The following is a 49,425-nucleotide window of genomic DNA, read 5'->3' on the forward strand; positions in this document are numbered from 1 at the left end:
TCGTCGAGGGCGACCCGAAGACCGCGGCGGGGCGGCGGGCGGTCGCCCTGGACAAACGCACTGTCCAGGTTCTGCGCGCGCACCGCCGCCGTCAACTCGACCAGAGCAGCGGGGCCACCGCCGACGGCACGCCCTGGACCGACACTGGGTACGTGTTTACCCGCCCCGACGGGCTGCCGATCAACCCGAACTACGCCACCACCCGGTTCCGCAAACTCGTCCACCGGGTCGGGCTGCCGCCGGTACGGCTGCACGACCTGCGTCATGGTGCGGCGTCCCTGGCGCACCAGGCCGGCGCCGACCTGAAGACCCTGCAGGATCTGCTCGGGCATTCCAGCGTCGTGGTCACCGCCGACACCTACACCAGCGTCCTACCCGAGGTGCAGCGGCGCTGCGCCGACGCCACCGCCAACCTCGTCCTGAACGCGGCCCGCCGCACCCGCAGGAAGATCAGGAACAAGGCCCGGAACAACCGGCCCACCCGCCGGCCGAAACCAGGTGCCCCGACCCCCACCGCCCCGGTCGCAGCGGCGAAACCGCAGGTCAACAGGCCGAGAGGCTCGGGGAAGTCGCCGGCGAGCGTGGCACCCACGTCGCACCCACGTGACACCCACCATCCACACAGGCCGGACAGCAAAAAGGGCCTGACTGCCGTTTCGGCAGGTCAGACCCCTTTTGATCTTGCGCGCCCGAAGGGACTCGAACCCCTAACCTTCTGATCCGTAGTCAGATGCTCTATCCGTTGAGCTACGGGCGCAGGTGCCTGGCAAGCATACACGCCTCGCCGAAGCGCGGAGACTCCGGGATTCGAACCCGGGAGGGGCTTTAAGACCCCAACCGCATTAGCAGTGCGGCGCCATAGACCAGACTAGGCGAAGTCTCCCCGGCAGCCGATCCAGGCCACCGCCGGTCGAGGATACAGGGCACGCCACGCCCGGGGCAAAGCACCTCCCAGGGCCGCAGCCGACGTCAGTGTGCCGCGACCGGTGCCGGCGTCGTCCGGTCGGGTACCGGCAGGCGGCCGGGCCGTACGACGACCAGGAGCACGATCAGCGCGGCCAGGACACCTCCCGTGATCACCGTGGCCATCGCGATGCTGCCGGTGCCGAGCAGCCCGACGACCGGCGCGGCGAGTGCGCCGACACCGAACTGCACCGCCCCGAGCATCGCGGACGCGGTTCCGGCAGCTTCCCCGTGGCCGGCCAGGGCCAGCGCGGGAGCGTTCGGCAGCGCGAACCCGGCTGCGGCGAGGACGGCCCACAGCGGGATCAGGACGCCGGGTAGCCCGCCGACGTTTGTGGCCGCGAAGCCGAGCAGGACCAGCCCGCACACCAGCCCGGCGATCAGTGAGGTCCGCAGGATCTGCTGCGGCGAGTAGCGGCGGAGCAGCCGTACGTTGAGTTGGGTGGCGGTGATCATGCCGACCGCCCCTGCCCCGAACGCGATACCGAACTGCTGCTCGTCGAGCCCGTACTGGTCCTGCAGGACGAACGACGAGCCCGCGACGTACGCGAACAGCGACGCCATCGAGAACCCGGCGACGAGCACCAGGCCGACGAAGATCCGGTCCCGGAACAGGCTTCCATACACCCGGAGGGTGTCCAGCACCCGGGCCGGACGGCGGCGGTGCGGGGGCAGCGTCTCGGGCAGCCCGAGGGCGGTCACCGCGATCAGGGCGAGCCCCAGCACCGCGAGCGCGGCGAACACCCCTCGCCACTGCGTCCAGCTGAGCAGCGCGCTGCCGAGGGTCGGCGCGAGGACCGGCGCGACGCCCATGACCAGCAGCAGTCGGGACAGTACGCGGGCGAAGGCGATCCCGCTGAACATGTCCCGGACGACGGCCATCGCGATCACCGCCGCAGCGGCGGCTCCGAAGCCCTGGACGATCCGCAGCGTGCCGAGCACGCCGATGTTCGGCGCCACGGCGCACAGCACCGAGGCGAGCACGTGCAGAGCGGTGCCGACCAGCAGCGGTCGGCGTCGACCCCACACGTCCGACAGCGGCCCGATGATCAACTGGCCGATGGCCAGCCCGGCGAGTGTGCCGGTCAGCGTCAACTGGACGCCGGCCGCCGTGGTCTGCAGGTCGTCGCTGATCGCCGGTAGTGCCGGCAGGTACATGTCGATGGTCAACGGGCCGACCGCGATGAGCGTGCCGAGCACCAGGATCAGCCGGATCCGCTGCCATGTGCTGAGCAACTCACCGGGAGTCGGCTCCACGACGGTGACTGGTGCGGACCCGCCGGGCCGTTGGGCGAGCGCTGTCATGGTTCCTCTTCCGCGTGGGCGCGTCGTCTGCGCGCGGTAGGGCGCGGGTCGTCGCGACCCGTCTGGTACGCCAGAGCTGCCGCTGTGCAGGCGGGCAGCCAATCTCACAAGCTAGCCGTCGGGTCTGCCATTCCCGTTACGGCGAACGGTGTGGCGCGTCACAGCAGCGCGAACAGTGCGCTCGTCGGCCCGGATGTGGCCAACCGCACGGGCGCCGGGCCGACGCCGACGGAGCCCGAGACGGGAGCCGGCCCACCCGGGCCCACCGAGGGAGCACCAGGCCACCCGGATCCACCTGATCACCGTATATACTGTGACCGACGACAATGCATATTGCGTACGTCATACCTTCGTACGGCAGGTCGCTTCCGTGGGACGCCATCAGAAATAATCGGCCCGGAGTCTTGTCGTGGAAACCGCCGAAGCCTAATCTCTGGCATCACCGATGCGCGACTCGCGTCGCCGGTGCGGCGCCTGCCTGGCGTCGCCGGACAGCAGGTGCCCACCGACGGAACCCCGTCGTGGGGCGCCGGCCCGACCGGCCCGGAATCACCCGGGGCAACCCCTTCGGTTAAGGAGCCAGCCTTGCGTATCCGACTCACACTGGCCATCGCCGCGACCGCACTGGTCGGCGCGTTCGTGGCCCCGTCCGCCGCGGCTGCGGCACCGCAACAGATCATCGGCGGCGGCACGGTTTCCTCGGCACCGTGGGCGGCCGCCGTTTTCCAGAACGGCTCGTTCGCCTGTTCCGGCTCGATCATCGCCTCACGGTGGGTGCTGACCGCGCGGCACTGTCTCGGCAGGTCGATGTCGGTGCGGGTGGGTAGCGTCTACCGCTCCTCGAGCGGCGCGACGAGGACGGTCAGCGCCACGTACGGCCGGTACGACCTCGGCCTGCTCTACCTGAGTTCGGCGGTCTCCACCAGCTACGTCACGTTGGCGTCCAGCAACCCACCGGTCGGCTCGACGAACACCATCTACGGCTGGGGCCGGACCTGCAGCAACTGTGACGCCTCGGCGCAGCTGAAGGTCGCCTCGGTGCGGACCACGACCAACGGCGCGTCCGACGCGTACGGCGGCCCGGCGATCCGCAGCACCGGGGTGAACGGCGTGGCCTGGCGGGGCGACTCCGGCGGTCCGCAGTTCTACAACGGGCAGCAGGTGGGTGTCTGCTCGACCGGCAACGGGTCGACGTACCAGAACTACGCCTCGGTGGCGTCCAGCCGGAGCTGGATTCGCTCGGTGACCGGAGTCTGAGTCTGCGATGACCGGGGCGGCCGACACCGGCCGCTCGGTACGCGGGGTGCCGGTCGGCGCCCCGCGTACCGCCAGATCCGCCGGTTCGGCAGCCGCTGCCCGCAGCGGCCGCCGAACCGGCGCCGGCCGCCACACCTGTACCGGCTCGCTGCGGCCGGTGATCGACATCGGTGGTTGCTGGTGGAACCTGAGTCTCGTGCCGGCGGCGCGGTAGGTTTCCGCGGTCACGGCGACATCACCCGGGGCGGCATGCGCCTGCAGCCGCGCGGCTACGTTGATCACGTCGCCGGTGAGGAATCCGACTCCACCGTCGACCGCACCGGCGGTGTCGACAACCGCCGTTCCGGTGGCCACCCCGACCCGGATCCGTACCCGCGCGCTGTCGGCGAAGTCGGTACGGCGTACCGCGTCGGCGAGCTCGAGAGCGGCTCGCACCGCCGGGTACGCGCCACCGTCGCCATCGCCGCCACCGTCGTGATCATCGTTGTTCCCGGCGATGCCGAAGACCGCCATCACCGCATCCCCGATGTACTTCTCCACCACGCCGCCCCACCGTCGAATCACCGTCCGTACCGCGTGGAAGTAGCGCAGCTGCACGTCGCGGACCTCCTCTGGGGTGAGCCGACTGGACAGGGCGGTGAAGCCGACCATGTCAACGAAGAGCACGCTGACCGTGCGGCGGCGGGTCCGAGCGGCCGGAACGGACCAGCCAGATGGTGGTTTCCGTCGCGCTCCGCAGTTGTCACAGTAACGGTGGGTCGACCTCGCGGCTGTACGGCAGATCGGGCCGGCCGTGTGGGTCGGGCCGGTGGGGCGGCGGTAGTTGCGGCGGAGCGTCCTCATGATCGCCTCCTGCGCGGTGGTGGTGCTTCAGTCCGCTCCCGGGTGGACCTGATCCGGTCCGTGTGGACCGACGTACGGGACGGATGGCTGAAACGGTCGCAGCCCAGCGCAGCCCTAGGATCTGTAGAACGACGTATGTCAGATACTCCCACCCTTTATGTCGGTGATCGGATTGACACAGTCACGCGATGGCAGGTCGCTGGCCCCCAGCTCCGACGAGGTTCCCTTCGTCGGGCGGCAGGCTCAGCTGCAGGTGTTGCACGAGTCGCTACGTAGGGTCGAGCGGGGGAACACGGCCGCGGTCTTCGTCATGGGCGAGAGCGGCATCGGTAAGTCGCGGCTGCTGAGCGCGGCCAGCGACCGGCTACGTACTGCCGGTGCGCTGGTGTTGTCCGGGGCATGTCTAGACATTGGGGACTCGTCACCTCTGCACCCACTTCGGCAGGCTCTGCGGCGCTATCAGCCGGCGGCCGGCCGGGCCGGCATCCTGTCCGGCGCCGCCGCCCACGAGTTGATCTCGGTGCTGGACGGCGAGGCCCGGCATCCCGATGGAGCCGGTGACCTGCTGGAACGGCTCACCCGTGGACTCGGAGCGGTCGCCGCCGGTCGGACCCTGGTGCTGGTCATGGACGATCTGCAGTGGGCCGACCTGACCACCCGGCATCTGCTGCTCTACCTCCTCGCCGGGCTGGGTGACGTCCGGCTGCTGCTGCTCGGCGCCGCGCGGACCGAGACGCTGCGGGGCGACGACCCGATCCGCCGCATGCTGTTGGAGCTACGCCGGTCCCGGTCGCGTTCCGGCGCGGTCCACGTGCTGGAGCTGGAGCCCTTGGACCGGGCGGAGACCGCGCAACTCGTCGCGGAGCTGCTCGGTGGCGACCCGGAGCCCGACCTGGCCGAGTCGGTGTGGCGGCGCAGCGGCGGGGTGCCGTTTCTCGCCGAGGAGCTGGCCCGGGACGCCCGCGACGGCCGGGTCGGCTTGTCGGAGACCCTGCGCGAGATCACCCTGGCCCACGTCGACGCCCTGCCGGCCGATGCCCAGCTCGTGTCGCACGCGGTCGCCGCCGGCGTCGAGCCGGTCGCCCACGACCTGCTGGCGCGGGTCGCCCAGCTCGGCGAGGACCGGCTGCTGCAGGCGGTACGCGAGGCGGTCGGCCAACGGGTGCTGCTGTCCGAGCCGGACGGGTACCGGTTCCGCTACCCGCTGATCCGCGAGGTCCTGGAGCCGCGGCTGTTGCCGGGGGAGCGGGTCCGGTGGCACCGGCGGTACGCCGAGGCGCTCGCCGCCGGCCCCACCGGTGACCTGCAGCATGCCCGGTTGGCGTACCACTGGCGGGAGGCGGGTGAGACCACCCGGGCGTTGCCGGCCGTGGTCGCCGCCGCCGAGGAAGCGGAGCGACTGTACGGCTTCGCCGAGGCGTTCGAGCACTGGGCCAGCGCGGTCGACCTGGCCAACCAGGTCCCGCCGGCCTGGCTGGTCGAGTTCGACGCGACCATGCTGGGCCGACGCGCGGCTGAGGCGGCGCACCGTAGCGGCGAGCACGAGCGCGCGTTGGCCCTGCTGGAGCAGCTGGCCACCAACCTGTTCGGTCCGCCGCCGTCCTGGCTGTACACGCTGCGGGCGCGGTACCTGACGGCGGTCGGTCAGCTGGCCGAGGCGGAGCGCGAGTACGACCGGACGCTGGCTGCGACCGACGCCACCGCAGGCGAGCGGGTCGCCGCCGCCGCGCACTCCGCCGATCTACTGCTGCAACTCTGCCGGTACGCCGACGCCGGCCGGCGGGCACAGGAGGCACTTGACCTGGCTGCCGGGGTGCCCGACTGTGCCTCGGCGATGGTGCTGGCCGGGGTGACCCTCGGCTACAGCCAGGCGTACCTCAACGACCCGGCGGCGGGCAAGGAAGCGGTCCGGCAGGCGCGGCGTACCGCCGAGCTGTCCGGCGGTCCGGCGGACGTCGCCGTCGCCGACCTGCAGCTCGCCGAGCTGCTCAGTGGACACCTCAACGAGTTGGAGGAGGGTGTCGCGGTCGCCCGCCACGGTGCGGAGCGGGCCGAGCGGGTCGGGCTGGCCCGTACCTACGGCACCCGGTTGCTCTCCGCCGCCGCCAACGGGCTGTTCCGGCTCGGCCGGTGGAGTGCGGCCGAGGAGGTGATCACGGCTGCGCTGCGGCATCGGCCGTCCGGGGCCGACGCGGTCGAGCTGCTGCTGGCCCGTTGCCGGATTCATGTGGGTTTCGGGCACCTCGACGGTGCGGAGTCCGACCTGGAGGCGATCGAGACCCTGCTGGCCGCTGGCGGTGGGATGCGGCACATGCTGCCGTTGCTGACGTTGCGCGCCGGGCTGGCCATGTGGCGTGGCCGGCATACCGAGGCGCGGGAGGCGGTACAGCAGGGCATCGATCTGGCCGAGCGGCACTCGGGTGACGTCTGGTTGCAGGCGCCGCTGGTCTGGCACGGGCTGCGCGCCGAGGCGGAGGCCCGGTCCAGCGGGACACCGGTCGACCCGCAGGCGGTGCAGCGCCTGGTCAAGGTGGTCGGTCGGATGGAGCGCAGCAGCAACACGGAGACCGCGGCACCGGTACGCGATGCGGTGATCGGATACCGGGAGCTCTGTGCCGCGGAGATCAGCCGGATCGACGGCCGGTCGGACCCGGTGCTCTGGTCGCGGGCCGCCGATGTCTGGGAACGGCGATGCCATCCGTACCCGGCGGCGTACGCCCGGTTGCGCCAGGCCGAGGCGCTGTACGCGATCCGTACCCGAAACGCGGACGCGACCCGGGCGCTGCAGGCGGCGTACCGGACCGCCCGGCGGCTCGGTGCCCGTCCGTTCACTGAGGAGATCCAGGCCCTGGCCTCCCGTGCCCGGGTGGTGTTAAGCACGGGTGAGCCGGAGCCGATGCCCGAGGTCGACAGCCAGGAGCCGGTCACCCTGCGGGCCGGTCTGACCAGCCCGCCGACGGTCGGCGAGCGGGTGGCCCGGGCGTTGGTCAACGACCGGGCGAAGCGGACCTCGATGGTCGAGCGGGCTGGCCAGGTGCTCGCGCCGGGCGGTCCGGACGAGCTTGCGGTGCTCACCGACCGGGAGCGTCAGGTGCTCGAGTTGGTCGCGGAGGGACGGACCAACCGGGCGACGGCCGAGGTGCTGTTCATCAGCGAGCGCACAGTCGGTGTGCACGTGTCGAACATTCTCAACAAGCTGCAGGTCAGGACGCGGGTGGAGGCGACCCGGGTGTTCATGCGCAACCAGCCGCGTGCCTGATACCCGACTGTAAACCTGCCAGTCCGGTGCGTAGCGGCCGCCGACCGGTCGGTCCACCCCGGCCGGTTGACGTCTCCGCCGGAAAACCGCACACCAGGGCGGCGGGATCGGCCAGTGAGACACCCGTCGTTGCGCCGATACCTGCGGGTTGGCAGCGGCTGCCACTGTAGGGGCCGACCGTTTTCGGTGACGACCGCCCGCCCGGGGCGAGGGAGCACTGCAGACTGGAGGTGTCCGATGCCAGAACTCCGCTGGGGTCACGTGCACGACCAGATCATCGAGGTCCTCAATCACCGACCGACCGACGTCGCCGGCGTGGTCGAGGACCTGGCGGCGCTGCAGAAGCTGCTCGAGGCAGCCACGCCGAACGACAGCGACAATCCGGTGGCCGACTTCAACCATCTCTACTGGGTCATCACCAGCACCATCGACGAGCGGCTGCAGGCCGGTGAGTTCGCCGACCCTGCCTTCCTCACCCTGCTGGACATCGAGTTCGCGGAGCGGTACTTCGCGGCGCTGCGCTGCTGGGGCAACCGGGACGACACCCCGGCGGCCTGGGAGGTGCTGTTCAGCCGGCTGCGCGACGAGAGCGTACGGTCGTTGCCGTCGGCCGCCGCCGGGGTGAACGCGCACATCAACTACGATCTACCGTTCGCCCTGATGAGCACTTGGGCCAAGCTCGGGTCGGGCCCGGACAACGACGAGCAGCACCGCGACTACCTCTACATCAACGAGATCTTCTTCGACCGGATCCCGCAACTGCGGCGCAGCTACCTGAGCAGCTGGCAGATCTGCATCGACCGGCTCAACGGGCAGGTCGACGACTGGTACCAGAACCGGTTGGTGGAGTTCACCCGGGACATCGCCTGGCGGGACGCGGCCCGGATGTGGCCGATGCGGGACGATCCGACGAGGCTGGAGAGTGAGCGGTTGCGGATGGACCGGCACACCGCCTTCCTGGGCTGGGCGTTGCTCTCGCCGGTGGGCAGCCTGCTGCAGTGACGCCCCGGCCGGGCTGCTGCCGGTGGTACCCGGCCGGCCCGCTGCCGGTGGTATCCGCTGTGGGCGGGCACTGTGGTCAGGCGGTCCGGTCGAAGCTGTCCCGGGCGGCGAGCACCGTCGGCATCTCGCGTTCGACCAGCTCGATCAGGTCGACCAGCTTGCCGGCGACGGCGCGGCCGAGTGGGGTGAGGCTGTATTCGACGCGGGGCGGGATGGTGGCCTGAACGTCCCGCACGACCATCCCTTCGCGTTCCAACGCTTGCAGGGTCTGAGCCAGCATCTTCTCGCTGATGCCGTCGACCCGGCGGCGCAGCGCGTTGAACCGGTAGTTGCCGGCGAACAGCGCAGCCAACGCCAGCGTGCCCCATTTGCCTGTTATGTGGTCTAGGGTGGCTCGTGACGGGCAACCGCGGGCGAAGACGTCGGTCACCAGGGCGGCTGTCGGGTCGTCGGTCGGCGGGCAGGGGTCGCTGTGCGGCGCGGGCGCGGACCGGCTGGCCATGTTCCCAGGGTATCTCCCAGTGTTGTGTCGGATGGACCACAGCACTTTCCGATTCGCTTGCGCTTTCGAAAGGTTAGTGCAGGCTGGTGGGTGAGGGCGATCGTGGGGCCGCCCCGCAGGGACGTAGGAGCTGACATGATCACTGTCACCGGTGCCGCCGGCCAACTGGGCCGGTTGGTCGTCGACGAGTTGCTGGACAGCGGACTGCCACCGGCGCAGATTGTCGCCGTCGTACGGAACCCGGAAAAGGCCGGCGACCTCGCCGCGCGCGGCGTACAGGTCCGGCACGGGGACTACGACCAGCCGCAGACCCTCGGGCCGGCCCTGGCCGGGGCCCGCAAGCTGCTGCTGATTAGCGGCAGTGAGGTCGGCCGGCGGATCGACCAGCACCGCAACGTGGTGGCGGCGGCGACGTCGGCCGGAGTCGACCTGATCGCGTACACCAGCATCCTCAAGGCGGACACCAGCAGCGTCCCGTTGGCCGCCGAACACCTCGCCACCGAACAGATGATCCGGGACAGCGGCCTGCCGTTCGTGCTGCTGCGCAACGGCTGGTACCTGGAGAACTACACCGGATCGGTGCTGCCGCAGGCGCTCGCCACCGGCAGCGTGCTGGGTGCCGCCGGTTCGGGTCGGGTCGCCGCCGCGACCCGGGCCGACTTCGCCGCCGCCGCCGTCGCGGTGCTGACCGCGCCAGCACCCACCGACGCCACCGGCACCGTGTACGAGCTCGGCGGCGACGGTCCCTTCACCCTGGCCGAGCTGGCCGCCGAGATCAGCCGGCACAGCGGGCGGGAGATCGCCTACCAGGATCTTCCAGCCGACGTGTACACCAAGGCGCTGACCGACGCAGGGGTGCCGGAGGCGTTCGCCGGCATGCTGGCCGCATCCGACGTCGGTATCTCCCGGGGCGACCTGACCACCGACAGCGGTGACCTCGCCCGACTGATCGGCCGGCCCACCACGTCGCTCGGCGACGCTGTCCGGGCCGCCCTCGTCGGCCTACCCGGTTGATCGGGCGACTGGTAGCTCGTAGTTCGTTACGAGCAGATCCCAGCTGCCCCGCTTCGCCGACTGCAGGTTGATGTCCCGGCGGGTCGCCATCCGCGCGATCAGGAAATCCGCGCCGAACAGCTCCCGCACGAACGGCGTGTCGCTGTTGGTCAGGGTCAGCCGGACGCCACGCCGGCTGGCCCGTACCATCGCGTCCCGCAGCCGCACGTGATCGGCCGGCCCGAACTGTGTCGAGGTGTACCGCCGGAAGTCCGCCCAGCCGCCGAGCGGCACGTACGGCGGGTCCAGGTAGACCCAGTCGCCGGCGGTGGCCTCGTCGAGCTGCTCGGCGAAGTCGGCCACCCGCAGCTCGGCACCGGCCAGCGCGTGCGCGGCGGTCAGCAGCACCCGCCGGTTGTAGTACGGCCGGTCGTAGGCGCCGTACGGTGCGTTGAACTCGCCCCGCCGGTTGACCCGCCACAGCCCACGGAACGCCGTCTTGTTCAGGTAGATCACCCGGACCGCGCGTTCCAGATCGGAACAGTCCGTCGGCGACCGGCGACGTACCGCCGCGAAGTGCTCGGGCGTGTTCGGTTGCTCGTCCAGCAGCCGCATCACCGCTTCGGGGTCGCGGGCGACCTCCCGGAAGCAGACGATCAGCTCCGGGTTTGCGTCACTGAGCACCGCCCGCTGCGGCGCCAGCTCGAAGAAGACCGCTCCGCTGCCGAGGAACGGCTCCCGGTAGCTGCCGGTGAACGGCGGCGCGGCGGCCACGAGGTTGGCGGCGTACCGGGTCTTCCCGCCCGCCCATTTGAGGAACGACCTACCCTCCGCCCTGGTGGTGGAGCGCGCGGACCTGGCGCCGGCCCGGATCATGGGGCGGATCATACGGGGCGGTGACCCGCCAGGCGTAGTGCGGCGAGGCGAGGAACTCGGCGAGCAGGCTCGCCGAGCCGGGAGCGAACGGCCGGCCGTCGCTGATCTGGTCCGGCCGGAGGAACTCCATCGCGGCACCCTCGCCGAGTCGGACGTCGCACTGCCGGGCGCGGGTGGAGCCGAAGTAGTAGTGCGCCGTACGCTGTGGGTTCAGCTGCCGGCGGCAGAACAACCGCAGCCCGTGCTCGGGCCGCAGCCCGGTCTCCTCGGCGAGTTCGCGTAGCGCCGCCTGCTCCGGTGTCTCCCCGGGTTCGCAGTGCCCACCCGGCACGCACCAGGCATGCGGATGGCTCGGCGCGTTGCCGTCCCGTAGCTGCAGCAGGATGGAACCCGCCGGATCGACCAGTAGCACCGCGGCGACGTCACCCATCCGTCTAGTGTGCGGCCGACCCGCCGGCGGCGGGAGTCAGCGCGGGAAGCTCGTCGGCGTAGCGGCCGATTCCACCCGGACGTACGAGTCGGGCGGCGATCTCGGCCGGCGCCGGCAGCCTCGACATCAGCTCGGCGGCGTACGCCACCCCACCGGCCGGGCCGTCCTCGGCCAGCAGTTCGGCGAGCAGCTGCGGGGTCACCTCCTCGGGCGCGCAGCCCAGGCCGAGCCGGTGCCGTCGGACCAGGTCGGCGTTGCCGAACTGGTCGGCGCCGTGCGGCAGGACCAGCTGCCGCACCCCGGAGCAGATCGCGCCCATCATCGTCCCGGAGCCGCCGTGGTGCACCACGGCGGAGCAGCCGGCCAGCACCTGGTGCAGCGGCAGCCAACCGGCGGGCCGGACGTTGCCCGGCAGCGGCCCGAGGGCGGCCACGTCGGCGTCGGCGCCGAGAGCCAGCACGAAGTCCGCGTCGGTCTGCCCGGCGGCGTCGATGGTGCGGCGCAGACCGGTCAACCCGGCCAGCGCCGGCACCACGGTGCCGAGGGTGATCAGCACCCGGGGGCGCGCAGTGGGCAGGCGCAGCCAGTCCGGCAGTGCACCGCCGGCGTTGTACGGTACGTACCGCATCGACCATCCTTCACCGTCGCCGGTCATCAGCTCGGCCGGTGCCAGGTGCAGGACCACCCGGTCGGGCAGTTCCAGCGGTACGCCGTTGCGCTCGTACGCCGCCGCCAGGTACGGCAGGAACCGGGCCGCCAGCGCCTCCTCGCGGAACAGGTTGAACCCGTGCTCGACGGCGGGCACCCGCAGCGCGCGGGCGGCCAGCAGACCGGCCGGATGCAGCCGGGAGTGCACCACCAGGTCCGGCCGCCACCAGCGGGCCAGCGTCAGCGTCCCGTCCGCCATCAGGTCGGAGACCCGCCCGAAGGTCTCCAGCAGCAACGGGTCGGTACGGCTGCCGGCGGCGGCGATCCGCCGGCCCCGCTCGCGCATCCGGGCGGCCAGTTCGGCGGTGGTGCCGGTGCCGGTGCCGAATACGGCGGCGATCGGGGCACCGGGGGCGACGTCCACCGCCGGCAGGCCGGCCTGGGCCGCGCCGACCAGTCCTTCGGCGGCGGTGCCGACCAGTACGTCGTGGCCGGCGGCCCGCAACGCCCAGGCCAGCGGCACGGTGGGGAAGAGATGCCCGACTCCGGGCGGACTGGTGAACAGGACGCGCACCGAGGAACCTTCCGGTTGACACTTGAGTCGACAATGGATAATTTATCGTGATTGATCCGGTTTCGCGAGAGGGAGTTCATCGATGGCTGGGCCGACGGACATCCCGTTCACGCCGGAGCTGCACCTGCGACTGCTACTGAGCATCGACCGCGGGCACAACGTGCAGCGCGCGGTCCGCAGCGCGGTGCGGCCCGGTGACCGGGTGCTCGACGCCGGCACCGGCAGCGGGCTGCTGGCGCTGGTCGCCGCCGACGCGGGCGCCGCCGAGGTGGTCGCGGTGGACCGGCACCATGTCGGCATGGCCGAGCGGATCGCCCGGCACAACGGGGTCGCCGACCGGATCGCCTTCGTCGAGTCCGACCTCGCCGATCTCGACCCGGAGGATCTCGGTGGCCGGTTCGACGTGCTGCTCGGCATGATCCACACCAACAACCCGTTGCTGGATGAGGAGCGGTCCCGGCTGGTCGTCGAGCTGCGTCGCCGGTTCGGCACGGCCGACTGCCGGGTGCTGCCCGGCGAGGTGCGCTACCTGGCCACCGGCTGCGACCGGCTGGACTGGGACCTGCCGACCGAGTTGGCCGACCTGGCCCAGGCCACCGAGACGTTGCAGGGCGCGTACGGCTGGGACTTCCAGCCGCTGGTGGACGCGGTCCGTGACGGGGTCGCGATGCGTGCCGCCCGGCCGACCAAGGGGGTCACCCCGGCCTGGCGGTCGCCGACCCGGTCCGGCGCGCTGCGCTTCCCACGAAGCGACGTACGGCTGCTCACCGCCGCCGAGGACTGGGTGACGGTGGACTACCAGGCGTCGTCGTTCGACGGGTTCCCCGACCGGGTACGGCTCACCGCGACCACCGCCGGGCGGCTGACCGGGGTGATCTGGACCCAGCAGCTGCGGTACGCCGGAGTGCCGCTGTGGACCAGCGAGTCGTACAGCCCGTTGGCCGGCCCGCGCCACGTCGCCCCGGGGCAGGAGCTGGTCTTCGGCACCGGTGCGACGTGGCGGGCGACGAACGTCCTCAGTCACCACCACCCGACGTAGTCCTCCAGGAACGCCGCCAGGTAGGCCGGTGAGTCGACCAACCGGGTCAGCCGCGCCGCCTGCACCCGGTGCAGGAACGCCGCGTCGGCCGTGCCGTACCCGGGGGTGTTGACCAGGTCCATCATCCAGTGCACGAACTCCTGGGCCCGCCAGATCCGGGCCAGCCGGTGCTGCGAGTAGGCGTCCGACCGGCGGTGGTCGCCGGTGGTGAATCGCTCGATCAGCCCCAGCGCCAGCTCCTGTGCGTCGGCCAGGGCCAGGTTGAAGCCCTTGCCACCGACCGGCGGAACGATGTGCGCGGCGTCGCCGGCGAGGAACAGCGACCCGTACCGCATCGGGTCGCAGACCAGGCTGCGCATCCGGACGGTGCCGGTGTCGGTGACCGGCCCGGTGTGCAGCGTCCACGGCTCGTCCAGGGCCAGCCGGATCCGGACCTCCTTCCAGATCCGCTCGTCCGGCCAGTCCGCCCGGGTCTCGTCCCGCCCGCACTGCAGGTAGAACCGGCTGACCGTCGGCGTCCGGCGGACATGTACGCAGGCCCCGGACTCGTGCAGGGCGTTGATCACGCAGTCACTGGACGGTGGGGCTTCGGCGAGCACCGACAGCCAGGCGTAGTCGTACTGGTAGTCGGCGCAGCGCAGCGCCCCTGCGGGGACCGCCCGCCGGGCGACGCCGTACTCGCCGTCGCAGCCGGCCACCACCTCGCAGCGCAGCTCACGGCCGTCGGCGAGCCGGATGCGGGGCTGCCCGGTCAGGTCGTCGATCGCCTCCGCCGCGGTCTCGAACCGCAGGTCACCGCCGTCGGCGAGGTAGGCGTCGACCAGGTCGCGGACCAGGAACTGCTGCGGGTAGATGTAGTGACTGCGGCCGTCGGCCAGCGGCTCGTAGCGGACCGGGTAGCGCCGGCCGCCGAGCCGGAACTCCACCGCGTCTTCGACCGCGCCGGTCCGCAGCAGGTTGCCGGCCAGGTCGTGCCGGCGGAGCAGGTCGACCACCCGGTGCTCCACGGTGGCGCCCCGGGCGCGGTTGGCGACGTACTCGCGGTCCCGGCGCTCCAGCACCACGCAGTCCACCCCGGCCCGGCGCAGCAGCACCGCCAGCAGCATCCCGGCCGGTCCGGCGCCGATCACGCCGACCTGGGTACGCTCGTCCATCACTGGTCACCGCCGGCCGGCGTCCCGCTCTCGGGCGCACCGGGTGCCCCGCCCCCGTCGGTCCGGTCCCGGTGGCTGCCGTGCAGCGCGAACAGCCGGGCCCGCATCATCTGCCGTACCACCTGCACCCCCGGAGACGTGCTGCGCCCCGCCGATCGGGCGGCCATCCGCAGGCTGGGCAGCACGTCGCCGCCGAACCGGGCGCAGATCAGTTGGTGCGCCTCGTACGCCTCGACGGTCGCTTCGACGAACTCGTCGAAGGCGCTACCCAATCGGGCCGGGCCGATCTTGGATCGCATCGCGCGGACCTCGGTGAACAGCGCCATGAGGTGGGCGTGGTCGCGGGTCTGCAGTCCGCTGAAGCCGGCCCGCACCGCGGGTGGTGCCATCGCCGGACGGATCAGTCGCTCGTAGTCGACCGGTGAGAAGTCCGAGGTGAACCGGAAGGCCGCCGCCGAGCTGCGCATGAACGCCGTGGCGACCCGCAGCGCGGCCCGCGCCTCGGCCTCGTCGCCGTCGGCGCTGGCACCGAGGAAGCAGTTCAGCCCGGTGATCGCCCCCTGCATCAGGGTGAAAAAGAACTGGTGACCGATCAGCCATCGGTCGGCGGCGGCGTCGGAGTCAACCGGGTCCGTCCCGTCCGACTGCGGGTGGCGCGGCGGGTGTTGGACGGGCCGGTCGAGAACGCCGATCGGCTGGTTGTCGATGTCGTGGCCCGCGTACCGGTACAGGCTTTCCAGCCCGAGCCACAGCTGGGCGACATAGCCGTCGCTGAGCTGCGAAAGCCCATTTTCGTCGACGTTCTCCCGAACTGCCAGATGCGCTATTGCCAAGGCGTGGAGAAACGCTGATTCCGGCGTGTGACGCGTACGGCGGATCTGGAAGTAGCGGTCATGTTCCTGGTAGTCGACTTCCTGGTAGTCGACGGAGGCCGGGTCGGCCCGGCCGCCCGACGTCGCGCTGTCGAGCGGCTCCGGGGCCGAGGTGTGGGGGCCGTCGGCGATCGCCGCGCGGAGTCGGTGCCGGTTGGCTGGCAGCAACTCCGGATAGGGTAGGCACAGTGCGCCATCAGACACAGGGCAGCCCTTCTGGTGGCTTCCGGGCATGGGTACGGTGTCGCAATACCGTGCCGACGGAGTGGCTTATTCACCGCGCCGTCGGTGATCCACAATGCTCGCAAATTCTCGCGGCTGCCCTGATGGCTGTCAATCCCTGTATAGTTTTTCGCCTACTGAGTGGTGACTTTGTGCACGTCAGCGGCGCGATATTGAGTCGGGCGACCGGGGGAGCGGTCGGTGCCCTCCGGTCGACGGACGACCGTCAACGGGGTACCCGGTCCAGCATCGGGTCGGTCTCGGCCCGAGGCAGCACGTACGGCGCGGTGATGGTGTCCACTCCGGTGCCACGCGAGCCGGTGGGGCGGTAGGTGACGGTCGCCGCGCCGGCTGAGGCGGTCTCGATGATCCCGGCGCACCAGGTGCCGCCGCGGTAGACCCAGACCGGGTCGGACGGCTGGTAGCGATCGGTCGGGTAGACGTCCCGGGGATCGCGTTGGTTGGGGTTGAGGATGGGAGCCGGCATGCTCATCGCCCTCCTGTCTCGCTGCGCGCGGTGTGTCTCGTGGCTGCTGCCGTCGGATGACGCCGGAGGCAGCTGACCGGCCCGCAGAGCGGTGACTCTGCGTACATCATTGTCTACGTCGCCTCCGGCACTATCGGGGCTAATGTCATCGAATGTCCGATTATTCATCACGATGGGTAAACCGCCGGATACAAGTTCACGTGCGCTATCATGCTCGCAATACCTTGCAGGCGCAAGAGCAGATGCACGTGCATTTGACCCTTCCGCGACGAGGCGCGGCCGACCCTGGAGTCCTACGTCTGTTGCGACAATGTCCGATTTGGATTGTATGTATGCATAAGCCGGATAGTGACGTTCCAAGTACCGACCTGCCGACCCTCACCTGGCGCAAGAGTGGCCGCAGCAACCCCAGCGGGAACTGCGTCGAGCTTGCCCGGCTGCCCGGTGGCAGCGGGATCGCTCTGCGTAACTCCCGCTACCCGGACGGTCCGGCGCTGATCTACACCCGTGCCGAGATCGAGGCGTTCATCCTCGGCGCCCGGGACGGTGACTTCGACGACCTGATTCGCTAGCATCGATCCTGCCGGGAGGCCTGCGCCGTGGGCCGTCCGGACTCTGCCGGTGACGACCGTCAACACCGCATTGGCGGTGTCCACTGGTCGGACCGGTACCGACGGGGCCTTAGGGATCACCCTCAGGTCATGGCATGCTTACTCGCCAAGAGTGGCTGCCATACGACGTGACGGTGTCCGGAGGTCGGTGGGTGACGATGACGGCCCAGCCAGATGGCGGATCGGCGACCGGGCCGACCGTGCTGCGGATGCTGCTCGGCGCGCAGTTGCGGCGGCTCCGGGAAAGCCAGGGAGTGAGCCGGGAGGCGGCCGGCTGGCACATCCGCGCCTCCGAATCGAAGATCAGCCGGATGGAGCTCGGCCGGGTCGGCTTCAAGGAACGCGACGTCACCGACCTGCTCACCCTCTACGGGGTGACCGACTCGCGGGAACGCACAGCGCTGCTCGGGCTCGCCCGGCAGGCGAACACGCCCGGCTGGTGGCACCGGTACGGCGACGTCCTGCCCAGTTGGTTCCAGTCCTACCTGGGGCTGGAGGCGGCCGCGAAGATGATCCGCAGCTACGAGGTGCAGTTCGTACCCGGCCTGCTGCAGACCCGCGACTACGCCCGTGCGGTGGTCCTGCTCGGACATGGTCGGGCCCCGGCCGACGAAGTGGAACGCCGGGTCGAGCTGCGGATGGAGCGTCAGGAACTGCTCCATCGGCCGCAGCCACCGAACCTGTGGGCGGTTATCGACGAGGCGGTGCTGCGCCGGCCGATCGGCGGCCCCGCCGTGATGCGCGACCAGATCAACGCCCTGATCGAGGCGACCAAGCTACCGAACGTACGGCTGCAGGTCGTGCCGTTCGACGCCGGCGGACACGCCGCCGCCGGCGGAGCCTTCACCATCCTGCGCTTCGCCGACCAGGATCTGCCCGACATCATCTACATCGAGCAGCTGACCAGCGCGATCTACCTGGACAAGCGGGAGGACGTCGACCACTACGCCGCCGCGATGGAGCGGCTCTGCGTCGAGGCCGACCCGCCCGCCCGTACCCAGGACCTGCTCCACCAGATCCTGCGCGACCTGGACTGAGCCGGCCGACCCGGTCGAGGAAGATCCTGGCACGACGACGGGAGCCGCGACCGGTCGGCGAGATCGGCCGCGGCTCCCGGAGCCCGTACGTCGGGCTCGGATGATGAGCAGGGGTGGACAGCGGGCGGTCAGCTGCCGATGACGCCGCCGTCGGTCTTGCGGATGACCACGGTCGCCGACCGGGGCCGGCCGGCCGGATCGAAGTCGGGCCAGTTGCTCACCGCTCGCGGGTCCTCCGGCGTCGGGCTGCCCCAGTACGTCGTGGACTCGCCCGGATGCTGCACGTTGATGAACATGGTCCGCTGGTCCGGGGTGGTGACCACCCCGGTGATCTCCGCGCCGCGCGGGCCGACCAGGAACCGCCGGATCTCCCCGGTACGCGGGGCGGCGGCCAGCATCGCGTTGTTGCCGATGTTGTCGTGGCCCCGGTCCGCCCGGTTCTGCGTCGAGTTCGACACGTCGGTCTGGATCCACAGCCGTCCGTCGCCGTCGAACCAGATTCCGTCCGGCGAGCCGAAGATGTTCGTCTCGTCGAGCTGCACCTGCGGGTCGTACGCCGGGTCACCGGCCAGCATGAACACGTCCCACTCGAAGCTGGTCGCGGTGTTGTCGCGGCCGCGTTCGCGCCAGCGGACGATGTGCCCGTACGGGTTCGGGGTACGCGGGTTGACCCCACCGGGCCAGCCGGTGCCGTTGGTCAGGGTCAGGTAGACGTCGTTGTTCTTCGGGTTGACCGCCACCCACTCCGGGCGGTCCAGCGGGGTGGCGCCGACCGCGTCGGCCGCCTCCCGGGTACGCAACAGCACGTCGGCCTGGTCCTGCCAGCCGTTCGCCCTGGTCAGCGGGCCCTTGCCGTGCTTGAGTGGCAGCCAGACGCCCTTGCCGTCGTCGTCGAACCGGGCGACGTAGAGCGTGCCGTGGTCCAGCGGGCTGCGGCCCAGCGCCCGGTGCATCCGCCACGGACCGTCACCGACGAACTTGTAGAGGTAGTCACCGTCCTGGTCGTCGCCGCTGTAGACGACGACCCGACCGCGCGACTCCCAGAAGGTGGCGCCTTCGTGCTTGAACCGGCCGAGGGCGGTCCGCTTCACCGGGGTGGAGCGGGGGTTCATCGGGTCGATCTCGACCAGCCACCCGAAGCGGTTCAGCTCGTTCGGGTTGCGGGCCACGTCGAAGCGCGGGTCGGCCAAATGCCAGCGGTAGCCGAACCCGGCGGCGTTGACCCCGTACCGGGCCTGCTCCGGCGTCGGCGACCACTGCGGGTCCTCGGTGCCGAAGTACCCATTCCAGTTTTCCTCGCAGGCCACGTAGGTGCCCCACGGGGTGGCCCCGTGCGAGCAGTTGTTCAACGTACCCGTTGGGGGGTTGTTCGAGCGCAGCGCCGGGTGCCGGCCGGACACCGGGCCGGAGAAGGCGACCGGGGTGGTGCCGGTGACCCGACGGTTGAACCGCGAGTCGACGTTGCGCCACCTGCCCCGCGACAGTTCCACCTCCACGACGCTGACCCCGTGACCGGCGAGCGCCTTGTCGACCTTCTCCCGGGTCATCTCCGCGTCGCCGTCGGGGTAGAGCAGGGTCCGGTCGACGTACTCGTGATTGAGCACCAGCAGGCCTCGGCGGCTGCCCAGCGGGCCGCGACCGAGCGGGAAGAAGTGCATGCCGTCGTGGTGGCTGCCCACCTGCTCGGCCTGTTCGGCGGCGGTGTTCGTGGCGTCTTTGCGCCAGGCCGGTCCCCGGCTGCGCAGCGGGGTGCCCCACGGGATGAGCACGTCGGCGGTGTAGCCCGGCGGGACGGTGATGGCGTCGTCGGTGTTCGGCAGCACCGGTTCGAAGCCGAGCAGGCCACGCCGGCCGGGCCTGCCCTTGCCGTGGCCGTGCCCGTGGCCGTGACCGCCGGCGCTGGCCGGCGGGTCGGTGCCGAGGGCGCCACCGGCCGCGCCGAGGAAGGCCGCAGCGGCGATCACCGTACCGCCGCGGACGATGTCGCGGCGGCCGGCGCGGGCGGCGAGCACCTCACGGAACGGACGGTTGCCGGAAGGGTTCGAGCTGATGTCGTCCGGGTCGGTGTGGACGTGGCTGTCATGGTCGATTGACATGTCGATCCTCGCTCGGTCGGAAGCGGGCCGCCCGGTCCGGTGCCGTACCGTGCGCGGCGTGCGGACCGGATCTGCCAGCGGCGGTCCGGGCTGGACGTCATCGCTGGCACCGGGACGGTATGCAGCGGACCGGGACCGCCCGCGAACGCGTGTGCGACCTGGCGGCGACGTCGAGATGAACGATCGATGTCCTGAACTGGGGTGTCGCCGAACCGTCCCTTGTCACGAAGGGGTAACGGGACCCGAATGTTTAACGGGTCACCACCGACCCGTCTGTGCTTCGAAACCCGCGTCTCCTAGATTTACTGGACTCACCCTCTGACCGGAGGAACGCCTACATGCGCCAGCACAGACGCATAGCCACCTGGAAATTCATCACCGCGGTCGTGGGGGCCGGCGCGCTCAGCGTGCCCGGCAGCGCCGCCGCCATGGCCGCACCGGCCGCCGGTGACCCGTTCATCAGCGAGATCCACTACGACAACGCCGGCACCGACACCGGCGAGGCGATCGAGATCGAGGCCCCGGTCGACTTCGACCTGACCGGTTGGCAGATCGTCCTCTACAACGGATCCAACGGCACCGTCTACGACACCCGTACACTGGCCGGCACCGTCGCCGCCGCGGGTGTCGCCGTCGCCGAATACCCCGCCAACGGGATCCAGAACGGATCCCCGGACGGGGTGGCCCTGGTCGACCCGGCCGGCTCCGTGGTTGAGTTCCTCAGCTACGAAGGCACCCTGACTGCGGCCGGAGGCCCCGCCGACGGCACGACCAGTGTCGACATCGGTGTCGCGGAGGCCTCCGACACCCCGGTCGGGCACTCGTTGCAGAAGGTCGACGGCGACTGGCGGCAGCCGGCGGCGAACACCTTCGGCGTCCGTAACGGGACCGGTGACCCGGACCCGGACCCGGACCCCGACCCCGAGCTGGGCTGCGACGTCACGGTGACGAACAGCATCGCCGAGGTGCAGGGCACCGGTGACAGCACGCCGCTGGCCGGCACCGAGGTGACCGTCGAGGGCATCGTCGTCGCCGACCACCGCGTCGGCGGTTACAACGGCGTCTACCTGCAGACCGCCGGCACCGGCGGGTCCCGTACGGTTGCCGCCGGCACCGCCAGCGACGGCATCTTCGTCTACCTGACCAGCAACCCGGCAAACCACCCGGGGGTCGCCATCGGCGACCGGGTACGGGTCACCGGCAACGCCGGTGAGTACTTCGGCCTGACCCAGGTGAGCATCGGCGCGCGTACCGACGTGCAGGTCTGCGACCGGGACAACCCGCTGCCCGCGCCGGTCGCGCTGACCCTGCCGCTGGCCGCCGGCGACCGGGAGTCGGTCGAGTCGATGCTGGTGGCCCCGGTCGGCGACTACGCCGTCTCCGAGGTCTACAACACCAACCGGTACGGCGAGGTCGTGCTCACCGCCGGCGACACCCCGGCGGTCATCCCGACCGACGTGGCGCAGCCGGGCAGCGCCCAGGCCGAGCAGATCGCCACCGACAACCGGCTCAACCGGATCCTGGTTGACGACGGCCGTACCACCAACCTGGCCGACGCCGGCATCGCCCCGCCGTACGTTTCGCCGGACCAGCCGCTTCGGGTCGGTGACTCGGTCGAGGCGTTCGGGCCGAGCGTGCTGTCGTACGGCTTCGACGAGTGGCGGCTGCAGCCGACCCTGCCGGTCGGTGCGGACACCCCGGCCGCCGAGCGGACCACGTTCAAGGTGACGAACCCGCGTACCGATGCCCCGGCAGCCGTCGGCGGTGACATCCGGGTGGCCAGCTTCAACGTGCTGAACTACTTCGTCCACTTCGGTGGCGACGCGCGTGGTGCCGCCGACGAGGCCGCGCTGGCCAAGCAGGAGGCGAAGATCGTCTCGGCGATCACCGCGCTGGACGCGCACGTGGTCGGACTGCAGGAGATCGAGAACTCGGTGCGGTTCGCGCCGGGCGAGCCGGAGAAGGCACTGATCCGGCTGGTCGGCGCGCTGAACGCAGCCGACGGGGCCGGGACCTGGGACTACGTCCGCTCCCCGGCTGACCTGCCGGGCGCCGCCCAGCAGGACTTCATCAGCAACGCGATCATCTTCAAGCCGGCTGCGGTGACCCCGGTCGGGACGTCCCGGTCGGTCGACGACGAGAGCGTGTGGTTCAACGCGCGCGAGCCGATCGCGCAGACGTTCACCGCCGACGAGTTGACCTTCACCGTGGTGGCGAACCACTTCAAGTCCAAGAGCACGTCGACGCCGCCGACCGGCGACAACGTCGACGCCGGCGACGGGCAGGGCGCGTACAACGGTGACCGGACCCGGCAGGCCGCCGCGCTGGCCGACTTCGTCGACGATCTGGTGACCGACAGCGGCAGCGACGAGGTGCTGCTGCTCGGCGACTTCAACTCGTACACCCAGGAGGACCCGATGCGGGTCCTCTACGACGCCGACTACGTCAACCTGAACGACACCGGACGCAGCACGTACGTGTTCGCCGGTGAGTCGGGTTCGCTGGACCACGCGCTGGCCTCGCCGTCGCTGGCCGCCCGGGTCACCGGGGCCGACGTCTGGCAGATCAACGCGGTCGAGTCGTACGCCTTCCAGTACAACGGCTTTCCGACCTTCTTCGACCCGGGCCCGTTCCGGGCCAGCGACCACAACCCGATGGTCATCGGGCTGGACACCGGTGCCGACGGTCCGACCGAGCTGCAGCTGCTGGGGATCAACGACTTCCACGGCCGGCTCGAATCCGTCGGTACCCTCGACGGGCAGCCGGTCGGCGGTGCGGCCCAGGTGGCCGGGCTGGTCGACCAGTACCGGGCGACCAACCCGAACACGGTGTTCGTCTCGGCCGGCGACAACATCGGTGCGTCGACGTTCGTCTCGGCGATCGACGACGACAATCCCACCCTCGACGTGCTCAACGCCGCCGGTCTCGACGTGACGGCGGTCGGTAACCACGAGTTCGACAAGGGCATGGCGGATCTGACCGACCGGGTGATCCCGCGTTCGGACTTCCCGCAGCTCGGCGCCAACGTGTACCGCGACGACGAGCGGGCGCTGCCGGCTTACCACGTGCAGGAGATCGGCGGGATCCGGGTCGGCTACATCGGAGTGGTCACCGAGCAGACCGCGGTGATGGTCAGCCCGGACGGTATCGCCGGGATCACCTTCCGCCCGGCGGCGGCCGAGGCCGACCTGGTCGCCACCCAGCTCAAGGACGGCGACGAGAGCAACGGCGAGGCGGACGTGGTGGTGCTGCTCACCCACGAGGGCGCGGCCACCGAGAACATCGACTCGCCCGAGGCGCTGATGAGCGACCCGGTGTTCGGGCCGTACACCCGGACGGTGCCGGAGATCGACGTCATCTTCAGCGGGCACACCCACCAGCCGTACGCCTTCGAGGTGCCGGTGCCCGGCACCGACGAGACCCGGCCGGTGCTGCAGGCCGAGGACTACGGCAAGAAGCTCGGCCGGATCGTGCTGCAGGTGGACGTCGAGGCGGGGACGGTCGAGACGGACACGGTCGAGATCGTCGACGTGGTCGGCGCGCCGGTCAACCAGGAGGTCGCCGACATCGTGGCGGCGGCGAAGGCCAACGCCGAGGTGCTCGGCCAGCAGCCGCTGGGCTCGATCACCGCCGACATCAGCCGGGCGTACACCAACGGCAACGAGGACCGGGGCAAGGAGTCGGCGCTCGGCAACTTCATCGCCGACGTGCAGCTCGCCGGGACCCGGGAGCCGGGTCGGGGTGGTGCGCAGATCGCCTTCATGAACCCGGGCGGGCTGCGGGCCGACCTGCTGTACGGCGAGGACGGCGTGATCACTTTCGCAGAGGCGTTCTCGACCCAGCCGTTCGCCAACGACATGGTCACCCGGACCTACACGGGTGCACAGGTCAAGCAGGTGCTGGAGGAGCAGTGGCAGCCGGCCGGGGCGTCGCGTCCGCTGCTGTGGCTCGGCGTGTCGGAGGGCTTCTTCTACACGTACGACCCGACGCTGCCGCAGGGCGAGCGGATCACCTCGATGACCCTCAACGGTCAGCCGGTGTCGCCGACCGGGACCTACCGGGTCACGGTCAACTCGTTCCTGGCCGCGGGTGGCGACAACTTCACCACCCTGGCCGACGGCACGGACACCTCGACCACCGGTGACAACGACCTGACCATGCTGGTCGCGTACTTCGCCGAGAACTCGCCGATCACTGCGGACACCGAGTCGCGGTCGGCGATCGGCCAGCCCGAACCGACCTGTGACGTGACGGTCACCGGCACGCACGACGGTGGGCTGATCGTCAAGGCGGAGATGACCTACTGCCTGGAGTCGGCGACGGTCAACGGTCCGGTCACGGTCCGCCCGGGGGCGACGCTGATCGCCACCGACGGTGCGATCAACGGTCCGCTCACCGCGAACCGTCCGACGGCGGTCAGCTTCACCGGTACGAGCGTCTCCGGGCCGCTGGCTCTGCTGCGGGCGACCGGGGCGGTGACCCTGACCGGGGTGACCATCCGGGGCCCGCTGGAGGTGACTGGTGGTGACGGCGGTCTGCGGCTGGACGGCGCTGACATCTCCGGTCCGGTCCGGCTGGTCAACAACAAGCACGACGAGCTGCCGGTGGTCGTCGCGGGGAACACGATCCGCGGCCCGCTGCACTGTCAGGGCAACAGCCCGATGCCGGTCGACGAGGACCGGGTGAACACGGTGCAGGGCCCGGTGTCCGGGCAGTGCGCCCGGCTGTGAACCACCCGGTTCGGCAGCACTGAGAAACGGTACGGCCCGGCGGACCTTGACTGGTCCGCCGGGCCGTACCGGTCTTGCCGGGCTCCGGCTACCGCCGTGTGGTCAGACGGTCGCCGGCTCTGGGGTGGGCGCGGCCGTACGGCGTCGACTCAACATGGCGTCGAGCGAGTACCGGCCTGGCCCCAGCACGGCCACCAGCAGAAACGCCCAGCAGAACAGCGCGGCGAGCTCGCCGCCGTTGTTCTGCGGGAGCAGTGCATCCGGTTGATGGACCACGAAGTAGGCGTACGCCATCGAGCCGGAGCAGATGACGGCGGCCACCCGGGTGCCGAGTCCGGTGAGGACCAACAGACCGCCGACGAGCTGGATCAGCGCGGCCCACCAGCCGGGCCAGACGCCGATCTCCAGTGCCTCGCCGGTGCCGCGGGAACCGCCGAAGATCCCGAAGATCGAGGCGGCACCGCGCAGCGTGAACAGCAGACCGACCACCACGCGGAACAGCGTGGGGACGATCTCCGGCAAGCGGGTGAATACGGGCATGGGGACTCCTCGTGAACTTGGGAACACTGGTCCCACGGCGCCCGAATCGTATCGACAGATATAAAACTCAGTCAACGATTTCTCACTTAGTGTGATGATCGACTAGGCTATGTGCTAACGCGGGTCGACGGTCTCCCGGTCTGTCCCCAGCAGGCGGGTGGCGTCGCGTAGGCTGGGCGCTTCGAGCAGCCCAACTCCGCCGCGCGGGCCCACGGGCGCCACCGCAGGTCGGAGTCGCGACCCGCCAGACGGAGACCAGCATGCACGAGATCCGGGTGTCGTCACCCGAAGCCGGGCACTGCGTCATCGAAGCCTCCGGCGAGCTGGACATGACCGCCACCGGAGAGCTCAGCGCCGCCGTTCGCGCGGTCGACCGGCAGCAGGCGGCCTGGATCGTCGTCGACCTGGATGCCGTCACACTGATCGATTCGAGCGCGGTCAAGGAACTGGTCGACGCGCACCATGCGGCCGCCGGTCAGGGGCAGATCCTGATAGTCCGCAACCCGCAGCCGATCGTCGCCCGGGTACTGCGGGTGACCGGAGTCGCGCCGCTGCTGGGCATCACGCCGCAGGACCACACCGGAACCGTCTACGGTGGTAGACCGGACAACGGGAAGCACGGGTGAACACCCTCACCTGGCTGGTGGCGCGTGACTTCGCCAGCGGTGTCACCCGGGTCCGGCTGGCCGGCGCGTTGACCGACACCGAACTGGTCCGGCTCGCCCCGGTGCTGCGCCGCTGCCTGCTGGAGGAGCCGTTGGCGCTGCTCGTCGAGCTGGACGAGGTGACCGTGGCCAGCCCGATCGGGCTGCGGGTCTTCGCCATCGTCCAAGGCGGCGACGCCGGCCACCGTCCGGTGGTGCACCTGTGCGCCCGGCCAGACTCACCCACCGGTCGGCTCGCCAGGCACAGCATCAGCGGTCTGGTGAGCGTGCAGGACAGCGTGATCGACGCCACCAAACTGGTCGAATCGGCACCGAGGTCCCCGTACCGGTGGCACGAGTACCTGCCCCCGCACCCGCATTCACCGGGACAGGCCCGCCGGCTGATCGCCGGTGCCTGCCGCTCGTGGCAGCTGACCACTCTGGTCGACGAGGCGATGGTGATCGGTTCCGAGCTGGTCAGCAACGCGGTCGAACATGCCGGCACCGAGTTGGACGTCACCACCACCCGGCAGGCCGGAGCGATCCGGATCAGCGTCCGTGACCGCGCTGCCGAGCTGCCCCGGCCGGGCACCGGGCACCGGCCCGGGCCGGTGCCCGGTCGTGGCCGAGGACTGGCCATCATCGAGGCGCTCGCCAGCGACTGGGGGTACGCCGCATTCGCCGACGGCAAGACGGTCTGGGCGGCACTGCGGCTGCCCGACTGACCGGTCGGCGCCCGGCCGGGCCGGTGTGAGTCGAGTAGGTGTTAGTCGAGCCGGGCAGCGGGTACCCGACCTCAACGGTCACACCTGTGGAGGTCACGATGACGCAAGCAACCGAGATGCTGGAGACCTATCCGCTCGATCTGGGGCACGTCGACCAGCGGGCACTCGCCGACTGCATCGACGCCTGCTTCGACTGCGCTCAGGCCTGCACCGCCTGCGCCGACGCGTGCCTGAGCGAGGACACGGTCGCCGAACTGGTCAAGTGCATCCGCACCAATCTCGACTGCGCCGACATCTGTGCCACCACCGGCCGGGTACTTTCCCGACACACCGGCTACGACGCGAACACCACCCGGGTGATGCTGCAGGCGTGCATCCAGGCATGCCGTTCATGCGGCGAGGAGTGCCAGGCACACGCCAGCGAGCACGAGCACTGCCAGGTCTGCGCCGAGGCCTGCCGTCGGTGCGAGCAGGCCTGCCGGGACCTGATGGCCGCGCTCGGCTGAGCCGGCACCGCCCCGCCGTCGGCCCGGCCCTGCCGTCAACCCGGCCCCGCCGGGCGGGCGGTCAGATCCGGGCCAGCGCGGTCCGCAGCGGGTCGAGACCGAGTACGCCCAGGTTCAGCGCCGCCTGATGGAACTCCTTGAGGTCGAAGGCCGCACCCTTGCGGGCCTGGGCGTCGGCTCTGGCCTGCAGCCAGATCCGCTCCCCGACCTTGTACGCCGCCGCCTGCCCCGGCCAGCCGAGATAGCGGTCCAGCTCGAACCGCAGAATCTCGTCCGGCAGTTGGCAGTGTGCCCGCAGGAACTGCCACGCCAGCTCCGGAGTCCACCGCTCGCCAGGATGGAAGTTGAACGAGTTCGGCGGGATGGTCAACTGCAGGTGCAGGCCGATGTCCACGATCACCCGCGCCGCCCGCAGCGCCTGCCCGTCCAGCATGCCGAGCCGGTCACCGGGGTCGGCCAGGTAACCCAACTCGTCCATCAGCCGTTCCGCGTACAGCGCCCAGCCCTCACTGTGTCCGGAACACCAGCAGAGCAGCCGCTGCCATCGGTTGAGCAGATCGGCGCGGACCTGCGTCTGACCGATCTGCAGGTGATGCCCGGGCACCCCTTCGTGGTAGACCGTGGTCACCTCCCGCCAGGTCGAGAACTCGGTGAGCCCCTGCGGCACCGCCCACCACATCCGGCCCGGTCGGGAGAAGTCCTCGCTCGGCCCGGTGTAGTAGATGCCACCGTCGCTGGTCGGCGCTAGACAGCACTCGATCCGCCGGATCTGCTGCGGAATGTCGAAATGGGAGCCGTGCAGGTCCCCGATGGCTTTGTCAGCCAACGCCTGCATCCAGTCGCGGAACGCCTCGCCACCGGCGATGGTCCGAGCCGGGTCGGCGTCCAGGGCGCGTACCGCGTCATCGATGCTGGCGCCGTGCCCGGCGATCTCGACGGCGACCCGGCGCATCTCCTGCTCGATGCGGTCCAATTCGAAGAAGCCCCAGGCGTACGTCTCGTCCAGGTCGATCCGCGCGCCCAGGAAATACTGGGAGGCGAGCTCGTAGCGGTCCCGCCCGGCGGCCTCGGTGTCCCGCCCCAACGGGGCCAGCTCGGTGCGCAGGAACCGGCCGAACGCGATGGTCGACGCGGTGGCCGCCGAGGCCGCACGGCGCAGGTCCGCGGTGAGGGTGGCCGGAGCGGACAGCCGGCCCACCAGGGCATGGAAGAAGTCGTCCGCTTCCGGGTCGGTCCAGACGTCGCACTGGTCGGCGACCTTGAGCATCTGCGCCCGAGGCGCCGCATGCCCGGCCCGGGCCGCGTCCAGCAGGGTGACCCGTACCTGGTCCAGGGCCTGCGGATAGTTGTCCAACCGGGCGGCGATGTTGGCCACCGCCTCGGTGCCCTCGGTCGGCATCAGGTCGAAGACCTGGCGCAGATGGTGCAGACCGCTGGTGATGACACTCAGCTCGCTGGTCTCCTCGCCCGCCTCGTAGCGGGCCAGCTCCAGGCCGAGCCGCTCCGCCATCGCGTCCCGGGCCACCCGCTCGGCCTCCGACTCCGGGTCGGCGACATCGAGCTGCCGCAACGTGTCGCGGGTCAGGGCGGCGCGTTCGGCGTACCCGTCCGGTGACAGGTCGTCGAGCTGGTCGTCGTGCCCGATGATGCCGGCGTAGGTGGCACCGATCGGATTCAGCCGCGCCCACCGCTCGACAAAGCTGTTGCTGATGTCATCCACACGTCCCATGCTGATGACCCTACGCGGCAGGTCGGCGGGGCCGTCGCAGCCGAAAGGTGGAGTAAGGCATGCAGACCGTCGGCCCGCCCGGCCCACCACCCGGTCCGCGGCTTGCCAGCTGGCTGCCCGGCTTCCTGCTGCTCGCCGGCATCTGGGGCACCAGTTTCCTGCTGATCAAGATCGGGGTCGCCGAGCTGCATCCGATTCACGTGACCCTGGCCCGGGTAGCCGCCGGTGCGCTGACCCTGCTGATCGTGTTGCCCCTGATCGGCGACCGGCTGCCCCGGGACCCGCGGCTGTGGCTGCACCAGTGCGTCGTCGCTGCGATCGGGGTCGCGTTGCCGTTCACCCTCATCGGGTACGGGGAGCAGCGGATCCCGTCGCTGCTCGCCGGCATCTGGAACGCCACCACCCCACTGATCGCCCTGCCGCTGGCGGCGCTGGTGTTCCGTACCGAGGCGATGACGGCCCGCCGGCTGGCCGGCACCGGGTTGGGCTTCGTCGGAGTGCTGGTGGTGCTCGGCGTCTGGCAGGGCGTCGGCGGGGGACAGTTCGCCGGGCAGTTGATGTGTCTCGGCGCGGCCGCCTGCTATGGCGCGACGATCCCGTACCAGAAGCGGTTTGTCGCCGGCCGGTCAGACAGTGGCGTCGCGCTCGCCGCGACCCAGCTGATCCTGGCCACCGGCCAGTTGGCCATCGTCGCACCGATCGTCGCCGGGGCCCCGCCGACGCCGACCCGGCTCTCCCCGGCGGTGATCGTGAGCGTGCTGATTCTTGGCGCGGTCGGCACCGGTCTGGCCTTCGTGATCCACATGCGCAACATCCGGCTGGTCGGTGCCAGTACGGCGGCCACCGTCACCTATGTCGTGCCGCTCGTCGCGGTCGCCGCTGGGGTGTCGGTCCTCGGCGAGCGGCTGGTCTGGCACCAGCCGGTCGGGGCGCTGATCGTGCTGGCCGGGGTGGCCATCGCACAGGGCACTGGGCTGCCCCGACCGGCCCGTTCCGGCCTGCTGCCCGGCGGCCCGCTGCCCGACGACGCGGTTCCGGACAGCGGTTCAGTGACGTCCGGCGGTTCAGTGATGTCCGGCGGCCCAGTCGATCAGACTCCGGGCCGACCAGGTGTTGACCACCCGGTCGGCGTCAACACCGCAGAGCGCGGCCCGGGCGCAGCCGAACCGCTGCCAGTCGAGCTGGCCCGGCGCGTGGGCGTCGGTGTTGATGGCGAACAGGCAGCCGGTCTCGACCGCTAGCCGGATCATCCGCTTCGGCGGGTCCTGCCGCTCCGGCCGGGAGTTGATCTCGACGGCCTTGCCGTGCTCGGCGCAGGCGGCGAAGACCGCTTCGGCGTCGAAGTCACTTGGCGGCCGGGACCGCCGCCGGTGGCCGCGGTCGCCGGGGCCGGTCACCCCCGGCGGTCGCGATGTCACCATCCGGCCGGTGCAGTGACCGAGGATGTCCAGCCGGGGGTTGGCGACCGCGGTCAGCATCCGGCGGGTCATCCGCGCCCGGTCGTCACGCAGATTGGCGTGCACCGAGCCGACCACCACGTCGAGCCGGTCGAGCAGTTCGTCGGACTGGTCGAGGGAACCGTCCGGCAGGATGTCCACCTCGATGCCGGTCAGGATCCGGAACCCCTCCGGCAGGGCGGCGTTGAGCGCCGCGACGTGGTCGAGTTGGCGGCGCAAGCGGGAGGCGGTCAACCCGCGGGCGACCGTGAGCCGGGGCGAATGATCGGTCAGCACCAGGTACTCGTGGCCCAGCTCGACCGCGGCCAACGCCATCTCCTCGATCGGCGAACCGCCGTCGGACCAGTCCGAGTGGGTGTGGCAGTCGCCGCGCAGCGCGGCGCGCAGTGCCGCCGCCGCCTCGTCCAGGTCGGTGCCCTCGGTGGCCAGCAGCCGGCGCAGATAGACCGGCTCCTCGCCGGCCAGCGACTCGGCCACACACCGGGCGGTCACCTCGCCTACCCCGGCGAGCTCGGTCAACGTGCCGGCATCGGCCCGCTGGGTCAACTCGGCAGCGGGCAGTCCGGCCAGTGCCGTGGCGGCGGATCGGAACGCACGTACCCGGTAGGTCGCCTCGTTGGCCCGCTCCAGCAGGAAGGCGATCCGACGAAGGTCGGCGATCGGGTCCCGGGCATTGCTCACACCGGTCACCATAGGTCCCTTCGGCGGTACTGTCGCCCAGCCGGAGCCGACTAAGGTCGTCGCATGCGGACCATCGACTGGGTCGACGACGCCATCGAGATCATCGACCAGACCGCTCTGCCCGACCGGACCACCGTACTGCGGCTGTCCACCGTCGAGGCGGTGGTCGACGCGATCCGGTCCCTGGCGGTACGCGGCGCGCCGGCGCTCGGCGTGGCCGGTGCCCTCGGAGTGGCCCTGGCCGCGCGGCTGCACCACGACGAGCCGGACCGGCTGGCCGACGCCGTCGACCGGCTGCGCACCGCCCGGCCGACCGCGGTCAACCTCGCTCGAGGCGTCGACCGGGCGGCGGCCCGGCTCACGGAGAGCCCGTCGGCCGTACTCGCCGAAGCGGTGGCCCTGCGCGACGAGGAGGAGGCGGCGTCGGTGGCGATGGCCCGGCTCGGGGCCGACCTGCTCGGGCAGCTCTGCCCGCCCCGGTGCCGGCTGCTGACCCACTGCAACACCGGTGCGCTGGCCACGGTCACCGGAGGAACCGCGCTCGGGGTCGTCGTCGAACTGCACCGGCGTGGCGGGCTGGAATCGGTGATCGCCAGTGAGACCCGGCCACTGCTGCAGGGTGCCCGGCTGACCGCCTGGGAACTCGACCGGGCCGGGGTCGACTTCCGAGTGGCCGTCGACGGGGCCGGGCCGTTCCTGATGGCCCGTGGCCTGGTCGACGCGGTCATCGTGGGCGCCGACCGGATCTGCGCGAACGGCGACACGATCAACAAGATCGGCACGTACGCCCATGCGCTCGGCGCACGGCGGGCCGGGCTGCCGTTCGTGGTGGTCGCTCCCGAATCGACGGTCGATCCGGCGACCGCGACCGGCGCGCAGGTCGAGATCGAGGACCGGGGGTCCGCCGAGGTGGTCAGCTTCGCCGCGACCCGGACCACACCGGCCGGGGCCGGCGCGGTCAACCCCGCCTTCGACGTGACGCCCGCCGACCTGGTGACCGCCGTCGTCACCGACCGCCGGGTGGTCCGGCTGGATCTGGGCGAACAGATCTGACCTGGCGGTCAGTCGACCGGTGCCGGCCGGACCGCCGTCACGGTACGTCGGTCGTCGGCCACGGCGGTGACCCAACCGCCGGCCCGCCCCAGCCGCAGCAGCGCGTCCGGCCGGGCCGGCAGCTCCAGTGGCCGGCCCGGCTGCGGTGGCCAGCCGCCCCGGGCCGAACTGCCCGGGGTCAGCCACGGCACCAGAGCCTGCACCGGGTCTTCCGCGTCCAGCGCCGCCCGGGCCGCCGCCAGGGTGGACAGCACCTCGTCCAGGGCGGCCCGGACCGCCCCGGCGTTGCCGCCGCACATCGCCGCGACCAGATCCGGCCGGCTGGCCGCCACCCGGGTGCCGTCCCGGAACGACCCCGCGGCCAAGGACCAGGCGAGCGGGTCGGTCACCGCGCTGGCGGCCAGCGCGGTCGCGAGCAGATGCGGTACGTGACTGATCGCCGCGACGGCCCGGTCGTGCTCCTCGGCGGTGGCCGGTACCACCCGGGCACCCAGCCCGGTCACCGCTGTCGCCACCGTCAGCCAGTCGTCGACCGAGGTTACCGGCGGCTCCAGACAGAGCACCCAGGCACAGCCGGTGAACAGTTTCGGATCGGCGGAGGTGAACCCGGAGGTCTCCCGACCGGCCATCGGATGGCCGCCGACGAACCCGGCGGTCCGGTCGTGCTGGCGGTGCAGCCGCCGGTCGACCAGCCGCCGCACCGGCTCCTTGACCGAGGTGACATCGGTGACCAGCCCGGAGTAGCCGACCGCGGCGATCTCGTCGAGCACCGGACCCACCGCCGGCAGCGGCACCGCCAGCAGCACCAGATCGGCGTCGGCCACCGTGTCCCGTACCGTCGGGGCGACCTGCCAGCGCGCGCCGAGCGCCGCCCGGGCAGCGGCGGTACGGGCGGTGGCCCGGGTAGCGGGATCGGCGTCGTACCCGAAAACCCGGTGCCCGGCGGCGGCGAACGCGCGCAGCGCCGAACCGCCGATCAGCCCCAGCCCGATCACCGCCACTCGCACGCGGTGACTCTGCCACATCGAGCCAGGGCGCGATCGGGCAGCCGCCGTCGGTACGCTGACTGGCACGGCGATGGACCACCGCGAGCCGCCGCCTCGGCCGCAGGAGGGAGGGACGAGATGCCGGACCGCCCGATCGACTGGCCGTCACCCGCGCCGACCAGCCCGCCGGGTTGGCCCGGTGCGCCGGCCGGTTGGCACCCGCCGGTGGCCGGCTGGGGTCCACCGCGCGGCCAGCACCCGTACCCGCCGGGGATGTTTCCGGCCATACCCGCACGGCCACCGGCCCCGTCCCGGCCGACCTACCGGGAGCCGCACCCGGTACGCCCGGGAGCCGTCGCGCTCGGGGCGCTGGCCACCGCGCTGTGGCTGCTGCTGACCGGCCTGATCGGCCAGGACCTGCGCGGGTACGCCCTGTCGACACTGCTCTGCGGCATGCTCGCCTGGGCTGTCGCGATCCTGCTCGCCCGGGTCGGCGACCGAGGCGTGGCAACCGGCATCGCGCTCGCCATGTCGGCCGGCTGGAGCATCACTACTGTGGCGCTCGCCACACACTGGGCGGCGACCGGCGACTGGCCACTGTGGTGACCGGCGGTGGGCGAATTCCGGGCTTGACGAACGCGGCGGCGGTCGGCACGCTCGGCGGCATGGCCAACACCGGGCACCGGCTCGATCCCGAGCGGAATCGGCGCCGACTGCAGATCCTCGCCGAGCTTGCCGGCGCCAAGCTCGGCCGCGAACGGGTCCGGCCCCGTAAGGTCCGGGGACAGCAGCTGCGCGAGCTGATCGCGGCCCGCCGACTGGTCAACTGACCCGAACGCCCGACGCGCTGTCGCGCACCCGTCCCTGCCGGTCAGTGACTGTTCGGGGCGTTGTGGGGTCAACGACCGACCTGAGCCGATACCGTCATTCTGACGACAGAATCGGCGGTCACCGACGGCGGCGGGGATGCCGCGCCGCCCGGCGACCGCAGGGACCATTGGGGGGACCGTGCCCTATTTTGCTGCCGCTGCCGTACGCGGCCCGGCCGGTTGGTCCGGCGCCGAGCTCGACCTCGGTGGGGTCGCCGACATCGACGAGGTGGTCGACCGGCTCCGTGAGGTCGATCCCGACGCCGAGGTGTCACTGCTGTTCGTCGAATCGGACGATAGTTACCTGGTGATCCTGCGCCTCGACGAGGGCGAGGATCTGCGAATCTTCAGTTCGGACGCCGCGTTCGCCGAGGAGTCGCGGCTGGGCGCGCTGCTGATCGGCGACATCCGTACCCCGGCCGTCGAGGTCGACCTCGAACCGGTCGTGGTCGGCGCCGGCGGCGGCTCGATGTCCGCTGCCGCTGCCGCGCCGGCCGGTTCCAGCGCCGGCGGGTACCTGGTCGGCGACCCGTTGGACGACTCCGACGACGTCGACGCGTTGGCCGACGAGGAGGACGACGACGATGAGCCGGCCGCCGACCCGGACGCGGAGCCGGTCGGGGACGCCGACCTGCTCGCCGATCTCGGCCTGTCGGCTCGACGGCTGCTGGCACTGTGCGCCCGTGACGGCATGCTGCCGGCCGACGTGACCGCCGAGATCTGCCAGACGGTCGGCTGCGGCGACGAGATCGAGGAGTTGCGCGAGGCATGAGACCGGGCGGGGCGACGGCGTGACCGGGCGGGGCGACGGCGTGCCGACGGCCCGGCGGCACCGCGACCCGCTGCACGAGACCTGGATGCGGCGGGCGTTGTCAGTGGCCGGCAAGCCGACCGCCGCTGCCGGCCCGGCAGGTGTGCCGGTCGGTGCGGCAGAGGTACCTGCCGGTGCGGCCGACGTGCCGGTCGGTGCGGTCGTCTACGACGCGGCCGGCCGCGAACTCGCGGTCGCCCACAACGAACGCGAACTGACCGGCGACCCGACGGCGCACGCCGAGATCCTCGCCCTGCGCCGGGCCGCTGCCCGGCTCGGCCGGTGGCGGCTCGACGGGTGCACTCTGGTGGTCACCCTGGAACCGTGCACCATGTGCGCCGGCGCGCTGGTGCTGGCCCGGATCTCGACCGTGGTCTTCGGCGCATGGGAGCCGAAGACCGGTGCCGTCGGATCGCTGTGGGACGTCGTGCGCGACCGCCGCCTCAACCACCGGCCGACCGTGTACGCCGGGGTGTTGGCCGACGAGTGCGCCGCCGCGCTGCGGACATTCTTCCGCTGAGCCGCGCCACCGGCGTCGCGTCGCTGGGTCGCACCAGCTGGGTCGCACCAGCTGGGTCGCACCAGCTGGGTCGCACCAGCTGGGTCGCACCACCTGGGTCGCGCCGCCGGCCGGGCGGTCCGCCGGTATCGTCGGCCGATCCTGGCGGCGTCAGGCGATCGCGGTGTCCAGCGCGATGCGTACCATTTCGCTGAAGGTCTGCTCTCGGTCGTCCGCGCTCATCTTCTCGCCGGTGCGAATATGGTCGCTCACGGTGAGGATGGTCAGCGCACGGGCCCGGAACCGGGCGGCGATGGTGTAGAGCGCCGCCGACTCCATCTCGACCGCCAGCACTCCGTAGTCGGCCAGCGTGTCGTACAGGTCCGGCCGGTCGGTGTAGAACGCGTCGGCGGCCAGGACCGGGCCGACCCGCAGGTCGACACCGTGCCGGTGGGCCGCGTCGACGGCCGTACGCAGCAGGCCGAAGTCCGCCACCGGGGCGTAGTCGACCAGCCCGGCGAAGCGCACCCGATTCATGTTCGAGTCGGTCGACGAACCGTTGGCCGCGATGACGTCCCGCAGTTGCAGATCCTCCGCCAGCGCGCCGCAGGAGCCGACCCGGATCAGCGTCCGCACCCCGTACTCGTTGATCAGCTCGTGGGCGTAGATCGACGCCGACGGCATGCCCATCCCCGACCCCTGCACCGACACCCGTGTCCCGGCGTACCGGCCGGTGAAGCCGAACATGCCGCGCACGTTCGAGTAGCAGGTGGCGTCCTCGAGAAAGTTCTCGGCGATCCACTTGGCGCGCAGCGGGTCCCCGGGCATGAGGACCCGCTCGGCGATGTCGCCGGGCTTGGCTCCGATGTGCGTGCTCATGGCCATGATCCTGCCAGTGCGGCCGGTGCTGCCTGCGCTCGGGCGGGACCGCCGTGACGGTCGGCCGGAGCTTCAGGTAGCCTACTCGGCGGTGGTGTGTCCGAGTGGCCTAAGGAGCACGCCTCGAAAGCGTGTGAGGGTTCACGCCCTCCGCGGGTTCAAATCCCGCCGCCACCGCCACTGAGCAGGCGACCATCCTGCGAGTCGAACGCCCGGCAGGTCTGCGAGGACCGGCCGGGCGTTTCTGCGCACCGGTCCGCACCGGTCCGCGCTGGCCTTCACCGGTCGGCGATCAGCTCGACGACGGCGCTGGCGATCCGGTCGATCGCCGCGGCGTCGGCCAGCAGGGCGGCGATCCGCTCGTCCGCAGCCGGTCCACGACCGGGCGGCCGGTCCATCTCCTCGGCACCCGTGCCGGTGTCGAACACCGAGCGGAGTACGGCGACCACCGCGCACCGGGGGGCGGCACCTCGGCGCAGCTGTGCCTCGATCGCCGTCACCGCGACCGACGCCAACTCGGTCAACCGGGCCTCGTCCACCTCGTCCGGCGTCCTCGGCTGCAGGTGATCGGTCTCGCGAACCGGACCGGTTCCGGCCCGTGCGGCCGGCAGCACCGGGGCGTGCTTGCGGCCAAGTGGCCGTTCGACGAAGTCCGCGTACCACTTCGGACGTTTACGCATCGCGGCGAGCACCCGGTCGAGGTCGGAGGTCACTTCCCGTTCTCCGCCACCACAGTGTCCGGTGACGGCGGCCCGACGGTCTGCCCACGCGCCCAACGGCCACACCCGTACCCCGGCGGTGGCCGGGATCCCCACCCAGACCAGCACCTCGACGGCGAGGGCCAGCAGCCACGGGTCTTGGCCGAGGTCGTGTTTGAGCCATCCGGGCAGCCGGGGCCGCTGCAACGCGCCACGGTCGCCGCGTCGGCGGCGATGCGCGTCGACGGTGGCCGGGCCGATCCGCCGGGCGATCCACCCCTCCAGGTTGATCACCGGGACCTTGACATTGGCCAGCAGGTCGTCGAGGACCGCCTCGACGTCGTCGTGGAACTTGTCCAGGCAGTCAGCCTCCAGCCGGTGGACCGACGACGCGCAGGTGTGGTGTCCCCTGGCGAGTTCGATCCGGCGGGTCAGCCGCTGGAACACCACCGGCCAGACCAGCGCGTACCCACCCGTGCGGAGCAGCCCGCGCTCCGCGTCGGACGCCGCCCTGGCGCGGTCCGCCAGTATGCCCCGTCGGGCGAGGTCCCGGACGTGATCTTCTGCGGTGGTACGCCCGGCTGCGGCGGTACGCCCGGACAACGCGCCTGCGGCCCGGACAGCCACGCTCGTACTGGCCATCGGTATCTGTCCTTTCCGGTAAGCCACCGAATCATCAGAAAGGTGTGTGGAAGGTGATCGGCGACATGCGTACGGGTCGAAAACTATCCGCTGTGCCGCTGACTCAAGAAGCGATCGGAGCCCGTTGCCGTAATAGTGCGTAGCAGCGGTGTCGAATTGTCGACCGGTACAGATCTGAGGGGTGGCCGGCCGGATCTATGGATGGCGTACTGGTGCGACTACGTAGTTCTCCCGATGGAACAGCCGCCGGGCGCGGCGAAGCTGGCGATGTGCCGGTGCCCGACCCGCACGTCGACCGATCACATCAGGAGCCGCTGCGATGACCACCACGCTTTCTCCTTTGTCGGACCACCCCACCCACCGGGCCGAGCCCGCCGACCGGCTGCTCGACCTGGTGCTTCCCGGGCCGGTCGAGCCGACCACCCGGACCCTGCTGACGGCGGCCGCCGCCGGCGACCCGGTGCTGCTGCGTGCCCTGGTCCAGCTCGGGCTGGCCCTCGGCGACCTGGCCCGCCGGGACGGACACTGGCGGTGGAGCACCACCGGCCCGCGTACCGCCGCGCTGACCGGGTCGTCCGGTACGCGGCCGGTCCGGCGTACCGCCGGCCAACTCGCCGCGATCCGGACCCTTGCCGAGTCGTGGAGCCGGCCGCAGCCGGCCGCCGGCTGTACGGTGACCGACCGGCCGGGGGCGGCCGTGCCGCCCGTGCGGCTGCCCCGGCTGACCGTCCGCGAGCAGCAGATCCTGCGGCTGCTCGCGGACGGTCTGACCGCTCGGGCGATCGGTCACCGGCTGCTGCTGTCGCCGCGTACGGTGGCCAAGCACCAGGAGCGGATGTACCGCAAGTTCGGCACCTCCGACCGGCTCACCACCGTGCTGCGGGCTCAGCGGCTGGGCCTGCTCCCGCCGCCGGACCCGCTGGCCGTTGCCGGCCGCGGTGACGGATGAGTCAGGACATTTCGCTTGGGCGGGGGTCGAGACCGAGGTCCACGACCACGGTCACCGCGGTCCGGCCGTTGAGGTAGACCGTCACCGGCCGGTCGGCCCCGTCCAGCAACTCCAGCTTGACCACCGAACCGGTTTCCATGGCGGTCTGGATGCTGGTGAGGACCGGGTCGAGGTTCGACTCTGGGATCTCCCACTCGGACCCGTCGACGATCACACGCTTACGAGCCATGATCTTCACCTTTCAGTCGGTTGTCCCTACGGATATTTCAGCACCGCCGGGGCACCGGGCGTAATTAGACGAATTGCGTACCGGTGGCCCGGCGGAGGCGTTGGTCAGTCGACAGCTTCGACCGTGTACGAGAACGAGAAATCCTGCGCCCGCAGATTCCCGACGGCCGGGTGCCGGCCGACGCCGAATTCCTCGGTCGCCAGCAGCGAGGTGCGGTACAGGCCGATGCTGTCGCCGACCGCGTCCAGCAGCAGCCGGTACGCCAGGTTGACGACCACGGCACCCGCCCCGATCGCGGCGGCTGCGGCGGCGGCCTGCGGGGCCGCCACGGCCAGCCCGAGCAGTTGCGCACCGGCCGCCTGGACAGTCGGGCCGTTGAGTTCGTCGCGCAACAGGTCGCTCAGCGCCCGGCTGTCCCTGGTGTCCCGGGACACCCAGACCGCCAGGTCCAGGTAGTCCACCGCCGGACCGTGGTAGACCAGCATCCGGTCCAACGGCAGTCGCTCACCGTCGCGGACGTTGCGGAACCGCGCCGTCTCCGCCCGGTACGGCACCGCCCCGTCGTCGTCGGCGGTGCCGGTGAGCACCACCGCGTCGACCCGGATGTCGGCGCTGCGCAGCGCCCGGTTGCGGTGCACCAGCACCTCGTCCAGCCGGACCGCGACGGTGCGCGCCGCGCTGCCCCGGGCCCGGAACAGCATCCGCGACCGGTCCGGACGTTCGTCGATCAGGAACCGCACCGACTCGGCCGGCGGCCGCGCCGTCGGGCTCAAGCTGAATTCGATGGTACGCAGCGCGTAGCGCACCTCCGGGGCGAAGCCGTCGGACATCTCCCGCATACCGCCGCTGCCCAGCTGGTCGAGCACCCGCTCCAGCGGCGACTGGTCGCGACGCGGGACGCGGCGGCGGAGCTCGGTGCGGTCGGCGGTGCGGATCCCGTCCTGCTGGAGCAGCCCGACGTCCTGCGGTCGCGAGGTGGCGATCAGCAGAACCGTCTCCGGGCGCCCGGCCGCCGGCACGATGCCGGCCGGCCAGTTCAGTCGCACACCGCGCAGTACGCCGCTCAGGGCGTCGTACCCCACCAGGTACTCCTTGCCGGGCTCGAGCCGGAACCCGGACGGCGCGAAGTTGGTGAGATTCTCGATCCGGGCGGAGACGCCGATGTCGAGCAGCGACACGTAGACCGCCTCGGCGCCGGCGTTACGCACCCGTACGTACACCAGGTCGCCGTCGTGCACGACCTCGCCAGCGGAGCGCATCGGCACCTCGACGCCGTCGACGACCCGGCCCCATTCGAAGGTCAACGGGGTGTCGAGGACGCACCGGGGGTCTTCACCGAGGGCCCGCAGCCCGGTGGCGCGGGCGACCCGTTCCAAGTCGGTGAGCAGCCGGGCGGCGGTGCCCGGCCCGGCCGGACGGGGGCTGTGCAGCGGACCGGTCCGGTCGTGGATCTGGTAGTTGCCGGCCCGATCGGGCCGGACCTCCACGGTGCACGGCTCGTCCGCATCGGCCAGCCGGACCAGGGTGCTGGTCCCGATCGCGGCGACCAGGTCGGCGGCGTCCGGGTCGGTAACCCGGACCGGCAGCGCGGGCGCGGCGCTGCGGGTCCGGTACGCCCGGGCCGTCGCCGGCACCTCGGACCAGCCGGTACGCAAGGTGAGCTCGGCCTGTGCCGCCAGCGCCCCGAGGCGATCGACGACGGCGGTGCCGACGCTGGTCTCCTCGTCGACCGGCAGCTCGGCCGGCATCACGGTGAACTCGTCGTGCAGCTCGACGCCGAGCAGCGGCGCGCCGGGCAGGACCACCCGACCGTCGGGAGTGGGGGCCACCGGCAGGCCGGCGATCGGGTCCGTCTCCTGGAGTGAGAACAGCAGCCGGCGGGACGGCCCTTCCACCTCGGGCCGCTGGTTCGACGCCCGGCGCAGCACCTGGCGACGTACCGCCTCCATCAGGGTGAACCAGGTCACCGGAAGGTCCTCGGCGGCGGCCAGTGCCTGGATCAGCGCCTCGGTGAACATGCCGATGCGCTGCCCGGCACCGTCGCGGTACTCGTAGGCGAACTGCTCGGGAGCGCAGGCCACCAGCCGCACCGAGTACGGGTTGCCGGTCACTACCCGCCGGTCGACCGCGAGCCCGTCCCGGCGCAGCGCTGCCAGGTGCCGGCTGATCTGCTCGTACCGGGTGGTCGACTGCCGGTCCAGGCCCTTGACCCGTAGGTCGGGGTCGCGGGACTGGTGGGCGGAGTGGCAGCAGTCCAGGGCCACCACCACGTTCTGCGTCACTTTGGTCAGCCGGGCCTGCAGCACGGACAGCTCGAATGAGGTGATGCCCCGGAACTCGTCCTCGGTGGATGAGGAGTAGTCGGTGGGTACGATGAACTGCAGGTCGGCCGGCCGTCGCCCGGGCGTCGTCTGGCTGCCCGGGTCGTCGGCAGCCGGATCGTCGCCAGCCGGCTCCGGCGCGTGCGCGTATCCGCCGTGACCGCTGTAGTAGAACAGGACCGTGTCGTCCGCCGTGCTCTGTCCGATCAGTTTCTCGTAGCCGGCGAGGATTCCGGCCCGGTTGGCCTCGTCGCCGGTGAGACAGGAAATGGTGAAGCCACGCCCGTCGAGCGCCGCCGCGATCGATTCGACATCGTTGTGCACCCCGGTGAGGCCGTCGGTCTGAGAACCGACCAGCAATGCTCTCCGCGTCACCGCTACCCCCTGAAGGTCGCTCAGCAGATCCGGTGTGGACTTTACGGGTCGGGCGCCGGTGGCGTCATCACTCGGTGCCTACGATCTTTTGCGTACGGTCACTTTCGGCTCGCCCGCTGGCGATCGGCTCCGACCTGACAGGACGAACCACCGGTACGTTCGGCGCGACGGCTCCGTACGGAGGTCTATCCGGATTCCCGATTGGCGCAGAGCCGGAGCCGATGGGCCATCGAGGCGGCGGCATTGCGGTTGTTGGCCGACATCTTTTTGAGCAGGTTGGACACGTGGACACCCGCCGTGCGTTCAGTGATGAACAGTTCGGTGGCGATCTCCCGATTGGTCCTGCCCAGGCAGAGCAGACACAGCACCTCCAACTCGCGGGCGGTGAGACCGAACGGCCGTGCTGCCGGCCCGGCGGTGTCGTCGGCCGGCTCCGGTAGCTCCGGGTCGAGGGGGATACGGGCACGACGGGCCATCGCTTCGATCTCGGTACGCAGTGGCCCGTCCGGCAGCGGCTCGGTCGCCTGCCAGGCCGACCGGGCGGCCGAGCCGGCACGGGTCAGGTCGGCGGCGGCGAGCGCGGTCTCGGCCTCCCGCCAGTAGGCGTAGCCCGCCGGGTAGGACCGACCGAGCAGCGACCAGCCATGGGCCACCGCCGCCCAGGCATCGGGGTCGGCGGTGCCCCGGGCCCGGGCGAGCTCGGCCAAGCAGAGGTCACGCCACACCCGTACCTGCGAAACCCCAGCCTGGTCGGCTGGCGGCGGGTCCGGCTGGTCAGCCTTTGGGAGGTCCGGGCCCTCGGCCGGCACCGCCGCCTGTTCGGCCAACCGTTCGGCGTACCCGACAACCGCCGACAACCGGACCGGGTCGCGCTCGGGTTGCGTGCGCAGCAGCTCGCACTCGTCGGCGGCGGCCCGTAGTCCGAAGGCGTACATCCGGGTCAGCTCCAGGATGTTGGCCTGGCCGTCCAGTGCGGCCAGGCCGGCTCGCACCGCCTCACCCGCCCCGGCCAGGTCGTCCCGCCACAGGGCGAGCTCCACCAGGCAGGCGTACAGCGGTCCGACGAACCGGGGGTCGGTGGTCGGTCGGTCCGCCAGTTGGACGCCGGCCAGCAAATCGGCGGCCGCCTCGAAGGACCCCTGGGCCAGCCGGATCTCGGCCAGGGTCAGCCGGGGGTAGAGGGTGCCCCGCAGCGGCCTGGCCCGCAGCACGTCGTCCAGCACCGCGGCCGCCTCGTCCCATCGGCCGAGCAGTACCAGTGTCGCGGCGGCGTTGTTGGCCAGCACGCCGGCGCCGCGGGCCTGCTCCAGACCGCGTGCGCGGGCCACCTTCAGCCCGTCGAGGGCGACCTGGACCGAGTCGGTCAGCCGCCCCACGTGCTCCAGCGCGACCGCAAGATTGCCGTACGCCCGGAACAGGTCCTCGAGGTGGTCGACCTCCTCGGCGATCCGCAGTGCCTCGCGTACCTTGGCCATGCCGTCAGCGGGCTGGTCGAGCATGGTCAACGCCATGCCCAGGGTGTTGAGCGCGCGGCCCTCCTCGGCCCGGGCCGGCACCGCCCGGGCCAGTTCGACCGCGTGGGCACCTTCCCGCGCACCTTCGGCGTACCGGCCCTCGCGTACCTCGGCCATCGCCACAGCGGCCAGTACCCGGGCGCTGACCGCGCTCGGCGGCTGCTCGGCCAGCGCCCGCGCCGCCGCCCGGTAGGTCTGTTGCGAGTCGCCGTACTCACCGGCTTCCCAGAGGTAGTTGCCGAGGCGTTCGAGCAGTTCACCCGCGTCGCGGGGGGCGGCGTCCCTCTCGGCGATGGCGGCCCGGTCCACCTCGGCGATCGCGGCGCGGATCAGTTCCAGTGCCTGTTCGACCCGACCGCCCCACCGGGCGGCGTCGGCGGCGGCGGCCAGCACCCGCCAACGCGGCTGGCCGGTGCGTCGCTGCGGATCGTCGACCCGCGACCACAGGCTGAGCACCCGCTGGTAGTGCTGTTCGGCTTCGCGGAACGCGTGGACCCGTACCGCCATCTCGCCGGCACGGACGGCGGCGGCCAGCGCCTCCGGTAGCGCTCTGGCCTCGTGCCAGTGGTAGGCCAATTCGGCCGCTGCGGTGAGATCCTCGGCGAGGCTGAACCCCGGGCCTGCGGTGAGAGCGGTGGCGAGCGCGCGGTGCAGCCCGACCCGCTCACCCGGCAGCAGTTCCTGGTAGACCGCCTCACGCAGCAGGGCATGCCGGAAGACGTATGTGTCGTCGGCGGCGTCGATGGTGAGGACGTGCTGGGCGACGCACTGCCGCAGGGCTTTGATCAGTTGCTGGTCGGGCAGGTCGCAGACGGCCGCCAGCAGCCGGTGGCTCACCCGCCGCCCGGCGACCGCCGCGGCTCGCAGCACGTCGGCTGCGGCGTCGTCGAGCAGTTCGACCCGGGACAGCATGATCTCGCTCAGTGAGTTGGGCAGTCGGGTGGACGCGGGATCGGTCAACACCCCGGAGACCACCAGTTCCTCGGCGAAGAACGCGTTTCCATCGGACAGTTCGTAGTACCGGTCCAGCAGCGACCGGTCCACCGGGCCGCCGGTCGACGCGGTCAGGAACTGTTCCAGCTCGGCCCGGGTGAACCGGGCCAGCTCCACCCGGTGGATCCGGCGGATGAAGTCCGGCTCGGCGAGCAGCGTCCGCAGCGGATGCCGCCGGTCCAGGTCGTTCGACCGGTAGCTGTGCACCAGCAGGATCCGCTCGTCGGTCTGCGCCCGAGCCAGGTAGGAAACAAGGTCCAAGGTGGAGGGGTCGGCCCAGTGCAGGTCCTCGAAGATCAGTACGGTCGGCGCGTGCGCGCCGAAGTGGTCGAGCATCCGCTGTACCGCGCCGAACACCCGTAGCTGTGCGGTCGACTCACCGAGGGGCGCGACTCCGGTGAAGTCCGACACCAGTCGGCTGAGCTCGGCGTAGGACGGGCCACCCAGCTCGCGTACCCGCTGTTCACCGAGTGCCCGGACGATCCGGCGCAGGGCGTCGATCAACGGGGCGTACGGCACCGCGCCGGTGCCCAGGTTGATGCAGGCACCGCGCAGTACGGTGCGGCCCGCCGAGCGGGCCTCGGCGGCGAACTCCTGGAGCAGCCGGCTCTTTCCGACGCCCGCCTCACCGGCGACGAAGACCGTCGCGGCGGCACCGCCCGCCGCCTCGGTCAGCAGCCCGGTCAGCCGGGCGCGCTCCGCGGCGCGGCCGATGAAAGATCCACCCGCTGCCGGAAACTGCGCAGATGCGTACGCCGTCGCCATGTGTCCATGGTGGCGCGAGTAATGGGGACTGTCAGCCGCCGCCGCGTGTCACATCGTATTCGGCGGCCGATGCTGACTCAGTGGTCACCGGAAAATGCCGGTCCGGTCGGCCGGACGCGATGGTGTGCTGTTGCGCTGCGTTGTCCGGGCTAACGACAATCGTCGCGGTCATCCGGCTCCGGAATCGATTCCACGGTACGTCGGCGGTCGTCGACGTACTCGGCCAGATCGTCAGGGTCCGCGCCGCTGGCCACAGCGGTCCGCCACGCCGCGCCGAACTCGGCGGCGAGTAGTTCGATCATCCGTTGTCGGGTTTCGGCTGGTAGCCCGTTATCGGGCGCTGGTCCGCCGGGTCGATCGTCGACCATCGAGACCTCCGCCGCGATCGTTGGCCGCGTTCTCCGGAATTTGTGTAATCCTCGGACATTGTCAAGAGTTCGGGTCATATCCGAACCTGACGGACAGCCGACCTTGGCCGTTCAGTTGACGGCCTGACGACAATCAAGATCACCGTATCAAGATCACCATAGCTGGTCCGAGCTGCGCCGGGCCACTGTCGCCCGAATCCGAGCCGGGCCGGGCCACCTCGCCCGCAGTCGAGGCCACCATCAGCCGAGGCCGGTCGGGTCGAACCGCTGTACCCCGGGCGGCAGATCCGGCCCGTCGGGCAGGACCGGTCCGGCGTCGCTGATTGGGCGGTAGCCGGACCGGACGACGCTGGCGATGAGCACCTGTGCGATCCCGGTGATCGTCCGGGCCGGATCGGAGCCGGGCACCATCAGGTACGACGCCATCCGTTCCGATCCGGTCGCCGGATGGGCCAGCGACCTGATGATCCGGGGATCCGCCTCATCCACGCCGCAGGCGACGACGCTCGGGCGGGCGCTGGACGAGGTCAGCTCGGCGAACGCCGCCCGCCAGGCGGACCGCGCGTCGGTGGGCCGGCCATCGCTGACGAACCAGACGGTCGGCCGGTGCGTGGTCGCTCCGCTGGCCTCGAACCGCGCCATGTCCGATTCGATCTCGTCCCGTGTGGTCGTGAACGCCGACTCGTAGCAGGTGCCGCCGCGTACGGTGAGGGGCGGTGCGACCAGCCCGGGAGCCAGCAGGTCACCGAGCGGGAGCCGGACCTCCGCGTGGTCGGAGAAGTCGATCAGCCCGAACCGTACCCGGGCCGCGACGACCGGGTGCCGCGCCAATGCGTCGACGAGCGCCGGTACGATCTCGTTCGCCGCCTCCAGCTTGCCGTCCGCCGCCATCGACACCGAGACGTCGACGACCAGGTAGAACGGCAGCAGGGTGTTGTCTGACCGGCGCATCGATGGGCTCCTCCGTCCGCCATGCCCCAGGTCTGACGGACGGGTGTGGGCCGAGCTGGACGAAGCTCAGTGCGGACCGTCCGCTGGCTCGTGCGGCTGGCCGTCGGCGGCGATGTCGGAGACGATCTGGCAGGTGTCGACGACCGGATCGACGGCCTGTGCCTGGTCGGCCAGCTGGAACAGCAGCGACCGCAGTGCCTCGCGGTCGGTCGGCTGCAGCGGCCCCAGTAGGTGCTTTTCAGCCTGCTCCAGCCGGTCCCGGGTCGCCGACCAGACCTGGTGCCCGTGGTCGGTCGCGACGATGGTCTTGTGTCGGCGGTCGTCCGGGTTGGCCCGTCGCTCGACCAGCCCGGCGCGCTCCAGATCGTCGATCAGGTAGGTCATCACTGTCTTGTCGATGCCCAGCCGACGGGCCAGCGAAATCTGACTCTCCGGCGTGGCCTCGACCGCCGCCGCCAGCACCTGATGGCCGCGCGGCCCGCCGGGCAGGTCGTGCAGCACCGCGCTGCTGCTCTTGACGTACGCCCGGAAGACCACGCCCAGCGCCCAGCCGAGATCGCCGCCGGCGGCGCGGGCCGGAGCCGGACCCGGACCCGTGCGTTCACCGGGACGAGGCATACGTCGAGCTTATCGCCGGCTCGTCTACGCCCACTGACCATCCTCAGGTCAGAATAATCACACTGCCGACCGTCTGTTCAGCAGACTATCTTGTGATCCGTACGCATGACTGCTGTCGCGGGGAGCGAACGACATGGCTGACTACGGACACGACCTGCTGTTCGGCACCTTCATCACGCCGGTCGCCGAGCAGGTCGACCGGGCCCTGGCGCTGGCCCAGCTGACCGAGGAGGCCGGGCTCGACCTGGTGACCGTGCAGGACCACCCGTACCAGGCCCGGTTCCTGGACAACTGGACCCTGCTGTCGGTGATCGCCGCCCGCACCACCCGGGTCCGGGTCGCGCCGAACGTCGCCAACCTGCCGCTGCGGCAGCCGGCGATGCTGGCCCGCAGCGCGGCCAGCCTCGACCGGCTGAGCGGCGGCCGGGTCGAGCTGGGCCTGGGCGCCGGTGCCTTCTGGGACGCGATCGCGGCGATGGGCGGCGGCCGGCTCACCCCGACCGAGAGCGTCGAAGCACTGGAGGAGGGGATCGAGATCATCCGCTCGGTCTGGGATGCCGACGGCGGCACCGTCAAGGTCGACGGCCGCCACCACCGGGTATGGGGCGTGCATCCGGGCCCGGCGCCCGCCCACCCCGTCGGCATCTGGCTGGGCGCGTACAAGAAGCGGATGCTCGGGGTAACCGGTCGACTCGCCGACGGCTGGCTGCCCAGCAGCCCGTACGCGTCACCGGAGCAGCTACCGGCGATGAACGCGGCCATCGACGCGGCGGCCCGGCAGGCGGGGCGGGATCCGGCTGCGGTCCGCCGGCTCTACAACATCAGCGGTACGTTCGGCGGCGGCAGCGGCGGCGGATTCCTCACCGGTACGCCGGCCGACTGGGCCGAGCAGCTCGCCGGACTGACCCTGGAGCAGGGCTTCAGCGGCTACCTGCTGGCCAGCGACGATCCGGACATGATCCGCCGGTTCGCCGCCGAGGTGGTGCCGGCGGTCCGGGACCTGGTCGCTGCCGGCCGTAGCGCCGCAGCCGCCGGCCCGGCCCCCGCCGACCCGGCCGCTTCGGTGCGGCCGCCCCAGTCCGCGACACCGGCGACGACCGTACCGGCGACGACCGTGGCCAGCCCGGCCGCGTCGGCCGCCGCAGCCGCCGGCATCACCCCGACCCCCGACGACGGGGTCCGGCTCAGCACCGAACGCGTCTGGGACGAGTCGACCCGACCGACCGCTCCGCCACCCGACCCGACGCTGACCTACAGTTCCGCCCAGCGGGCCGCCGGCCGGCACCTGATCGACGTACACGATCATCTGCGCGAGGAGCTGCGGACCGTGCGCGATCTGATCGACCAGGTCGCGGCCGGCACCATGACCGCCGGCGGTGCCCGGGCGCACATCAACACGATGACGATGCGGCAGAACAACTGGACCCTCGGCGCCTACTGCGAGTCGTACTGCCGGGTGGTGACCACCCACCACACCATCGAGGACATCAGCATGCTGCCGCAGCTGCGCCGCGCCGACCCGGGACTCGCACCGGTGGTCGACCGGCTGTCGGCGGAGCACCACATCATCCACGACGTACTGGAACGGGTCGACCGGGCGTTGGTCGCCCTGGTCAGCGAGCCGGACCGGATCAGCGACGTCAAGGCCGCCGTCGACCTGCTCACCGACACCCTGCTGTCCCACCTGTCCTACGAGGAACGCGAACTGGTCGAGCCGCTCGCCCGGTTCAGCGCGACGTGACCGCCGGCACCCTGCTGTCGGACCAGGTCGCGCCAAGCGGTGTCGGAAACCGAGGCTGCGGGCGAGACTGACGCAATGCTGCTGAACGGGAAGCCCGTTGATCTGGATCAGCTGCAGGTGCTCGGTCTCACCAACTACGGCCACTTCACGTCCATGCGAGTGGACGCCGGCCGGGTCCGCGGGCTCACGCTGCACCTCGACCGGCTGACCAGGGACTGCCGCGCGGTCTTCGGCGCGGAACTCGATCAGAACGAGGTGCGCAGTTACCTCCGCTGGGTGGTGGACGGCTGCGCCGAGTCGATCGTCGCCCGGGTGACGGTGTTCGACCCGTACCTCGATCTGGGGCATCCCGCCAGCGCGTCGAGCCCGCAGGTGCTCGTCACGACGCGTGCGGCGTCGTCGGTCCCACTCGCGCCGCTGGCGCTCACCGCCCGCCGGTACGAGCGGGATGTGCCAGCCGTCAAACATGTCGGGCTGTTCGGAACGATGTTCCACCGGCGGCAGGCTCAACTCGCTGGCTTCGACGACGCCCTGTTCGTGGATGGAGAGGGTTTCGTCTCCGAGGGGGCGACCTGGAACATCGGCCTGATCGAAGGCGACGAGATCGTCTGGCCGCAGGCACCCGTGCTGCCGGGAATCACCATGGCGCTGATCCAGCAGGAGCGCGCCGGCCTCCAGCGCCGCGTCAACGTAACGGAGCTGGATCGCTACGCCGGAGCGTTCATCACCAACGCCGCGATGGGGGTACGGCGGATTCACGCGATCGACGCGATCCAGTGGACCGACGCGGTCGCCCCAGTGGAGCAGATCCGCAGGCGGTACGCCGCCATCCCCGGCGAGCCGATCTGAACCCGACGATCTCCGCCTTGACCCTGGGATCTCCGTCAGACCGAGGCAGGCCCAGTCTGGGCACTTCGAGACTAGTGCCGCGTCAGGCAACGTTGGCCCTGTTGACTACCTCGCGTAGGCGTTCGTCGGCGGC

The 49,425-nt window shown here is 71.2% G+C and carries 42 protein-coding genes, 3 tRNA genes and 2 pseudogenes; 23 read left to right on the plus strand and 24 right to left on the minus strand.

The genetic code is table 11. The features are described from left to right. Window positions 1-719: site-specific integrase (locus ACFHWT_RS25000; RefSeq protein WP_416597138.1), on the plus strand; the 719-nt coding region annotated here is incomplete at its 5' end. Here the strand turns inward: ACFHWT_RS25000 and ACFHWT_RS25005 are convergent. The 3 genes from ACFHWT_RS25005 to ACFHWT_RS25015 all read right to left on the minus strand — a co-directional run bounded on the left by ACFHWT_RS25005 (window position 685) and on the right by ACFHWT_RS25015 (window position 2,268). Continuing rightward, window positions 685-757: transfer RNA gene (locus tag ACFHWT_RS25005), tRNA-Arg, on the minus strand. The two genes, ACFHWT_RS25000 and ACFHWT_RS25005, sit on opposite strands and share 35 nt — an antisense overlap. A 35-nt stretch (window positions 758-792) precedes the next feature. Next, window positions 793-883 (minus strand) — tRNA-Ser (locus ACFHWT_RS25010). A gap of 86 nt (window positions 884-969) precedes the next feature. Next, a complete protein-coding gene (locus ACFHWT_RS25015; RefSeq protein WP_416597139.1) occupies window positions 970-2,268 on the minus strand; it encodes a multidrug effflux MFS transporter in 1,299 nt (432 codons plus the stop codon). A 585-nt stretch (window positions 2,269-2,853) separates the two neighbouring features. Here ACFHWT_RS25015 and ACFHWT_RS25020 point away from each other — a divergent pair. After that, a complete protein-coding gene (locus tag ACFHWT_RS25020; protein WP_416597140.1) occupies window positions 2,854-3,525 on the plus strand; it encodes a S1 family peptidase in 672 nt (223 codons plus the stop codon). 7 nt (window positions 3,526-3,532) lie between these two features. Beyond that, entirely contained in the window at window positions 3,533-3,739 is a 207-nt protein-coding gene (locus ACFHWT_RS25025; RefSeq protein ID WP_416597141.1) for a hypothetical protein, read from the plus strand. Here ACFHWT_RS25025 and ACFHWT_RS25030 read toward each other — a convergent pair. Then, window positions 3,724-4,368 (minus strand): annotated as a pseudogene (locus ACFHWT_RS25030) (adenylate/guanylate cyclase domain-containing protein); the annotation flags it as partial. The gene ACFHWT_RS25025 and the pseudogene ACFHWT_RS25030 overlap by 16 nt on opposite strands. Window positions 4,369-4,531: 163 nt before the next feature. Between ACFHWT_RS25030 and ACFHWT_RS25035 the strand changes: the two are divergent. Beyond that, the gene (locus ACFHWT_RS25035; protein WP_416597142.1) at window positions 4,532-7,627 is read left to right on the plus strand and encodes a helix-turn-helix transcriptional regulator; all 3,096 of its coding nucleotides are present in this window, start codon (window positions 4,532-4,534) and stop codon (window positions 7,625-7,627) included. Between the two features lie 237 nt (window positions 7,628-7,864). Then, on the plus strand, window positions 7,865-8,629 hold the full coding sequence (locus ACFHWT_RS25040) for a DUF5995 family protein (RefSeq protein ID WP_416597144.1): 765 nt from the start codon (window positions 7,865-7,867) through the stop codon (window positions 8,627-8,629). Between the two features lie 76 nt (window positions 8,630-8,705). On the opposite strand, the gene ACFHWT_RS25045 is transcribed toward ACFHWT_RS25040, so the two are convergent. Next, window positions 8,706-9,131, minus strand: a complete 426-nt coding sequence (locus tag ACFHWT_RS25045; protein ID WP_416597145.1) for a winged helix-turn-helix transcriptional regulator — start codon at window positions 9,129-9,131, stop codon at window positions 8,706-8,708. 135 nt (window positions 9,132-9,266) lie between these two features. Between ACFHWT_RS25045 and ACFHWT_RS25050 the strand changes: the two genes are divergently transcribed. Beyond that, a complete protein-coding gene (locus ACFHWT_RS25050; protein WP_416597146.1) occupies window positions 9,267-10,145 on the plus strand; it encodes an SDR family oxidoreductase in 879 nt (292 codons plus the stop codon). Here the strand turns inward: ACFHWT_RS25050 and ACFHWT_RS25055 are convergent. Genes ACFHWT_RS25055 through ACFHWT_RS25065 form a run of 3 tightly spaced genes read right to left on the minus strand, consistent with a single transcriptional unit; the run spans window position 10,134 to window position 12,652 of the window. Beyond that, window positions 10,134-11,000: a DNA adenine methylase gene (locus ACFHWT_RS25055; protein ID WP_416597147.1), complete on the minus strand. Its 867-nt coding sequence runs from the start codon at window positions 10,998-11,000 to the stop codon at window positions 10,134-10,136. The two genes, ACFHWT_RS25050 and ACFHWT_RS25055, sit on opposite strands and share 12 nt — an antisense overlap. Beyond that, on the minus strand, window positions 10,948-11,430 hold the full coding sequence (locus ACFHWT_RS25060; protein ID WP_416597148.1) for an NUDIX domain-containing protein: 483 nt from the start codon (window positions 11,428-11,430) through the stop codon (window positions 10,948-10,950). Before ACFHWT_RS25060 ends, ACFHWT_RS25055 begins: the two co-directional genes overlap by 53 nt. A gap of 4 nt (window positions 11,431-11,434) precedes the next feature. Next, on the minus strand, window positions 11,435-12,652 hold the full coding sequence (locus ACFHWT_RS25065; RefSeq protein ID WP_416597149.1) for a nucleotide disphospho-sugar-binding domain-containing protein: 1,218 nt from the start codon (window positions 12,650-12,652) through the stop codon (window positions 11,435-11,437). A gap of 82 nt (window positions 12,653-12,734) precedes the next feature. On the opposite strand from ACFHWT_RS25065, the gene ACFHWT_RS25070 reads away from it, so the two are divergent. Beyond that, complete coding sequence (locus tag ACFHWT_RS25070; RefSeq protein WP_416597150.1) at window positions 12,735-13,691, plus strand: 50S ribosomal protein L11 methyltransferase; 957 nt, start codon at window positions 12,735-12,737, stop codon at window positions 13,689-13,691. Here ACFHWT_RS25070 and ACFHWT_RS25075 read toward each other — a convergent pair. The 3 genes from ACFHWT_RS25075 to ACFHWT_RS25085 form a co-directional block, all read right to left on the minus strand. Continuing rightward, window positions 13,673-14,845, minus strand: a complete 1,173-nt coding sequence (locus tag ACFHWT_RS25075; RefSeq protein ID WP_416597151.1) for a 4-hydroxybenzoate 3-monooxygenase — start codon at window positions 14,843-14,845, stop codon at window positions 13,673-13,675. The genes ACFHWT_RS25070 and ACFHWT_RS25075 overlap by 19 nt on opposite strands. Further along, window positions 14,845-15,885: a hypothetical protein gene (locus ACFHWT_RS25080; protein WP_416597152.1), complete on the minus strand. Its 1,041-nt coding sequence runs from the start codon at window positions 15,883-15,885 to the stop codon at window positions 14,845-14,847. Before ACFHWT_RS25080 ends, ACFHWT_RS25075 begins: the two co-directional genes overlap by 1 nt. A 280-nt stretch (window positions 15,886-16,165) precedes the next feature. Next, window positions 16,166-16,426: a hypothetical protein gene (locus tag ACFHWT_RS25085; protein ID WP_278172181.1), complete on the minus strand. Its 261-nt coding sequence runs from the start codon at window positions 16,424-16,426 to the stop codon at window positions 16,166-16,168. Between the two features lie 332 nt (window positions 16,427-16,758). Here ACFHWT_RS25085 and ACFHWT_RS25090 point away from each other — a divergent pair, with 332 nt between their 5' ends. Beyond that, window positions 16,759-16,998 (plus strand): DUF397 domain-containing protein, encoded by a 240-nt coding sequence (locus tag ACFHWT_RS25090; RefSeq protein ID WP_416597153.1) that lies wholly within the window; start codon window positions 16,759-16,761, stop codon window positions 16,996-16,998. 248 nt (window positions 16,999-17,246) lie between these two features. Further along, complete coding sequence (locus ACFHWT_RS25095) at window positions 17,247-18,074, plus strand: helix-turn-helix domain-containing protein (protein ID WP_416597178.1); 828 nt, start codon at window positions 17,247-17,249, stop codon at window positions 18,072-18,074. Window positions 18,075-18,202: 128 nt separating this feature from the next. Here the strand turns inward: ACFHWT_RS25095 and ACFHWT_RS25100 are convergent, their stop codons facing one another. Next, entirely contained in the window at window positions 18,203-20,170 is a 1,968-nt protein-coding gene (locus ACFHWT_RS25100; protein WP_416597154.1) for a PhoX family protein, read from the minus strand. A gap of 338 nt (window positions 20,171-20,508) precedes the next feature. On the opposite strand from ACFHWT_RS25100, the gene ACFHWT_RS25105 reads away from it, so the two are divergent. Continuing rightward, a complete protein-coding gene (locus ACFHWT_RS25105) occupies window positions 20,509-24,900 on the plus strand; it encodes an ExeM/NucH family extracellular endonuclease (protein ID WP_416597155.1) in 4,392 nt (1,463 codons plus the stop codon). Between the two features lie 102 nt (window positions 24,901-25,002). Here the strand turns inward: ACFHWT_RS25105 and ACFHWT_RS25110 are convergent, their stop codons facing one another. Further along, the gene (locus tag ACFHWT_RS25110; protein ID WP_416597156.1) at window positions 25,003-25,440 is read right to left on the minus strand and encodes a DoxX family protein; all 438 of its coding nucleotides are present in this window, start codon (window positions 25,438-25,440) and stop codon (window positions 25,003-25,005) included. A 260-nt stretch (window positions 25,441-25,700) separates the two neighbouring features. On the opposite strand from ACFHWT_RS25110, the gene ACFHWT_RS25115 reads away from it, so the two are divergent. The 3 genes from ACFHWT_RS25115 (at window position 25,701) to ACFHWT_RS25125 (ending at window position 27,315) form a co-directional block, all read left to right on the plus strand. Then, window positions 25,701-26,066, plus strand: a complete 366-nt coding sequence (locus tag ACFHWT_RS25115; RefSeq protein ID WP_416597157.1) for an STAS domain-containing protein — start codon at window positions 25,701-25,703, stop codon at window positions 26,064-26,066. Next, complete coding sequence (locus tag ACFHWT_RS25120) at window positions 26,063-26,809, plus strand: ATP-binding protein (RefSeq protein ID WP_416597158.1); 747 nt, start codon at window positions 26,063-26,065, stop codon at window positions 26,807-26,809. The genes ACFHWT_RS25115 and ACFHWT_RS25120 overlap by 4 nt, the downstream gene beginning before the upstream one ends. 98 nt (window positions 26,810-26,907) lie before the next feature. After that, window positions 26,908-27,315: a four-helix bundle copper-binding protein gene (locus tag ACFHWT_RS25125; RefSeq protein WP_416597159.1), complete on the plus strand. Its 408-nt coding sequence runs from the start codon at window positions 26,908-26,910 to the stop codon at window positions 27,313-27,315. A gap of 61 nt (window positions 27,316-27,376) precedes the next feature. Here the strand turns inward: ACFHWT_RS25125 and ACFHWT_RS25130 are convergent, their stop codons facing one another. Next, window positions 27,377-29,044: a DUF885 domain-containing protein gene (locus tag ACFHWT_RS25130; RefSeq protein WP_416597160.1), complete on the minus strand. Its 1,668-nt coding sequence runs from the start codon at window positions 29,042-29,044 to the stop codon at window positions 27,377-27,379. A gap of 59 nt (window positions 29,045-29,103) precedes the next feature. On the opposite strand from ACFHWT_RS25130, the pseudogene ACFHWT_RS25135 reads away from it, so the two are divergent. Then, window positions 29,104-29,943 (plus strand): annotated as a pseudogene (locus ACFHWT_RS25135) (DMT family transporter); the annotation flags it as partial. A gap of 165 nt (window positions 29,944-30,108) precedes the next feature. Here the strand turns inward: ACFHWT_RS25135 and ACFHWT_RS25140 are convergent. Continuing rightward, on the minus strand, window positions 30,109-31,182 hold the full coding sequence (locus ACFHWT_RS25140) for a PHP domain-containing protein (protein ID WP_416597162.1): 1,074 nt from the start codon (window positions 31,180-31,182) through the stop codon (window positions 30,109-30,111). 63 nt (window positions 31,183-31,245) lie between these two features. On the opposite strand from ACFHWT_RS25140, the gene mtnA reads away from it, so the two are divergent. Continuing rightward, complete coding sequence (gene mtnA / locus ACFHWT_RS25145; protein ID WP_416597163.1) at window positions 31,246-32,235, plus strand: S-methyl-5-thioribose-1-phosphate isomerase; 990 nt, start codon at window positions 31,246-31,248, stop codon at window positions 32,233-32,235. Window positions 32,236-32,243: 8 nt separating this feature from the next. Here mtnA and ACFHWT_RS25150 read toward each other — a convergent pair whose 3' ends face one another. Beyond that, entirely contained in the window at window positions 32,244-33,260 is a 1,017-nt protein-coding gene (locus tag ACFHWT_RS25150; protein ID WP_416597164.1) for a prephenate dehydrogenase, read from the minus strand. A gap of 234 nt (window positions 33,261-33,494) precedes the next feature. On the opposite strand from ACFHWT_RS25150, the gene ACFHWT_RS25155 reads away from it, so the two are divergent. The 4 genes from ACFHWT_RS25155 to ACFHWT_RS25170 all read left to right on the plus strand — a co-directional run bounded on the left by ACFHWT_RS25155 (window position 33,495) and on the right by ACFHWT_RS25170 (window position 35,421). Next, a complete protein-coding gene (locus ACFHWT_RS25155) occupies window positions 33,495-33,827 on the plus strand; it encodes a hypothetical protein (protein ID WP_416597179.1) in 333 nt (110 codons plus the stop codon). Between the two features lie 23 nt (window positions 33,828-33,850). Further along, a complete protein-coding gene (locus ACFHWT_RS25160) occupies window positions 33,851-34,051 on the plus strand; it encodes a hypothetical protein (RefSeq protein WP_416597165.1) in 201 nt (66 codons plus the stop codon). A gap of 178 nt (window positions 34,052-34,229) precedes the next feature. Next, window positions 34,230-34,862, plus strand: coding sequence for a tRNA adenosine deaminase-associated protein (locus tag ACFHWT_RS25165; RefSeq protein WP_416597166.1), 633 nt, complete (start codon window positions 34,230-34,232; stop codon window positions 34,860-34,862). A gap of 85 nt (window positions 34,863-34,947) precedes the next feature. After that, complete coding sequence (locus ACFHWT_RS25170; protein ID WP_416597180.1) at window positions 34,948-35,421, plus strand: nucleoside deaminase; 474 nt, start codon at window positions 34,948-34,950, stop codon at window positions 35,419-35,421. Between the two features lie 150 nt (window positions 35,422-35,571). Here the strand turns inward: ACFHWT_RS25170 and deoD are convergent, their stop codons facing one another. Next, window positions 35,572-36,279 carry a purine-nucleoside phosphorylase gene (gene deoD / locus ACFHWT_RS25175; RefSeq protein ID WP_281552729.1) on the minus strand — a complete coding sequence of 236 codons (708 nt, stop codon included), beginning with the start codon at window positions 36,277-36,279 and terminating at the stop codon, window positions 35,572-35,574. 90 nt (window positions 36,280-36,369) lie between these two features. Between deoD and ACFHWT_RS25180 the strand changes: the two genes are divergently transcribed. Continuing rightward, window positions 36,370-36,459 (plus strand) — tRNA-Ser (locus ACFHWT_RS25180). A 98-nt stretch (window positions 36,460-36,557) separates the two neighbouring features. Here ACFHWT_RS25180 and ACFHWT_RS25185 read toward each other — a convergent pair. Continuing rightward, entirely contained in the window at window positions 36,558-37,619 is a 1,062-nt protein-coding gene (locus ACFHWT_RS25185) for a hypothetical protein (RefSeq protein ID WP_416597167.1), read from the minus strand. A gap of 319 nt (window positions 37,620-37,938) precedes the next feature. Between ACFHWT_RS25185 and ACFHWT_RS25190 the strand changes: the two genes are divergently transcribed. After that, window positions 37,939-38,568 carry a LuxR C-terminal-related transcriptional regulator gene (locus ACFHWT_RS25190; RefSeq protein ID WP_416597169.1) on the plus strand — a complete coding sequence of 210 codons (630 nt, stop codon included), beginning with the start codon at window positions 37,939-37,941 and terminating at the stop codon, window positions 38,566-38,568. Window position 38,569: 1 nt separating this feature from the next. On the opposite strand, the gene ACFHWT_RS25195 is transcribed toward ACFHWT_RS25190, so the two are convergent. The 6 genes from ACFHWT_RS25195 to ACFHWT_RS25220 all read right to left on the minus strand — a co-directional run bounded on the left by ACFHWT_RS25195 (window position 38,570) and on the right by ACFHWT_RS25220 (window position 46,702). Beyond that, window positions 38,570-38,797 carry a hypothetical protein gene (locus tag ACFHWT_RS25195; RefSeq protein WP_416597170.1) on the minus strand — a complete coding sequence of 76 codons (228 nt, stop codon included), beginning with the start codon at window positions 38,795-38,797 and terminating at the stop codon, window positions 38,570-38,572. Between the two features lie 104 nt (window positions 38,798-38,901). Next, window positions 38,902-41,493 (minus strand): caspase family protein, encoded by a 2,592-nt coding sequence (locus ACFHWT_RS25200; protein WP_416597171.1) that lies wholly within the window; start codon window positions 41,491-41,493, stop codon window positions 38,902-38,904. A gap of 185 nt (window positions 41,494-41,678) precedes the next feature. After that, window positions 41,679-44,765, minus strand: coding sequence for an AAA family ATPase (locus tag ACFHWT_RS25205; RefSeq protein ID WP_416597172.1), 3,087 nt, complete (start codon window positions 44,763-44,765; stop codon window positions 41,679-41,681). A gap of 149 nt (window positions 44,766-44,914) precedes the next feature. After that, entirely contained in the window at window positions 44,915-45,133 is a 219-nt protein-coding gene (locus ACFHWT_RS25210; protein WP_416597173.1) for a hypothetical protein, read from the minus strand. A 240-nt stretch (window positions 45,134-45,373) separates the two neighbouring features. Then, the gene (locus ACFHWT_RS25215; protein WP_416597174.1) at window positions 45,374-46,084 is read right to left on the minus strand and encodes a vWA domain-containing protein; all 711 of its coding nucleotides are present in this window, start codon (window positions 46,082-46,084) and stop codon (window positions 45,374-45,376) included. A gap of 66 nt (window positions 46,085-46,150) precedes the next feature. Beyond that, the gene (locus tag ACFHWT_RS25220) at window positions 46,151-46,702 is read right to left on the minus strand and encodes a MarR family winged helix-turn-helix transcriptional regulator (RefSeq protein ID WP_416597175.1); all 552 of its coding nucleotides are present in this window, start codon (window positions 46,700-46,702) and stop codon (window positions 46,151-46,153) included. A 133-nt stretch (window positions 46,703-46,835) separates the two neighbouring features. Between ACFHWT_RS25220 and ACFHWT_RS25225 the strand changes: the two genes are divergently transcribed. Together ACFHWT_RS25225 and ACFHWT_RS25230 are read left to right on the plus strand one after the other, a co-directional pair. Next, window positions 46,836-48,443, plus strand: a complete 1,608-nt coding sequence (locus tag ACFHWT_RS25225; RefSeq protein WP_416597176.1) for an LLM class flavin-dependent oxidoreductase — start codon at window positions 46,836-46,838, stop codon at window positions 48,441-48,443. 75 nt (window positions 48,444-48,518) lie between these two features. Beyond that, complete coding sequence (locus ACFHWT_RS25230; protein WP_416597177.1) at window positions 48,519-49,292, plus strand: aminotransferase class IV family protein; 774 nt, start codon at window positions 48,519-48,521, stop codon at window positions 49,290-49,292. Window positions 49,293-49,425: the final 133 nt, after the last annotated feature.

This window comes from Micromonospora sp. LOL_021 (assembly GCF_048060215.1).
In the GTDB taxonomy this organism is placed as follows: domain Bacteria; phylum Actinomycetota; class Actinomycetes; order Mycobacteriales; family Micromonosporaceae; genus Micromonospora_E.

Bases quoted from the DNA above. Each gene is read 5' to 3' on its own strand.
- ACFHWT_RS25095 (WP_416597178.1), top strand. From the start codon at position 17,247: ATGCTGCTCGGCGCGCAGTTGCGGCGGCTCCGGGAAAGCCAGGGAGTG.
- ACFHWT_RS25190 (WP_416597169.1), top strand. From the start codon at position 37,939: ATGACCACCACGCTTTCTCCTTTGTCGGACCACCCCACCCACCGGGCC.
- ACFHWT_RS25025 (WP_416597141.1), top strand. From the start codon at position 3,533: ATGACCGGGGCGGCCGACACCGGCCGCTCGGTACGCGGGGTGCCGGTC.
- ACFHWT_RS25100 (WP_416597154.1), bottom strand. From the start codon at position 20,170: ATGTCAATCGACCATGACAGCCACGTCCACACCGACCCGGACGACATC.
- ACFHWT_RS25075 (WP_416597151.1), bottom strand. From the start codon at position 14,845: ATGGACGAGCGTACCCAGGTCGGCGTGATCGGCGCCGGACCGGCCGGG.
- ACFHWT_RS25230 (WP_416597177.1), top strand. From the start codon at position 48,519: ATGCTGCTGAACGGGAAGCCCGTTGATCTGGATCAGCTGCAGGTGCTC.
- ACFHWT_RS25115 (WP_416597157.1), top strand. From the start codon at position 25,701: ATGCACGAGATCCGGGTGTCGTCACCCGAAGCCGGGCACTGCGTCATC.
- ACFHWT_RS25170 (WP_416597180.1), top strand. From the start codon at position 34,948: ATGCGGCGGGCGTTGTCAGTGGCCGGCAAGCCGACCGCCGCTGCCGGC.
- ACFHWT_RS25125 (WP_416597159.1), top strand. From the start codon at position 26,908: ATGACGCAAGCAACCGAGATGCTGGAGACCTATCCGCTCGATCTGGGG.
- ACFHWT_RS25060 (WP_416597148.1), bottom strand. From the start codon at position 11,430: ATGGGTGACGTCGCCGCGGTGCTACTGGTCGATCCGGCGGGTTCCATC.
- ACFHWT_RS25055 (WP_416597147.1), bottom strand. From the start codon at position 11,000: ATGATCCGGGCCGGCGCCAGGTCCGCGCGCTCCACCACCAGGGCGGAG.
- ACFHWT_RS25155 (WP_416597179.1), top strand. From the start codon at position 33,495: ATGTTTCCGGCCATACCCGCACGGCCACCGGCCCCGTCCCGGCCGACC.
- ACFHWT_RS25150 (WP_416597164.1), bottom strand. From the start codon at position 33,260: ATGTGGCAGAGTCACCGCGTGCGAGTGGCGGTGATCGGGCTGGGGCTG.
- ACFHWT_RS25110 (WP_416597156.1), bottom strand. From the start codon at position 25,440: ATGCCCGTATTCACCCGCTTGCCGGAGATCGTCCCCACGCTGTTCCGC.
- ACFHWT_RS25040 (WP_416597144.1), top strand. From the start codon at position 7,865: ATGCCAGAACTCCGCTGGGGTCACGTGCACGACCAGATCATCGAGGTC.
- ACFHWT_RS25085 (WP_278172181.1), bottom strand. From the start codon at position 16,426: ATGCCGGCTCCCATCCTCAACCCCAACCAACGCGATCCCCGGGACGTC.
- ACFHWT_RS25225 (WP_416597176.1), top strand. From the start codon at position 46,836: ATGGCTGACTACGGACACGACCTGCTGTTCGGCACCTTCATCACGCCG.
- deoD (WP_281552729.1), bottom strand. From the start codon at position 36,279: ATGAGCACGCACATCGGAGCCAAGCCCGGCGACATCGCCGAGCGGGTC.
- ACFHWT_RS25050 (WP_416597146.1), top strand. From the start codon at position 9,267: ATGATCACTGTCACCGGTGCCGCCGGCCAACTGGGCCGGTTGGTCGTC.
- mtnA (WP_416597163.1), top strand. From the start codon at position 31,246: ATGCGGACCATCGACTGGGTCGACGACGCCATCGAGATCATCGACCAG.
- ACFHWT_RS25220 (WP_416597175.1), bottom strand. From the start codon at position 46,702: ATGCCTCGTCCCGGTGAACGCACGGGTCCGGGTCCGGCTCCGGCCCGC.
- ACFHWT_RS25205 (WP_416597172.1), bottom strand. From the start codon at position 44,765: ATGGCGACGGCGTACGCATCTGCGCAGTTTCCGGCAGCGGGTGGATCT.
- ACFHWT_RS25070 (WP_416597150.1), top strand. From the start codon at position 12,735: ATGGCTGGGCCGACGGACATCCCGTTCACGCCGGAGCTGCACCTGCGA.
- ACFHWT_RS25195 (WP_416597170.1), bottom strand. From the start codon at position 38,797: ATGGCTCGTAAGCGTGTGATCGTCGACGGGTCCGAGTGGGAGATCCCA.
- ACFHWT_RS25105 (WP_416597155.1), top strand. From the start codon at position 20,509: ATGCGCCAGCACAGACGCATAGCCACCTGGAAATTCATCACCGCGGTC.
- ACFHWT_RS25210 (WP_416597173.1), bottom strand. From the start codon at position 45,133: ATGGTCGACGATCGACCCGGCGGACCAGCGCCCGATAACGGGCTACCA.
- ACFHWT_RS25045 (WP_416597145.1), bottom strand. From the start codon at position 9,131: ATGGCCAGCCGGTCCGCGCCCGCGCCGCACAGCGACCCCTGCCCGCCG.
- ACFHWT_RS25130 (WP_416597160.1), bottom strand. From the start codon at position 29,044: ATGGGACGTGTGGATGACATCAGCAACAGCTTTGTCGAGCGGTGGGCG.
- ACFHWT_RS25090 (WP_416597153.1), top strand. From the start codon at position 16,759: ATGCATAAGCCGGATAGTGACGTTCCAAGTACCGACCTGCCGACCCTC.
- ACFHWT_RS25185 (WP_416597167.1), bottom strand. From the start codon at position 37,619: ATGGCCAGTACGAGCGTGGCTGTCCGGGCCGCAGGCGCGTTGTCCGGG.
- ACFHWT_RS25015 (WP_416597139.1), bottom strand. From the start codon at position 2,268: ATGACAGCGCTCGCCCAACGGCCCGGCGGGTCCGCACCAGTCACCGTC.
- ACFHWT_RS25215 (WP_416597174.1), bottom strand. From the start codon at position 46,084: ATGCGCCGGTCAGACAACACCCTGCTGCCGTTCTACCTGGTCGTCGAC.